52 protein-coding genes (2 of these 52 cut by a window edge) are annotated in these 57,671 nt (G+C 73.2%); 13 read left to right on the top strand and 39 right to left on the bottom strand.

Annotated elements, in window-relative coordinates; translation table 11 throughout:
- Positions 1–424 carry the 3' portion of a YceI family protein gene (locus J2S58_RS17905; protein ID WP_205257110.1) on the top strand. The gene continues 134 nt to the left of window position 1, outside the view, so the window shows 424 of its 558 coding nt (coding positions 135–558); its start codon lies beyond the left edge, outside the window; the stop codon is at positions 422–424.
- A gap of 205 nt (positions 425–629) precedes the next feature.
- Here the strand turns inward: J2S58_RS17905 and J2S58_RS17900 are convergent, their stop codons facing one another.
- From J2S58_RS17900 to J2S58_RS17885, 4 genes are all read right to left on the bottom strand, one after another.
- Complete coding sequence (locus J2S58_RS17900) at positions 630–1,163, bottom strand: DUF6912 family protein (RefSeq protein ID WP_205257109.1); 534 nt, start codon at positions 1,161–1,163, stop codon at positions 630–632.
- Positions 1,160–2,995 carry a WS/DGAT/MGAT family O-acyltransferase gene (locus J2S58_RS17895; RefSeq protein WP_205257108.1) on the bottom strand — a complete coding sequence of 612 codons (1,836 nt, stop codon included), beginning with the start codon at positions 2,993–2,995 and terminating at the stop codon, positions 1,160–1,162. Before J2S58_RS17895 ends, J2S58_RS17900 begins: the two co-directional genes overlap by 4 nt.
- 76 nt (positions 2,996–3,071) lie before the next feature.
- Positions 3,072–4,385, bottom strand: coding sequence for an AAA family ATPase (locus J2S58_RS17890; protein ID WP_306829139.1), 1,314 nt, complete (start codon positions 4,383–4,385; stop codon positions 3,072–3,074).
- Positions 4,382–5,023: an SAF domain-containing protein gene (locus J2S58_RS17885; protein ID WP_205257107.1), complete on the bottom strand. Its 642-nt coding sequence runs from the start codon at positions 5,021–5,023 to the stop codon at positions 4,382–4,384. Before J2S58_RS17885 ends, J2S58_RS17890 begins: the two co-directional genes overlap by 4 nt.
- Positions 5,024–5,271: 248 nt before the next feature.
- Between J2S58_RS17885 and J2S58_RS17880 the strand changes: the two genes are divergently transcribed.
- On the top strand, positions 5,272–5,502 hold the full coding sequence (locus J2S58_RS17880; RefSeq protein WP_205257106.1) for a helix-turn-helix domain-containing protein: 231 nt from the start codon (positions 5,272–5,274) through the stop codon (positions 5,500–5,502).
- Positions 5,503–5,533: 31 nt separating this feature from the next.
- Here J2S58_RS17880 and J2S58_RS17875 read toward each other — a convergent pair whose 3' ends face one another.
- Entirely contained in the window at positions 5,534–6,118 is a 585-nt protein-coding gene (locus tag J2S58_RS17875) for a hypothetical protein (RefSeq protein WP_205257105.1), read from the bottom strand.
- 265 nt (positions 6,119–6,383) lie between these two features.
- Between J2S58_RS17875 and J2S58_RS17870 the strand changes: the two genes are divergently transcribed.
- Together J2S58_RS17870 and J2S58_RS17865 are read left to right on the top strand one after the other, a co-directional pair.
- Positions 6,384–7,595 (top strand): LysM peptidoglycan-binding domain-containing protein, encoded by a 1,212-nt coding sequence (locus J2S58_RS17870; RefSeq protein WP_205257104.1) that lies wholly within the window; start codon positions 6,384–6,386, stop codon positions 7,593–7,595.
- The gene (locus J2S58_RS17865) at positions 7,592–8,254 is read left to right on the top strand and encodes an Rv3235 family protein (RefSeq protein ID WP_205257103.1); all 663 of its coding nucleotides are present in this window, start codon (positions 7,592–7,594) and stop codon (positions 8,252–8,254) included. Before J2S58_RS17870 ends, J2S58_RS17865 begins: the two co-directional genes overlap by 4 nt.
- 178 nt (positions 8,255–8,432) lie before the next feature.
- Here J2S58_RS17865 and secA read toward each other — a convergent pair whose 3' ends face one another.
- The 7 genes from secA to mtrA all read right to left on the bottom strand — a co-directional run bounded on the left by secA (position 8,433) and on the right by mtrA (position 18,569).
- Positions 8,433–11,309, bottom strand: a complete 2,877-nt coding sequence (gene secA / locus J2S58_RS17860; RefSeq protein WP_205257102.1) for a preprotein translocase subunit SecA — start codon at positions 11,307–11,309, stop codon at positions 8,433–8,435.
- Positions 11,310–11,631: 322 nt separating this feature from the next.
- Positions 11,632–12,288 (bottom strand): ribosome hibernation-promoting factor, HPF/YfiA family, encoded by a 657-nt coding sequence (gene hpf / locus J2S58_RS17855; RefSeq protein ID WP_205257101.1) that lies wholly within the window; start codon positions 12,286–12,288, stop codon positions 11,632–11,634.
- 301 nt (positions 12,289–12,589) lie between these two features.
- Positions 12,590–13,360: a ComF family protein gene (locus tag J2S58_RS17850; RefSeq protein WP_205257100.1), complete on the bottom strand. Its 771-nt coding sequence runs from the start codon at positions 13,358–13,360 to the stop codon at positions 12,590–12,592.
- A gap of 113 nt (positions 13,361–13,473) precedes the next feature.
- On the bottom strand, positions 13,474–13,929 hold the full coding sequence (locus J2S58_RS17845) for a pilus assembly protein CpaE (protein ID WP_205257099.1): 456 nt from the start codon (positions 13,927–13,929) through the stop codon (positions 13,474–13,476).
- A gap of 115 nt (positions 13,930–14,044) precedes the next feature.
- A complete protein-coding gene (locus J2S58_RS17840) occupies positions 14,045–15,907 on the bottom strand; it encodes an LpqB family beta-propeller domain-containing protein (RefSeq protein ID WP_205257098.1) in 1,863 nt (620 codons plus the stop codon).
- Positions 15,907–17,895 (bottom strand): MtrAB system histidine kinase MtrB, encoded by a 1,989-nt coding sequence (gene mtrB / locus J2S58_RS17835; protein ID WP_306829130.1) that lies wholly within the window; start codon positions 17,893–17,895, stop codon positions 15,907–15,909. Before mtrB ends, J2S58_RS17840 begins: the two co-directional genes overlap by 1 nt.
- Complete coding sequence (gene mtrA, locus J2S58_RS17830) at positions 17,892–18,569, bottom strand: MtrAB system response regulator MtrA (RefSeq protein ID WP_205257097.1); 678 nt, start codon at positions 18,567–18,569, stop codon at positions 17,892–17,894. Before mtrA ends, mtrB begins: the two co-directional genes overlap by 4 nt.
- Positions 18,570–18,717: 148 nt before the next feature.
- Here mtrA and J2S58_RS17825 point away from each other — a divergent pair, with 148 nt between their 5' ends.
- On the top strand, positions 18,718–19,734 hold the full coding sequence (locus tag J2S58_RS17825) for a hypothetical protein (RefSeq protein ID WP_205257096.1): 1,017 nt from the start codon (positions 18,718–18,720) through the stop codon (positions 19,732–19,734).
- A 21-nt stretch (positions 19,735–19,755) separates the two neighbouring features.
- On the opposite strand, the gene J2S58_RS17820 is transcribed toward J2S58_RS17825, so the two are convergent.
- Positions 19,756–20,394, bottom strand: coding sequence for a dTMP kinase (locus tag J2S58_RS17820; RefSeq protein ID WP_205257095.1), 639 nt, complete (start codon positions 20,392–20,394; stop codon positions 19,756–19,758).
- A gap of 95 nt (positions 20,395–20,489) precedes the next feature.
- Between J2S58_RS17820 and J2S58_RS17815 the strand changes: the two genes are divergently transcribed.
- Both J2S58_RS17815 and J2S58_RS17810 read left to right on the top strand, forming a co-directional pair.
- Positions 20,490–21,983, top strand: a complete 1,494-nt coding sequence (locus J2S58_RS17815; protein ID WP_205257094.1) for a peptide MFS transporter — start codon at positions 20,490–20,492, stop codon at positions 21,981–21,983.
- A gap of 51 nt (positions 21,984–22,034) precedes the next feature.
- Entirely contained in the window at positions 22,035–22,409 is a 375-nt protein-coding gene (locus J2S58_RS17810) for an FKBP-type peptidyl-prolyl cis-trans isomerase (protein ID WP_205257093.1), read from the top strand.
- 85 nt (positions 22,410–22,494) lie between these two features.
- Here the strand turns inward: J2S58_RS17810 and ahcY are convergent, their stop codons facing one another.
- From ahcY to J2S58_RS17795, 3 genes are all read right to left on the bottom strand, one after another.
- Complete coding sequence (ahcY, locus tag J2S58_RS17805; RefSeq protein ID WP_240188977.1) at positions 22,495–23,997, bottom strand: adenosylhomocysteinase; 1,503 nt, start codon at positions 23,995–23,997, stop codon at positions 22,495–22,497.
- 190 nt (positions 23,998–24,187) lie between these two features.
- Positions 24,188–24,385 carry a hypothetical protein gene (locus tag J2S58_RS17800; RefSeq protein WP_205257092.1) on the bottom strand — a complete coding sequence of 66 codons (198 nt, stop codon included), beginning with the start codon at positions 24,383–24,385 and terminating at the stop codon, positions 24,188–24,190.
- A 60-nt stretch (positions 24,386–24,445) separates the two neighbouring features.
- Positions 24,446–25,744, bottom strand: coding sequence for an MFS transporter (locus J2S58_RS17795; protein ID WP_205257091.1), 1,299 nt, complete (start codon positions 25,742–25,744; stop codon positions 24,446–24,448).
- Positions 25,745–25,950: 206 nt separating this feature from the next.
- On the opposite strand from J2S58_RS17795, the gene J2S58_RS17790 reads away from it, so the two are divergent.
- Positions 25,951–27,039, top strand: a complete 1,089-nt coding sequence (locus tag J2S58_RS17790; protein ID WP_205257090.1) for a LacI family DNA-binding transcriptional regulator — start codon at positions 25,951–25,953, stop codon at positions 27,037–27,039.
- Here the strand turns inward: J2S58_RS17790 and J2S58_RS17785 are convergent.
- Entirely contained in the window at positions 27,036–27,839 is an 804-nt protein-coding gene (locus J2S58_RS17785; protein WP_306829121.1) for an inositol monophosphatase family protein, read from the bottom strand. The genes J2S58_RS17790 and J2S58_RS17785 overlap by 4 nt on opposite strands.
- Before the next feature lie 109 nt (positions 27,840–27,948).
- Between J2S58_RS17785 and J2S58_RS17780 the strand changes: the two genes are divergently transcribed.
- Positions 27,949–29,079, top strand: a complete 1,131-nt coding sequence (locus J2S58_RS17780) for a Gfo/Idh/MocA family protein (RefSeq protein ID WP_240188976.1) — start codon at positions 27,949–27,951, stop codon at positions 29,077–29,079.
- Here J2S58_RS17780 and J2S58_RS17775 read toward each other — a convergent pair.
- The 10 genes from J2S58_RS17775 to pyrR form a co-directional block, all read right to left on the bottom strand.
- Positions 29,051–31,933, bottom strand: a complete 2,883-nt coding sequence (locus J2S58_RS17775) for an FAD-binding and (Fe-S)-binding domain-containing protein (protein WP_205257087.1) — start codon at positions 31,931–31,933, stop codon at positions 29,051–29,053. The genes J2S58_RS17780 and J2S58_RS17775 overlap by 29 nt on opposite strands.
- Positions 31,934–32,003: 70 nt before the next feature.
- A complete protein-coding gene (locus J2S58_RS17770) occupies positions 32,004–32,408 on the bottom strand; it encodes a hypothetical protein (RefSeq protein ID WP_205257086.1) in 405 nt (134 codons plus the stop codon).
- Positions 32,409–32,451: 43 nt separating this feature from the next.
- A complete protein-coding gene (gene pyrF, locus J2S58_RS17765) occupies positions 32,452–33,288 on the bottom strand; it encodes an orotidine-5'-phosphate decarboxylase (RefSeq protein ID WP_205257085.1) in 837 nt (278 codons plus the stop codon).
- Positions 33,288–34,349: a quinone-dependent dihydroorotate dehydrogenase gene (locus J2S58_RS17760; RefSeq protein ID WP_344469947.1), complete on the bottom strand. Its 1,062-nt coding sequence runs from the start codon at positions 34,347–34,349 to the stop codon at positions 33,288–33,290. The genes pyrF and J2S58_RS17760 overlap by 1 nt, the downstream gene beginning before the upstream one ends.
- 22 nt (positions 34,350–34,371) lie before the next feature.
- Positions 34,372–37,749: a carbamoyl-phosphate synthase large subunit gene (gene carB / locus J2S58_RS17755; protein WP_205257083.1), complete on the bottom strand. Its 3,378-nt coding sequence runs from the start codon at positions 37,747–37,749 to the stop codon at positions 34,372–34,374.
- Entirely contained in the window at positions 37,749–39,011 is a 1,263-nt protein-coding gene (gene carA / locus J2S58_RS17750; RefSeq protein WP_205257082.1) for a glutamine-hydrolyzing carbamoyl-phosphate synthase small subunit, read from the bottom strand. The genes carB and carA overlap by 1 nt, the downstream gene beginning before the upstream one ends.
- Positions 39,008–39,589: a PH-like domain-containing protein gene (locus J2S58_RS17745; protein ID WP_205257081.1), complete on the bottom strand. Its 582-nt coding sequence runs from the start codon at positions 39,587–39,589 to the stop codon at positions 39,008–39,010. The genes carA and J2S58_RS17745 overlap by 4 nt, the downstream gene beginning before the upstream one ends.
- On the bottom strand, positions 39,589–40,914 hold the full coding sequence (locus J2S58_RS17740; RefSeq protein ID WP_205257080.1) for a dihydroorotase: 1,326 nt from the start codon (positions 40,912–40,914) through the stop codon (positions 39,589–39,591). The genes J2S58_RS17745 and J2S58_RS17740 overlap by 1 nt, the downstream gene beginning before the upstream one ends.
- 55 nt (positions 40,915–40,969) lie before the next feature.
- Entirely contained in the window at positions 40,970–41,908 is a 939-nt protein-coding gene (locus tag J2S58_RS17735) for an aspartate carbamoyltransferase catalytic subunit (RefSeq protein WP_205257335.1), read from the bottom strand.
- A 263-nt stretch (positions 41,909–42,171) separates the two neighbouring features.
- Entirely contained in the window at positions 42,172–42,861 is a 690-nt protein-coding gene (gene pyrR / locus J2S58_RS17730) for a bifunctional pyr operon transcriptional regulator/uracil phosphoribosyltransferase PyrR (RefSeq protein ID WP_205257079.1), read from the bottom strand.
- 464 nt (positions 42,862–43,325) lie between these two features.
- On the opposite strand from pyrR, the gene bldD reads away from it, so the two are divergent.
- A complete protein-coding gene (gene bldD / locus J2S58_RS17725; RefSeq protein WP_205257078.1) occupies positions 43,326–43,808 on the top strand; it encodes a transcriptional regulator BldD in 483 nt (160 codons plus the stop codon).
- Between the two features lie 151 nt (positions 43,809–43,959).
- On the opposite strand, the gene nusB is transcribed toward bldD, so the two are convergent.
- The 8 genes from nusB to dapE form a co-directional block, all read right to left on the bottom strand.
- Complete coding sequence (gene nusB, locus J2S58_RS17720) at positions 43,960–44,445, bottom strand: transcription antitermination factor NusB (protein WP_205257077.1); 486 nt, start codon at positions 44,443–44,445, stop codon at positions 43,960–43,962.
- Positions 44,446–44,451: 6 nt separating this feature from the next.
- Positions 44,452–45,015: an elongation factor P gene (gene efp / locus J2S58_RS17715; protein ID WP_205257076.1), complete on the bottom strand. Its 564-nt coding sequence runs from the start codon at positions 45,013–45,015 to the stop codon at positions 44,452–44,454.
- A 102-nt stretch (positions 45,016–45,117) separates the two neighbouring features.
- Positions 45,118–46,230, bottom strand: coding sequence for a M24 family metallopeptidase (locus J2S58_RS17710; protein WP_205257075.1), 1,113 nt, complete (start codon positions 46,228–46,230; stop codon positions 45,118–45,120).
- Between the two features lie 29 nt (positions 46,231–46,259).
- Entirely contained in the window at positions 46,260–47,342 is a 1,083-nt protein-coding gene (aroB, locus tag J2S58_RS17705) for a 3-dehydroquinate synthase (protein ID WP_205257334.1), read from the bottom strand.
- 68 nt (positions 47,343–47,410) lie between these two features.
- Positions 47,411–48,022, bottom strand: coding sequence for a shikimate kinase (locus tag J2S58_RS17700; protein WP_205257074.1), 612 nt, complete (start codon positions 48,020–48,022; stop codon positions 47,411–47,413).
- A 1-nt stretch (position 48,023) separates the two neighbouring features.
- Positions 48,024–49,370, bottom strand: a complete 1,347-nt coding sequence (aroC, locus tag J2S58_RS17695) for a chorismate synthase (RefSeq protein WP_240189021.1) — start codon at positions 49,368–49,370, stop codon at positions 48,024–48,026.
- Between the two features lie 84 nt (positions 49,371–49,454).
- Positions 49,455–50,171 carry an LOG family protein gene (locus J2S58_RS17690; RefSeq protein WP_344469946.1) on the bottom strand — a complete coding sequence of 239 codons (717 nt, stop codon included), beginning with the start codon at positions 50,169–50,171 and terminating at the stop codon, positions 49,455–49,457.
- 173 nt (positions 50,172–50,344) lie between these two features.
- A complete protein-coding gene (gene dapE, locus J2S58_RS17685) occupies positions 50,345–51,538 on the bottom strand; it encodes a succinyl-diaminopimelate desuccinylase (RefSeq protein WP_205257071.1) in 1,194 nt (397 codons plus the stop codon).
- A 23-nt stretch (positions 51,539–51,561) separates the two neighbouring features.
- On the opposite strand from dapE, the gene J2S58_RS17680 reads away from it, so the two are divergent.
- From J2S58_RS17680 to J2S58_RS17670, 3 genes are all read left to right on the top strand, one after another.
- The gene (locus J2S58_RS17680) at positions 51,562–52,497 is read left to right on the top strand and encodes a hypothetical protein (protein ID WP_205257070.1); all 936 of its coding nucleotides are present in this window, start codon (positions 51,562–51,564) and stop codon (positions 52,495–52,497) included.
- A 32-nt stretch (positions 52,498–52,529) separates the two neighbouring features.
- On the top strand, positions 52,530–53,501 hold the full coding sequence (dapD, locus tag J2S58_RS17675) for a 2,3,4,5-tetrahydropyridine-2,6-dicarboxylate N-succinyltransferase (protein WP_205257069.1): 972 nt from the start codon (positions 52,530–52,532) through the stop codon (positions 53,499–53,501).
- 117 nt (positions 53,502–53,618) lie between these two features.
- The gene (locus J2S58_RS17670) at positions 53,619–55,061 is read left to right on the top strand and encodes a CHAD domain-containing protein (RefSeq protein ID WP_205257068.1); all 1,443 of its coding nucleotides are present in this window, start codon (positions 53,619–53,621) and stop codon (positions 55,059–55,061) included.
- A 74-nt stretch (positions 55,062–55,135) separates the two neighbouring features.
- Here J2S58_RS17670 and J2S58_RS17665 read toward each other — a convergent pair whose 3' ends face one another.
- The 4 genes from J2S58_RS17665 to J2S58_RS17650 form a co-directional block, all read right to left on the bottom strand.
- On the bottom strand, positions 55,136–55,522 hold the full coding sequence (locus J2S58_RS17665) for a nuclear transport factor 2 family protein (RefSeq protein WP_205257067.1): 387 nt from the start codon (positions 55,520–55,522) through the stop codon (positions 55,136–55,138).
- Positions 55,523–55,742: 220 nt separating this feature from the next.
- Positions 55,743–56,855: a succinyldiaminopimelate transaminase gene (gene dapC / locus J2S58_RS17660; RefSeq protein ID WP_205257066.1), complete on the bottom strand. Its 1,113-nt coding sequence runs from the start codon at positions 56,853–56,855 to the stop codon at positions 55,743–55,745.
- Between the two features lie 54 nt (positions 56,856–56,909).
- Complete coding sequence (fdxA, locus tag J2S58_RS17655) at positions 56,910–57,236, bottom strand: ferredoxin (protein ID WP_205257065.1); 327 nt, start codon at positions 57,234–57,236, stop codon at positions 56,910–56,912.
- Positions 57,237–57,357: 121 nt separating this feature from the next.
- A protein-coding gene (locus J2S58_RS17650; protein WP_205257064.1) for a hypothetical protein crosses the window boundary here: on the bottom strand, positions 57,358–57,671 show its 3' end. It continues 328 nt past the right edge of the window; the window shows 314 of its 642 coding nt (coding positions 329–642); its start codon lies off the right edge, out of view; it ends in the stop codon at positions 57,358–57,360.

Here is a 57,671-nt window from a genome sequence, read left to right as displayed (position 1 = left end):
GACCGTGGGTGAGGACGGCCTGGCCGGCGCGTCCGTCGTCGCCACCATCGACGCGACCAGCGTGGACACCAACAACGAGCAGCGGGACCAGCACGTGCACTCCCCCGACTTCCTGCACACCGCTCAGTACCCCACCCTGACCTTCCGCTCCACCGGCGTCCGCAACCTCTCCGGCGACGACTTCCTGCTGGACGGCGAGCTCACCATCCGCGACACCACCAAGCCGGTCACCCTCGAGGTCGAGCACCTCGGCGCGACCGTCGACGCCTACGGCGCGGATCGGGTCGGCTTCACCGCGACCACCTCGATCTCGCGCAAGGAGTACGGCGTCAGCTTCGAGGCCGCCTTCGGCGCCGGGAACGCCGTCGTGGCCGACAAGGTCGAGATCACCCTCGAGCTGGAGTACGTGCGCGCCCAGGCCTGATCCCCCTCCCGGGTGGACCATTCCCCCGAGGTGAGCAGAACGCCCGCCGGCGGTGACCACCAGGTCACCGCCGGTTTCTGCGTCCGCCGGAGCGGCGCCGAGACGCGCCTGCCCGACCGCGATGTGGGCCAACGGCTTCGCCGTCGGACGGCTCGGGCCGCCCGGCCGGACCGACCCGAACGGGACAGCCGCACCCGCCCCGCGATCAGCCCGTGCCGCCGTCCCCGCCCGCGTCCAGGTCGACCAGCAGGTGGACCACTTCCTCGGGTGCGTACCAGGCCAACCCGAAGTCCTCGGCCGAGCCGAGGACGAAGGCCGCGTCGCCCATCTCGTCGAGCTCGAGATCGACCGTGTCGATGACACCGGCTGCGGCGTGCACGGCCTCCTCCGCCTCGGGCAGGTCGACGTGGACCGACGCGACCGCGGACCAGGGCACCGATCCCGGCACCCGGACCACCGCCCGATCGGCCTCGGGCCGCGGGGTGACCTCGGCGTCCGGGACGTCGGCGGCGATGACCACGCGGAGCCCCCGCTCCCCGTCCCGGGCGGCCAGCAGGCGCAGGGACGCCCGGGAGGCGTCGAGCATGGCCAGGTACTCCAGGTCCTCCTCGCCCCAGTCCGGGTACTCGCCCCGGAGCGGACCGGTGACGGCGAACGCCGTGCCGCCGATCACCGCCACCGCTCCGTCGGCCAGGGCATCGCGCAGTGTTCCGAGGGTGCCGGGCAGATAGACCCTCAACGGGGTTCCTCTCGTGGGGTGCGGTCGCCGGGTCCGGGGACCTCCGGCCGGAGCGTCCGCGGGTCCGGGTCGGGGGCCGGCGGATCCTCCGGCAGATCCGGAGGGGGGACGGCGCCACCGCCGAACAGCGGGCGCACCACGTCCCCCGGCCCGTCGTCGTCGGGGCGGCCGGCCCGCCGGGGTGTCCCGGCCGGGTCGTCGGTGGTCACCGGGGCGGACACGTCGCGCAGGGTGACCGGCCTCGCGTCCTGACCGCCCGGTCGTCCCGCCGCACGTGGGTGTGCCCGGGTGGCACCGTCGACGGTGGGGCCGTCCGCCACGGCGTGCAGCACCGGCCGCGCGGTGCGCACCAGTCCGACCGGGGTGTCGGAGCCGAGGCCCGACCCGGCGCCGGGGAGAGCGGGGACGGTGGCCAGCAGTTCGTCCAGGGCCTCCCCCAGCAGCTCGGCGAACTGGGCCACGTCGGGGATCGCGTCCCGGTCGGCGGTGAGTCCGAAGAAGACGCTGCCGTCGTAGGACGTGCACGACACCGCGAGCGCCTGGCCCTTCGCCAGCGGCGCCACCGGGTACATGGCGCTGACCGGGAGGCCGGCCGCGTACAGCGGCACCTGCGGCCCGGGGACGTTGGTGATGAGCACGTTGTAGAGGCGGCGGGACAGCTGACCGGCGACGCGGGCCCCGAGGGTGTGCAGCGTCGGCGGGGAGAAGCGCCCCAGCTCGACGAGGGCATCGGCGCCCACCTGACTGCCGGACTCCAGATGGCCGCCCATCGAGAACGACACCTGGTGCAGACGCATCACCGGACTGGTCTCGGCGACCGGCAGGTCCAGCAGGTAGGACACCACCGAGGTCGCGTCCATCCCGACGCCGGACCGCACCGACATCGGCACCATGGCGCGCAGCTGAGTCGCACCGGTGACCGGTTCGTCCCTCGCCAGCAGCCACGAGCGCAGGGCGCCGGTGATCACGGTGAGGATGACGTCGTTGACCGACCCGCCGTGCGCGGACCGCACCGCCTTGAACGCGGCCAGATCCGCCCGGTAGGTGGCGAACCGGCGCTGACCGCCGATCCGGACGTTGAGCACGGATCGCGGGGCGGGACTCACCGTGCGGCGGACGATCTCGATGACGTCGCCGGCGGTGTCCGCCACCCGGGTCACCGCGGAACGGACATCCGCGGTCGCCGACCGGACCAACTCGGCGAGCTCGGTCGGCCGGGCGGTCAGATCGGCCACGGCGTCCACGACCAGGTCGATGTCACTGGGGGCCGGAGCGGGGAGCCACGGCTCGTCGGGGAGACTCCGCGGGCTGGGCCGGGTGTCGAGGATGGCGGCGGCCACGTCGACCGCCCCGATCCGGTCGACCATCGCGTGGTGGGTCTTGTTGACCAGGGCGATCCGTCCGCCGGACAGCCCCTCGATGACGTACATCTCCCACAGCGGGCGCTCCCGGTCCAGCGGGCGGGAGATCAATCGACCCACCAGCTCCTCGAGCTGGGCGTCGGTCCCCGGCCGGGGCAGGGCCGAACGGCGCACGTGGTAGGTGATGTCGAAGTCCTCGTCGTCCACCCACACCGGGCGGGCGAGCCGCCCGGGGACGAAGCGGACGCGCTGGCGGTAGCGGGGCACCAGCGAGAGCCGCGAGGAGATGAGATCGACGATCCGGGCGTACACGAACTCCGGACCGGCGGACCCGCCCGGAAGGGCGGACGACGGCTCCGCCGGAGGCGCCGGGAACGGCTCGAGGATCGCGACCCCGCCCACGTGCATGGGCGTGCTGGCGTCCTCGGCCTGCAGGAACGCCGCGTCGGTCGCGGACAGCCGGTCGGTCATGGCGTCATGGTGGCACACCCCCTCGCGGGCCCGGGGCAGGTGCGGTGCCGCCCTCCGGACCGCCCGGCCGGCCCGGTCACCGGCCGGCGGGCACCACGGCCGGCAGGTCCAGGGACCGTGCCAGCCGGGTCAGCGCACCGGTCAACGGCGAGCCGGCCGCTGCCTCGGGGAGGGGGACGGCGCGGTGCCAGGCCCGGTCCGTCGCCGCACGGTCCTCGGGGAGCTGCGCGGCCACGGATCGTCCGGTGAACCGGCGCAGCGCCTCGACGGCCTCGTCCGCCGACGCCGCGGCCGACCGACACCGGTTCAGCACCACCGTGGGGTCGGCCTCCGGGACCATCTCGGCCAGTTCGGCCAGTCCACGGATGAGCCGCTCCATCCCCGGCGGGTCCGCCGATCCGACGGCCAGCACGATGTCGGCCTCGGCCAGCAGGGCCAGGGTGGCCCCGTTCCGGCGTGGTGCGGCGGTGTCGAACGTGATCTCCTCGTCGGCCTCGAGACAGAAGCCGACGTCGACCACCGTCAACGCCGCGGTCTCCCGACACACGTCGAGCACCGCGGGGATGGCCGACGGCCGCATCTCCGGCCACCGATCGGCCCGGGCCAGCCCGGTCAGCAACCGCAGTGTCGGGCCCAGCGTCCAGCTCAACTGGGACAGGGCGGTCACGTCGAGCCGACCGTTGGCCGCCATCCGGCATGCACCGGCCAGCCCGGGCGACTCGTCGAGCAGACCGAACGCGCTGGCCAACACCCCGCCGTAGACGTCGGCGTCCACCAACAGGGTGGGCAGCCCGGCGGCGGCCCGGTCCGCGGCCAGCCCGGCGGCGACGGTCGTCCGTCCCGGAGCCCCGGTCGGTCCCCAGACGGCGACGACCACACCCCGGGCCGGCGGTTCCGCCGGTTCGGAATCCGGGTCCGGGTCGATCGGCAGGGTGGGCGGCAGGGCGGCCCGGGTGTCGGCAACCGCCCGGTCCAGGGCCTGGCCCCGTTCCCCAAGATCGGTGTCGAGGTCCCGGTCCAGGGCGAGATGGTTGAGCGCGGAGCGGGCCGCCTCCACCAGGGCCGTGGACCCTGCCTCGTCGGGCACCACCACGCTGATCCCGATCCGTTCCAACCGGGTCCGCGCCCGGTCGTCCGCCGCCGGGTGGACGCCGACCACGGCCAGTCCGGCGACGGTCAGCCGGTGGATCGCGTCGGTGTCGAGCCGGCGCAGGTCGGCGGCGACCACGGCGACCGAGGCCCGGCCGGTCGCCGCGTGGGCGAGCACGTCGGCCACGTCCACGCACCGTCGCACCACCGACATCGGCGCGCCCGGCCGGTCCAACATCGCCACCAGCTCGTTCTCCCAGCTCTGACCACTGCCCGCGGTGAGCAGACCGGGGCCGCTCACGATCCGCTCACCAGCACGACCGTGACATCACCGCGGAGCAGGGTGCGGACCAGTTCGTCGGCCTGGTCCGACGGCAGCAGCAGCGCCAGCTGGTAGGCGTCGGACGAGGCGGCGGACAGTCCGCCGGAGTCCGGAGCCGTGACGGACTGCACCGTCACCTCCTGCTCGATGAGCTCCGTCTGCACCGGGTCACCGGTCCCGGCACCGGCCGTGGTCAGGTAGAGGTCGACGACCGAACCGTGGTCGACCCCCGGCGGCATCCGATCCGCGCCCACCCCCACGACCACCACCCGACCGCTCGGCGGCGCCTCGATGTCCGAGACGGCGAGCAGCTCTCCGGTAGCCACCGGCGCGACCACCGAACGCCCGGTCGGGGGATCGGCGTCCGCCCCGAGGTAATGGGTGCCCGTCTGCCCGAGATTCACATCGACCCGGACGAGGTCGGCGCCGGTGAGCACCGTCCCCGCGGCGAGATCCCGGTTGGCCGCCCACACCGGAACGGTGCGCGCACTGCCACCGACGACGGTCGCTCCGGCGACGACGGCCACGGCCACGAGCGCCAGCCCGAGCACCACCCGCAGGTTGAGCCATCTCGGCCGGGCCATCCTCCGCGGCGTCGGCGCTGCAGGCTGCCCCATGACGTGCTCCCTCGTCGTCCTGCGGTGACGAACGGAGGCACGGGCCGCACGGTCTCGAACCGTGGACGGCCGGGGCTGCGCGCACCCGCCGAGTCACACTGCAGACGGCAAATTACCCCAAGCATGTTCAAGTGCGGTCGATCGCCATCAAGAGATACACTGACGAGCGACTCGGCCCACCGGGTCGAGGCGTGACGACCGTTCGATCCGACCGTGACCGGTCGATCACCGACACGACAGGAGGACCCGTGGCGTCCGAGCGCTTCCTCACCCTCGCCGACGTGGCGGAGATCCTGAACATCTCCTCGTCGCAGACCTACGCCCTGGTGCGCAGCGGAGAACTGCTGGGGATCCAGATCGGCGGCCGCAACCAGTGGCGCGTCGAGCGCAGCAAGCTCGAGGAGTACATCGAGCACGCCTACCAGCGCACCGCGGCCGGGCTCGCCGAGCTCCCCCGCGAGCTGACCGCCGACCGCTGACCCACCGGGTCCGGCGGCCACCGCGCCCCCGTCAACCCAGCACGGCCGCGCGGATCGCCACGACGGCGCCCAGCGGGACGAGGACGACCGCCCGCACGCTACGGGCCCGTCGGGGCTCCCAGGCCGCGTGCGCGGCCAGCTCGAGGAAGTCGGCCCCCACTCGGTCCACGGTTCCCGTCATACCCGTGTCCACCTGCATCGACGCATCCGCCGGCGCGCTCTGCACGACGATCGACACCGGCGCGCGATCACGGGCCAGTCCGCGCACGGCCCACCGCAGATCGAGCCGCAGCGCGACGGCGGTCAGTGCCGGACCGGTCGCCGAGGACAGGCCCTCCACCCCGGTGACCGCCGCCAGCCGCACGAGCGCCTGCCGGCCGGCCGACTCGTCGACGAGCACCCAGTCGGGTCCGACCTGACGCAGCACCCCGGTGATCGTCGGACCCGAGGTGCGCAGACGCACGACGGAATCCACCGATCCGGCGAGTCGTTCGCTCATCGTGACCGCCCCGACGGCGAGCCGCGTTCGGTCCGCGAACTCCGCCTGCTCCCCGTCGTCGGCCAATGCGGCGAACTGGGCCTCCAGGGCGGCGAACAGCTGCTCCCAACGCATCATTCACCCTCGCTCCGTGTTCCCGTCGCCGTCAACCGCGACTCACCAGCACTTGACAGGTCTCAGCGGATTTCATTGACTGTCAATCATGTCAAACGGCATCAAACGCAACAATCAGGTGGGGTCGCGAGAAGCGGTCATCTCCCGGCCCGCTGTGTCTTGCTGGGCTCGTGCCGGCTTCGGGACCGGCGAGCCGGACCCCCTCCCCGACCTCGGAGGAGCGGCGGGACGGAAGGCCACCTCCCCCGGGACGATCCGGTCGGGGCTCGTGGCATTCGTCCTCGGGTCGGCGGCGGTGACGCGTCTGGTGCCGCCCCCGGGGGAGTTGATCGCGCGTGCCGCTCGCCTGTCGGCCGGGACGTCCTCCTCGACGGACCAGGTGATGGTGCTGCTCGCCGGCGCCCTGGTCTGGCTGCTGGTCGGCTGGGTCTGTGCCGTCCTGCTCGTGGCCGCGGTCTCCTGGGTGCCGGGTGCCGTCGGCCGGTGCGCCCACGTCGCGCTGCAGGGACTGGCTCCCGCCGCCGCACGCCGGTTGGTCGTCGCAGCCGTGGGCACAGCGCTGGTCGGCGGGGCGATGACCGCCTGCGCGGCCCCGCCCGCCTATCCGGTGGGCGCGACTGCGCCCGGGGCGGCCTCCTCGAGTGGGCCGGCGGCCGGCGTCGTCGCGCCGGAGTCCTCGTCGGCGTCCACGACGACGGCGTCGCGGGAGGTCTCGGCATCCGCGACCGCGTCATCCGGGACCGCGTCCTCCTGGGCGGCCGCGAGCGGGTCCGCCTCCACCGGCACTGCGCCGACCCTGACCTCGATCGACCTCGACTGGCCGATGACCACCTCCCCCGCCGTCCCGGGGGCACCGGCCCCGACCGATCACCCGCCCACGGTCCCCGATCTCTCCTGGCCCGGCACGACCGATGCCTCGACGGACCGCCCGGCGGCGGATCCGGCCTCCGAACCCGCCGCTGCGCCAGCCCACGATGCGGACCCCGCCGGTACCGCCGGCGCCGGGACCACCGCACCGTCCGCATCCACGGACCCGTCCGCCGAGCCGAACTCAGCCACGGAATCCACCGGAATGTCCGTGACGACGGTGCCCTCCAGTGCCGGTCAGCCCGCCGGACCGACCGGAGCGACCCCGACCGCGACAGCCACAGCCACAGCCACAGCCACAGCCACAGCCCCCGGAGCGACAGCCCAGGACGCCCTGCCCGGTCTCCCGGGCCCTGTGCACGCCGAGGACCCCGCCGTTCCGGCCCCGTCGGGCGCCGAGCCCAGCGGTCGGGTGACCGTCCGGCCCGGCGACTCGCTCTGGTCCCTGGCCCGGGCACATCTGCCGGTCGGCGCCGGGGACGCCGCGGTGGCCGTCGCCGTCGACGCCTGGTACTCCGCCAACGCCTCCGTCGTCGGCGGCGATCCCGATCTCATCCGACCCGGTCAACTGCTGACCCCGCCGACCGTCGACCACCCCGAGGACTCCCGATGACCACAGCTCTGTCCGTCCCCCTCCCCCGGTCCCAGGACACGGCGTCGGCTCTGTCCGACCGCGCGGGTGGTGACCCGGCGGCCGGCCGGGTGCGCCGCCCCTACCTGGTCGCCCTCCCCGATCCGGAGCCGCCGTTCGACGACGAACTGGAGGGTCGGGCCGACGCACCGGGTCCGCCGACCCGCTACCGGCGGTGGACGCCACCGGCTCCGGCCGACGCCGGGTCCGCCACGACCGCACTGCTGCCGGCCCGGGTGCCCGCCACACGGGAACCGGTGCGGATCCAGGTCGCCGACGTTCCCGCGTGGTCGCACGAGGCCGACATGGGCGTGCGACGGACGTCCACGGCGGCGCTGCCGATCGCCCGGCGCTCGGCGTCGATGCTGGCCCGCGCCCTGGTGGAGGTGCTCTCCGGGCAGCGTTCGGTCGCCCAGCTGCGGGTGCACTGCTCCGCGGACGTCTACGCCGGTCTGGCCGCCCGACCCACGCCGTCCTCCCCGGCCCTGGCGCATCTGCTCTCGGTGCGCGTGTGCGAACCGGCGGACGGGGTGGCCGAGGTGAGCACCGTCTTCCGCCGGGGCGGGCGGGCCCGGGCGGTGGCGTTCCGCCTGCAGGGCGTCGACGGCCGGTGGCGGATCACCGCCCTGCAGGTCGGCTGACCCCGCCGCCCCGAACACCGACACCGACGGACCGACGGACCGAGACCGGTCGACCGGGACACCGCCGCCCGGACACCGCAAACCGGGACAGGGACGCCGTCGACACCGACCGTCGAAACACGAACGGCCGCCCCGGTTCTCGGGGCGGCCGTCGGTCACATCAGGGCACAGCGGGTGATCACTTCTTCTTGCCGGCCCGCCGATCGGCGCGGTTGGGTCCGCCGGACCGTGACGAGCGGCTCTTGGCGCCGTTGCCGTTCTCGCTGGTACCCGGCTCCTGCGGGCCGGAGTAGTTCAGCGTGGCCGGGCGCACGGGCTGGGGCTCCAGGCCCTTGCCCCGCAGCAACGCCGCCGGGGCGGCATCGGTGGACGTCTTCGGGGCGGGTGCCGTCTGCGACGGCAGCGCCTCGATCGGTCGCACCTGCCGCCGGACCGGCCGCGCCGGGGCGGCAGCCGCGGGGGCGGCCTCCTCGATCACCGCAGGAGCCGCGGCGGCTTCGGCAGCCGGAGCAGCCTCCACCGCGGGAGCGGCTGCACCGGTTGCCGCCTGGGCGGCCTGGGCACCCGGGGCGGGGACGATCTGCACCTGCAGGTTGTAAAGGAAGCCGACGGACTCCTCCTTCAGGGAGTCCAGCATGGCCCCGAACATGTCGAAGCCCTCCCGCTGGTACTCCACGAGCGGATCCCGCTGGGCCATGGCCCGCAGACCGATGCCCTCCTTGAGGTAGTCCATCTCGTAGAGGTGCTCGCGCCACTTCCGGTCGAGCACGGAGAGCACGACGCGGCGCTCCAGCTCGCGGGTGATGGCCGGGGTGAGGGTCTCCTCGCGCTTGGCCCAGACCTCGCGGGCATCGGCGAGCACGGCCTCCCGCAGCGAATCCCGGGTCAGGTCGCCGTGCGAGGTGGCGATGGAGTCCGGGGTGGCGGTGATCGGGTACAGGGTCCGGAGCGCCGTCCAGAGGGTGTCGGTGTCCCAGTCCTCGGCGTAGCCGGTGCTGGTCGCGCCGTCGACGTAGGCGGTGATCACGTCGGTGATCATGTTCTGCACCTGCAGGTGCAGATCCTCCCCGTCCAGGACCCGGCGGCGCTCCTCGTAGATGACCTTGCGTTGCTGGTTCATCACCTCGTCGTACTTCAGCACGTTCTTGCGGATCTCGAAGTTCTGCTGCTCGACCTGCGTCTGCGCGCTCTTGATCGCCTTGGAGACGAAGTTGTGCTCGATCGGCACGTCGTCGGGCATGCGCAGGCGTGTCATCAGCATCTCGACGGTGCCGCCGCCCACCCGACGCATCAGGTCGTCGCCCAGCGACAGGTAGAAGCGGGACTCGCCCGGATCGCCCTGCCGGCCGGACCGGCCCCGGAGCTGGTTGTCGATGCGGCGGGACTCGTGGCGCTCGGTGCCCAGCACGTACAGACCGCCTGCGGCACGGACCTTCTCGGCCTCGGTCTCCGCGCGCTTCTTGGCCTCGGCCAGGGCGTCGGCCCACGCCGCCTCGTACTCCTCGGGCGTCTCGGTGGGGCTGAGCCCCTTCTCGCGCAGGTCGAAGTCCGCGGTGAAGTCGGAGTTTCCGCCGAGCACGATGTCGGTGCCGCGGCCGGCCATGTTGGTGGCCACGGTGACCGCGCCGGACCGACCGGCCTGCGCGATGATCGCCGCCTCCCGCGCGTGGTTCTTGGCGTTGAGCACCTCGTGCGGGACGCCCTGGCGCAGCAGCAGCCGCGAGAGCAGCTCGGACTTCTCCACCGACGCGGTGCCGACCAGGACCGGCTGGCCCTTCTCGTGACGCTGGGCGATGTCGGCGACGACGGCGTCGAACTTCGCGTCCTCGCTCTTGTAGATGACATCGGACTCGTCGGACCGCTGCGGATCCCGGTTGGTCGGGATGGGGACGACGCCGAGCTTGTAGATGGAGCTGAGCTCGGCCGCCTCGGTCTGCGCGGTACCGGTCATGCCGCAGAGCTTCTCGTAGAGGCGGAAGTAGTTCTGCAGGGTGATGGTGGCCAGGGTCTGATTCTCGGCCTTGATCTCCACCCCCTCCTTGGCCTCGATCGCCTGGTGCATGCCCTCGTTGTAGCGACGGCCGTGCAGCACGCGGCCGGTGAACTCGTCGACGATCAGCACCTCGCCGCTGACCACGATGTAGTCGCGGTCCTTCTTGTAGAGCTCCTTGGCCTTGAGGGCGTTGTTCAGGAAGCCCACGAGGGGGGTGTTGACCGACTCGTACAGGTTGTCGATGCCCAGTGCGCGCTCGACCTTGGCCACGCCGTCCTCGGTGACGCCGACGGTCCGCTTGGACTCGTCGACCTCGTAGTCGGTCTCCAGCTTGAGCCGCGGCACCAGCCGGGCGAACTCGGAGTACCACTTGGAGGACTGGTCGGACGGGCCGGAGATGATCAGCGGGGTCCGGGCCTCGTCGATGAGGATGGAGTCGACCTCGTCGACGATGGCGAACGCGTGACCGCGCTGCACCAGGTCGTTCTTCGACCAGGCCATGTTGTCGCGCAGGTAGTCGAAACCGAATTCGTTGTTGGTGCCGTAGGTGATGTCGGCCTGGTAGGCCTTGCGGCGCTCCTCCGGCGGCTGGTTGCCCAGGATGCAGCCGACCTCGAGCCCGAGGAAGCGGTGCACCCGGCCCATCCACTCGCTGTCCCGCTGGGCGAGGTAGTCGTTGGTGGTGACGACGTGGACGCCGTTGCCGTTCAGGGCGTTGAGGTAGACCGGCAGCGTCGAGACCAGGGTCTTGCCCTCACCGGTCTTCATCTCGGCGATGTTGCCGAGGTGCAGGGCCGCCCCGCCCATGAGCTGGACGTCGAAGTGCCGCTGGCCCAGGGTCCGCTTGGCGGCCTCCCGGACGACGGCGTACGCCTCGGGCAGCAGGTCGTCGGTCGTCTCGCCTTCGGCCAACCGGTCCCGGAACAGCTGCGTCTGACCGCGGAGCTCGTCGTCGCTCAGGTCGACGTAGTCGGCCTCGAGATCGTTGATGTGACCGGCGATGACACGCAGTCGTTTGACCGTCTTGCCTTCACCGGCCCGGAGCAGTCGTCCCAGCACCACGAGCGTCACCCTTGCCCAACAGCAGTTGTCCACCCCGCCGTGCTCGACGGGGTGTGCGCGAGCGCACTCGGGTGCACCCGGCAGCCGATCCACCGGTGGGTCGGCGCCCACCATGGTAGGCGTACCGGCATTTCCCCCGGGTACGGCCGCACGCAGGATAGGACGGCCCGGCACCGCGCGGCCATCGCTCCCGGGGGTCGCCGCACAACCCACACCCGACCCACATCCGCCGCCCCGGCGAGCGCGGGGCAGGAGAAGCGATCGGGCCGGCCGAACGACGGTCCGGCCGGCCCGACGGGTCGACGTGTGTGCGGCGGGCGGGTCAGCCCAGCCGGAGCAGCCCGTAGTCGAAGCCCTTGCGGCGATAGACCACGGAGCTCAGATGGGTGTCGGCGTCGTTGAAGAGGTAGAAGTCGTGCCCGACGAGCTCCATCTGGAACAGCGCCTGGTCGACCGTGATCGGATCGGCCGGGTGGTCCTTGATCCGGACGATCCGGCCCGGCCCGCCGTCGGCGCCGTAGCTGTGGGACAGCGCGTCCTCCTCGGCCAGCATCTCGTCCGGTTCCGCCTCGGCCGCGGGTGCCACCAGGGTGGCCACCGAACCGGTCGGCGCGACACCGTCGAGGACCAGGTCGGGGTCCACCGGGACGGCACCGAGCGGGGTCCGCTCGGTCAGCCGGTCGTGGCGGCGATCGTGGGCCCGCTTCAGCCGCGCCTCGAGCTTGGTGGTCGCGGCGTCGAGCGCGGCGTAGAAGGAATCTGCACTGGCCTCGGCGCGCACCGCCGGGCCCCGGCTGCCCAGGGTGATCTGGACGCGCTGGCAGGTCTTGGACTGACGCCTGTTGGTCTCGTGCGACAGCTCGACGTCCACCCGGATGATCTTCGGGTCGTACCGTTCGATGCGGGTCAGTTTCTCCTCGACGTGGGCCCGGAAATGCTCCGGAACCTCGACATGGCGTCCCTTGACGACGATCTCCACCTGTCCTCCAGTCCGTGCTGACGGGGGCCGGCGTCGCGTGACGTTCCGACGCCTGGCCCTGGGGCGGGGCACTGCGGCACACCGTGGGTGTGCCGCTCCGGTCGGGCCGGACGAGGTGTCCGGACCGGTCGGGCGTGCCCCCGAACGTACCCGCGAACCGATCGGACGGCGCATCCGGGGGTTCATCCGACGGTCACCCGCCAGACACCTCCAGGAGCCGTCAGCCGACCGGGTCGAACCGGTGATCATCCTGGTCGCGGTGGGTGACGTCAGCATGCCGAACGCAGATGTCGACCACCTGTCAGGGTCGCCGCAACAGGCTCGGAGCGGCCGCCACGCACAGCACGGCCGACACCGGCCGACCGTGGTCGGCGAGCACCCGACAGGCGGCCAGGACGGTCGCCCCGCTCGTCACCACGTCGTCCACCAGGACGACGACGGCGCCGGCCGGCGGCGCCGCCCGCGGGGCGTACCGCACCCGCCCGGCGAGGTTGCGGACCCGTTCCCGGGCCCCCAGGCCGACCGAGTCGACGGCGCCGGCCGCGGTGCTCAGGCACGGTGCCACCCCTGCGGCGAGCCCCTGACGGGCGAGGGTCCGCGCAGCGGACCGGGCCATCGCGGTGACCGGGTCCCCTCCGCGGGCGCGGGCGGCGGATCGGCGACTGGGCGCCGGGACGAGCCAGGGGTCGCGCAGGAGGACCCCGGCCCGGACGAGAACGGCCAACCCCTCCCCCAGCGGGACGCCCAGCCGGGCCGGCAGATCCCTCCGGCCCCGCTCCTTGCCGTGCAGGACCGCGGCCCGGGGCGCGCCGTGGTACCCGGCGAGTGCGTAGACCGGGGGCAGGGCGAGCCCGGCCGCGGCATCCAGGGCGGCATCGGGGAGGCGGACGGCCCGGACCGGACCGAGGGTGACCGCGCAGCGGGCGCACCACGGCTCAGGGGCGCCGCACCCGGGGCAGGTCCGCGGGAGCACCAGATCCAGGCCCGCCCCGCCGTGGGCACGGAGCGCGCCCACCCAGCGGGCCGGGGCGGACGCCCAGCGGGCCGGCCGGGAGGGCGGTGCGGGGATCATTCCGTCAGCATGGGCGGGCGAGCAGTGAACCGACGGTGCGTCGGCGGATCTGGGGACAACTCGGTCGCGGCCGCCGACGCCGCACCCGCTCGTCCCGGCTCGGGCGACCCGGGTCAGGACGGCGGGCTGGGCGCCACGTCCTCCGGCGCGGGACCGGCGTCGTCCACCACGGCGAGCAGGGCGAGCAGCGCCGACCCGTAGGCGTCGGCCGCCTCCGCCGCGGCGAAGTGTTCCGGGCCGTCCCCGCCGGGCAGCACCGCCGTCACCACCCAGGCGTCCCCGTCCCGCGTCAGCTGACGGAACGTGCCGGCGAGCAATCCGCGGAGCTGGTCCTCCCGGGGCAGCCAGAGCGCCTCGGACGCCTCGGCCGAGTCCAGGGCCCACTCCGTCGTGCCGTTGAAGCCCAGCACGGTGCCCTCGGGGCGGTGGTGCGCCTCGACGACCATGTCGCTGATGGTGAACACGTCGCCGTCGAAGGCCTGGTTGAGCAGGGTGAAGCGGTCCGCCGGGGTGGGGTGCCAGCGCAGGCCGGTGGCGCGCAACCGGGCCGCGAGATCGACCGAGATCATCCCGCCAGTCTGCCGGAGACGCCCGTCGGGTCGGGAGGTCCCGGCCCCGGGACGAATCGGCCCCGCCGGGCCCACCGACGACGGCCCCGCCGGCGGCACCGACACCGACGGCCGCTCAGCCCGGGTAGAAGGGCGACGACCCGTTCAGCGACGGCGCGGACGGCAGCGGGGTGACCCACTGCCCGTCGGTGGCCGATCCGGACAGCTGCCAGATCCGGTCGCCGAACCCGATGAGCGGGGGCTGACCGGCCGACACGGCCAGGGACTGCACGTCGTTGAAGATGCCGGTCGTGGTGAACCCGGTGAGGTCCCGCCCGTCGACGCCGACGCTGAACAGCGTGCGCCGACTGACCGGCGAGGTGGCGCCGGCGACGGTGAGCTCCCGGGACGAGGAGAAGGTGACGGCGCCGACGTCGATCAGGTCGGGACGGATCTGCACCAGATCGGTCACCGCGACCGTGGCCGGGCTCTGGGTCGCGCTGTCGTCCGGTTGCGGGCCGGCGGTCTCGGGTGTGTCGGTGGGCGTGGCGGACTGGACGGGGGCGATGACCCCGACCCAGAGTCGTTCCCCGGCCACGACCGCGACCCGCACCCCGTCGGGCGACAGAGCGAGTGCGGTGACCGCACCGATGCCGGCCAGCGCGGTCGAGTCCACCCGCACCCGGCTGGCCGTCCCGGCGGTCACCGCGGTGGCCACCCGGTACACCTCGGGCCGGGTGGCGCCGTTCTGCACGACCCACACCTCGTCGCCGGTCCGGCTGAACACCGGTGCGGTCAGGGTGTCGGCGCGCAGCGCGGCCTGGAGCGTGTCCGCGGTGGCCGGCCCGATGAGCAACTGCTGGCCACCCTGCGGGTCGGTGGCCACCGCGGCCTCCGCGCCGGTGGCCGCGGACAGGGCCGCGGCGGAGATCCGCACCCCGACCTGCGGCCACTCCAGGGTGGGGTCCTGCAGCCCGACGACGTCGCCCTCCGGGTCGACGTAGTACGGGTCGGACGCCACCTGGCCGGTCCCGGCGACCCGGTCCGGGTCGAAGGAGGACACGGTGGCGACCGTGTAGACGAGCTGGGTGGGATCCAGCGGTTCGCCGTCGACGGAGATCGCGATGCGCGGGCTGGTCGTGTAGAGCGTCCAGACGATCTGTGCGGCCAGCGCGCGCCGCAACGCGGGCGTGGACACGTCGACGCCGGTCAGGTCGACCCGTAGGACCCCGTCGGCGTCCGCGGTGACGTTGGACCGCAGGGCCGCCTCCGGGCCGAACTGGCTGACCGCCGCGCCGTCGAGGGCCGCGCTGGGGCCATCGAGCAGCAGATCCATCAACCGGTCGGCGCGGTTGATCTCGGTGCTGCTGACCACCAGGTACCGCGGGTCGGGGACGACCACGGTCCCGGAGGCGTCCAGGAAGTAGACGACCTTGCGCTGGTAGGCCCCGGCGAAGTCACCGGCCTGGATGAGCAACTGGGGCGGCGGGTTGGAGATGCGCCATTCTCCGTCGATCTGCTGGAGCGTCATGGTCCAGGTGTAGGGGTCGGTCTCGCCGGCGGGCGGCGGTGCGAAGGAGCGGTCCTCCCGCAGCAGACCCTGGCTGGGGCCGGTCACCGTGACCGAACCGGGGGCGGTCTCGTCGGAGTCCGTGCGGTACCCGTCGGCGAGCAGCAGCACCGGCGTGTCCGGGGACGGCCAACCGACCTGGGCCTGCGGTGTGAGGTACTGCCGGGCGGCGGCCAGGCTGGTCCCGGCGGCAGCGTCCCGGTCCGGCCGGGCGCTGGCGGTGATGAAGCCGCGGACGATCTGGTCGGGTTGCTGCCCGGGCTGCGGTGCCTGCGGGGCGGTCTGCTCGACCTGGTCGGTGACCTGCCGGACGTCCAGCGCCGCCCCGGCCGAAGGGATCGCCGAGCAGCCCGCGAGGGCGAGGGTGACCAGGCCGGCGGCCAGCAGAGCCCGCAGCCTCCGGGTGCGCGGTCGGGCGCGGTGGCTCATCACGCCCCCCGTCCCGGCCGCGGTCCGGCGGTGGTGACGTCGGAACCCGGGTACTCCCCCACGGCGGGCTGCACCGGATGGCTGCCGGTCTCCGACGCCGGTTCGGTCGGCCCGGTGAACACGGCGAAACCGGTGCTGTCCACGGTCTCCCAACGTCCGGTGACCAACTCGGCCAGCCGCGGGGCGGCGCTGTCGTGCGGACCGGACGGGTCCGACGGTGCGGGCTCGTCGTCCGTACCCGGCATCGAGAGCGGCAGCGGAGATTCCTCGATCTGGCCGGACCGCCGGCGCGGCAGGGTGAGCCGGAACCGGGCGCCCACGCCCGGGCTGCCGGAGGCCTGCAGCCAGCCGCCGTGCAGCTGGGCGTCCTCCAGCGAGATGGCCAGGCCGAGGCCGGTGCCCCCGGTGTGCCGCTGCCGGGACGGATCGGCGCGCCAGAAGCGGTTGAACACCAGGCCGGCCTGGCCGGGTCGCAACCCGACGCCGTGATCGGTGACGGTCACCGCGACGGCGTCGGCGTCGGCGGCCATGTCGATCTCCACCGTGCCGCCCTCCGCATGGTCGATGGCGTTGTTGACCAGGTTGCGCAGGATCCGGTCGACCCGCCGGGTGTCGATCTCCGCGACGACCGGGTCGAGCGGTAGGTCGAGCACGATCTGCACCCCGGCCCGGGCGGCGAGCCCGCGGGCACCGTCAACGCTGTCCCGCACGCAGGCCCGCATGTCGATCGCCTCGGCGTTCAGGTCGGCCATGCCCGCGTCGTGCCGGCTGATCTCGAGCAGATCGGCGAGCAGGATCTCGAACCGGTCGACCTCGGCCATCAGCAGCTCGGTCGACCGGGCCAGGTGCGGCGGGAAGTCCTCCCGGCTGTCGTGGAGGAGGTCGGCGGCCATCCGCACCGTGGTCAGCGGGGTGCGCAGCTCGTGCGAGACGTCCGAGGTGAACTGGCGCTGCAGCTTGCCGAACTCCTCCAGCTGGCGGATCTGCGCCCGGATGGCCTCGGCCATGCCGTTGAACGACAGGGCCAGCGTGGTCATCTCGATCGGGCCCTTCACCGGCATGCGCTCCCCGAGATCGCCGGCCGCCAGCCGCCGGGCCACCGCGGCGGCCCGGCGGACCGGGCGGGCGACCTGGAAGGCGACCAGGGCGGCGATCGCGGTGAGCGCGAGGGCGGCCACGGCCCCACCCAGCAGCAGCGTGTTCTGCACGACGCCGACGGTCTTCTGCTCACCGGCCAGCAGGAAGATCAGGTAGACCTCGAACGAGTCCGTACGGGTGACCGCGGGGGTCCCGACGACCAGCGCGGGGATGGCCACGCCGTCGCGTTCCACCGTCGTGTACTGCCGGGCCAGGTACCCGGCCTGCACCCGGGAGCGGAGCTCGGCGGGCACGTCCCGGGTCGGGCCGACGGCGAGGTCGATCTCCGAACCCAGCCGGCTGGGGATGATGACGGGTTCGAAGACACCGGCGGTGGAGTTCTGCGCGCCGGTCTGGGTGGTGGGTCGACCGAGCTCCTGGACCGTGCGCTGCAGCTGGTCGCGCAGCGAGTTGGGGTCGGAATCGGCGCCGGCCAGCGAGTTCTCGGCGGTGGACCGGGCGTTGTCCAGCTCGGCCACGGCCGCGTCCACCTTGGACTGCAGCAGTCCGCGCATGATCTGCTGCTGCAGGATCACGCCCAGTCCGAGCATGACCAGCACCGAGCAGGTCAGCGTGACCACGATGACGCGGAGCAGCAGCGATCGGCTCCAGAAGGTCAGCGCGGCCCGCCACCGCGAGGCCAGATCCTCCACGCGGGTGGACCGGCCGACCGGCCGGGTGCCGCCGATCTCGGCGATGCGCGGGGTGGCGGGCCCGTCGGGTCCGCCGTCCGCGCCGTCCTCGGGCAGGTCCCCCGGTCGGCGCTCGTCCCGGTCGGCCCGGTCGGCCCCGTCGTCGAGGGAGGTGCTGGCGGCCCGGGCGGGGGGCGTTCCGGGACCGGCCCCGGTCACGACACCCCGGCGCGGTACCCCACGCCGCGGACGGTCACGACGACCTCGGGATGCTCCGGGTCGCGCTCGATCTTGGAACGCAGCCGCTGCACGTGCACATTGACCAGGCGGGTGTCGGCAGCGTGCCGGTATCCCCAGACCTGTTCGAGGAGGACCTCCCGGGTGAACACCTGGCGCGGCTTGCGGGCCAGGGCGACCAACAGGTCGAACTCCAGCGGGGTCAACGAGATGGCCTCGCCGGCCCGGGTGACCTGGTGCCCGGGGACGTCGATCTCCACGTCGGCCACGCGCAGTCGTTCCGCGGTGCCGACATCGGCGCGCCGCAGCCGGGCCCGGATGCGAGCCGTCAGCTCCTTGGGCTTGAACGGCTTCATGACGTAGTCGTCGGCGCCGGACTCCAGCCCGAGCACCACGTCCACGGTGTCCGTCTTGGCCGTCAACATGATGATCGGGATCCCGGACTCGGCCCGGATCTCCTTGCAGACGTCCAGACCCGAGGTCCCGGGCAGCATGAGGTCCAGCAGCACCAGATCGGGTTTCGTCTCGCGGAACGCCCCCAGCGCGTGCGAGCCGTCCCGGACCACGGCGGTGTCGAAACCCTCCCCGCGCAGCACGATCGTCAGCATCTCGGCCAGGGCAGGGTCGTCGTCGACCACCAGAACGCGAGCTCTCATGGCTCCATGGTGTCATCCCCGGGGTCCGGCACCGGCTGTTCCCGCAGCCAGGACACCGTCCGCGTCGTCGGACCTCCACCCTCTTTGTGCCCTCGACCCGCGTCCGGCACACCGGATCGGGGCGGGCGCGGCATGCAAACATGATCGCGTGAGCGCCCCTTTTGATCCCCAGGACCCCCGCCCCGGCGACCGGACACCACCCCCGGGCGGGCCGGCGGGTCAGCAGGGGTACCCGCAGCAGTTCCCCAGCTACCCGGCGCAGTACTCGGCGAGCCCGCAGTTCGGCTGGAACGGGGGCGTCTTCCACGGCGGCACCGCACCGCAGCCGGGTGTGATCCCGCTGCGGCCGCTGACGGTGGGAGAGGTGCTGTCGGGCGCTATCCGGGTGGTCCGCGGCAACGCCGGCCTGCTGCTCGCGGTGGCCTTCCTCGGTGCCGTCGTCGCGTCCCTGCTCCCGCTGCTCCTCGCCGCCCTGGCCGGACCGGTCAGCTACGTCATGGACGACGCCTGGATCCAGGAGTTCGCGACGGGGCGGCGCACCTCGTTCCCGGCCTCGTGGATCGTCTACACCCTGGCCGGTCTGGTGGTCGGGATCGTCGTCCAGACCGTGTTGTCGGCCGTGTCCACCTCCGTGGTGACCCGTGCGGTCATCGGTCGCCCGTCGACGGGCATCATCGCCGAGCGGCTGCGCGGTCGATGGGTGGTGCTCGTCGGGGTGAGCGCCGTCGTCTCGCTCTCCGTCGCGGTGGGCGCGCTGTTCCTCGTCGTTCCCGGCGTGCTCATCTACCTGGCCTGGATCGTCGCCGTCCCGGTCGCGGTGATGGAGCGGACCGGAGTCGGGACCGCCCTGCGGCGGTCGGCCGAGCTGACCCGCGGCCACCGCGGGCGCATCTTCGGCACGATGATGGCCGTCATCGGGATCGCCTTCGCCGGCACCCTGGCCGTCAGCCTCGTCGCCGTGCCGATCATGGGCAGTGCCGGCAGCACGTCGTCCTTCGTCTTCATGCAGATCCTCACCGTGATCGCCAGTGGTCTGATCGGGGCCTGGTCGGCGTCGGTGGTCGCGCTCATCTACGTGGACCTGCGCATCCGCAAGGAGAACCTCGGTCCCTCCCTGGCCTCGGCCGCTGCACAGAACCCGCCGCCGCCGGCGAAGACGGGCTGACCCGGCGCCGCCCGCCCGGGCTCAGTCCGGAACGGCGACCGTCCCGTCGGGCCCGGGTTCCAGCACGGTCCACGGCGACAGATAGGACGTCGCGGCAAGGTGGCGGTACATCCGTCCGGTGCGCTCCTGCAGGGCCGCGTCCCGTTCGAACTGGTCCAGTGCGCGGTCCTCGGAGGTCGCGGCGCGGGCGCGGGCCCGGTCGGCGGCGACCGATGTGGGAGTGGCCAGCAGCAGCTGACGGTCCGGCACCGGGCAGTCGAACCGGTCGATCTCCAGCTCCCGGACCCAGACCGGGAAGTCCCGCAGCACGGCCGCGTCGTCCGGGGCACCGAGCCGGGCCGAGCCGTAGGCGGCGTTGGACGAGACGTACCGGTCGAGCAGGACGACGTCGTTCTCGGCCAGCAGACGACGGATCTCCCCCGCCGCGGCCCGTCGGTCGAGGGCGAAGAGCACTGCGGCACCGTGCACGGATTCGCTGAGGTCGCCGAGCCGCCCGTAGAGCGCATCGCGGACGAGGTCGGCGTGCACGTCGGCGCCGTACCGCGGGAAGGCCAGGCTCGTCGCCCGCCTCCCCTGCTGCGTCCAGTGCGTGATCATCCGCCGGGTCAGCGTCTGCTTCCCCGATCCGTCCAGACCTTCCAGAACCACCAGCTCAGCCACGGCGAGCACCCTACGGGGAGCACCGGCGGACCCGGCCCGACCGCAGGTGCGGCCCCTCCCGCGCAGTGCCCGGTGGTCCGTGTCACAGTGTCGCCATGACGCAGTCGCCCCGTGATCGTTCCGCCGTCGACGACGACTTCCTCGGACCCGATCGGGGTGGCCGCACCTTCTTCGGACAGCCGCGTCAGCTGGCCACCCTCTTCTCGGTCGAGATGTGGGAGAGGTTCTCCTTCTACGGCCTGCAGGGCATCCTGCTGCTCTACCTGTACTACTCGGTCGCCGAGGGCGGGCTGGGTCTGTCCCAGGACGTGGCCACCGGCATCGTCGGCGCCTACGGCGGGATGGTCTACCTGTCCACGGTGTTGGGCGCGTGGCTGGCCGACCGGGTGATGGGCCGGGAGCGGGTGCTGTTCTCCAGCGCCGCCCTGGTGATGTCCGGACATATCGCCCTGTCGATCCTGCCCGGGCTGGCCGGCGTGGGTGTCGGGCTGATCTGCATCTCGATCGGCAGCGGCGGCGTCAAGGCCAGTGCCACCTCGCTGGTCGGTTCGCTCTACCGCGAGGAGGATCCGCGCCGCGACGCCGGCTTTTCCGTCTACTACTTCGGCATCAACTTCGGCGCCTTCCTCGGCCCACTGCTGACGGCCTTCCTGCAGACCCGCTACGGGTTCCACATCGGGTTCGCGGCCGCCGCGGTCGGCATGGCCATCGGGCTCGGCATCTACGCCGCCGGGCGCAAGAAGCTGCCCGAGACCGGCAACGTGGTGGCCAACCCGCTGCCGACGGGAAGCTTGAACCGGGTGCTGCTGATCGCCGCCGTGCCCGTGCTCGTCGTCCTGATGCTCATCGTCACCGGGGTCATCCCGCTGGCCCGGCTGGACGACCTCGTCGTGATCGTGGTGGTCATCGCCAGCATCGGTTACTTCGCGCTGCTGCTCACCAGCAAGGAGGTGACCGCGGTGGAGCGGCGCCGGGTGCTCGCCTTCATCCCGCTGTTCCTGGCCAGCGTGGTGTTCTGGTCGCTCTACCAGCAGCAGTTCACCGTGGTGACGATCTACGCCGACCAGCAGCTCGACCGCAACCTGTTCGGCTGGGACTTCCCCGTCGGCTGGGTGCAGTCCATCAACCCCATCTTCATCCTGATCCTGTCCGGGGTGTTCGCGGCGATCTGGACGAAACTCGGTGACCGGCAGCCGTCCACACCGATCAAGTTCGCGGTGGGCGTCGCCGTCATGGGCCTGGCGTTCCTGCTCTTCATCCCGATGGCCAGCGACGTCCCCAACAGTGCGCCGATCCTCGGCCTCATCGGTGTCCTGTTCACCTTCACCGTGGCCGAGCTGTTCCTGTCCCCGGTGAGCCTGTCGCTCGCCACCAAGCTGGCCCCGGCGAAGTTCCAGACCCAGATGGTCGCGCTGCTGTTCCTGTCGATCTCCCTCGGCACGACGATGGCCGGGGTGCTGGCCGGCAGCTACTCCGTGCAGGGCCAGGTGCCGTACTTCCTCACCCTGGGCCTGATCGCCCTGGCCGCCGCGGTGGTCCTGGCGCTGATCACCCCGATGATCCGCAAGCAGATGGGCGGGGTGCGCTGACCGACTCCCCCGCCGCGGATCGGGTGCCGAGCCGGGTGATTGGATGAGCCCATGACCCAGTCCTCATCGTCCAAGCCCACCGTCGAGCACCCGGACGGCCCGGCCCCCAGCGAGCTGCAGATCACCGACCTGACCGTCGGCGACGGTGCCGAGGCCGTCCCCGGGGCCACCGTCGAGGTGCACTACGTCGGCGTCGAGTTCGACTCCGGTGACGAGTTCGACTCTTCCTGGAACCGCGGCGAGTCCATCGAGTTCCCGCTGCGCGGCCTGATCCAGGGCTGGCAGGACGGCATCCCCGGCATGAAGGTCGGCGGCCGCCGCCAGCTGACCATCCCGCCGCACCTGGCGTACGGCCAGGCCGGAGGCGGGCACCGGCTGTCCGGCAAGACCCTCATCTTCATCATCGACCTGCTCGCGGTGCGCTGACCCCGCTGCACCTGGACGCAGAACGGGCCCCGCGAAGATCCGCGGGGCCCGTTCTGCATTCCGGACGACAGGTCGTGCCGGACCGTCAGTACCGGTAGTGCTCCGGCTTGAACGGGCCTTCGACGTCCACCCCGATGTACTCGGCCTGGTCCTTGGTGAGCTGGGTCAGCTCGCCGCCGAGGGCCTCGACGTGGATACGGGCGACCTTCTCGTCGAGGGACTTCGGGAGGCGGTAGACCTCCTTGTCCCAGCTGTCGGGCTTGGTGAAGAGCTCGATCTGGGCGATGACCTGGTTGGAGAAGGACGCGCTCATCACGAACGACGGGTGCCCGGTGGCGTTGCCCAGGTTCAGCAGCCGACCCTCGGACAGCACGATGACGGTGTGGCCGTCCGGGAAGCGCCACTCGTCGACCTGCGGCTTGATCTCGATGCGGGACGCACCGGAGCGGGCCAGCCCGGCCATGTCGATCTCGTTGTCGAAGTGGCCGATGTTGCCGAGGATCGCCTGGTGCTTCATCCGGCGCATGTGGTCGACGCCGATGATGTCCTTGTTGCCCGTGGTCGTGATGATCAGGTCGGCGCGCTCGACGGCGGACTCGACGGTTGCGACCTCGTAACCGTCCATCAGCGCCTGCAGCGCACAGATCGGGTCGGCCTCGGCGATGATCACCCGGGCGCCCTGGCCCTGCAGCGACTCCGAGGCGCCCTTGCCGACATCGCCGTAGCCGGCGACGAGTGCGACCTTGCCGCCGATGAGCACGTCCACGGCGCGGTTGATGCCGTCGACCAGGGAGTGGCGGATGCCGTACTTGTTGTCGAACTTGCTCTTGGTCACCGAGTCGTTGACGTTGATGGCCGGGAAGAGCAGCTCGCCCGCGGCGGCCAGCTGGTAGAGCCGGTTGACGCCGGTGGTGGTCTCCTCGGTGACGCCGATGATGGACGGCGAGGTCGTCGTCCAGTACTGCGGGTCGTCGGACAGCGAGGCGCGCAGCAGGTCCAGGATGACCGAGTACTCCTCGGTGTAGTCCGCGTCCTCCTCGGACAGCGCGGGCACGACGCCGGCCTTCTCGTACTGCACGCCCTTGTGGATGAGCAGGGTCGCGTCGCCGCCGTCGTCCAGCAGCATGTTCGGGCCCTGGACGCTGCCGTCGGCGGCGTTCGGCCAGCGCAGCATGCGGTCGGTGCACCACCAGTACTCCGGCAGGGTCTCGCCCTTCCAGGCGAAGACCGGCACACCGGTGGGGTTCTCCGGGGTGCCGTTGCGGCCGATGACGACCGCGGCGGCGGCGTGGTCCTGGGTGGAGAAGATGTTGCAGGACGCCCAGCGCACGTCGGCGCCGAGGTCGACCAGGGTCTCGATGAGCACGGCGGTCTGCACCGTCATGTGCAGGGAGCCGGAGATGCGGGCGCCGGCCAGCGGGCGGACCTCGCTGTACTCGCGGCGCAGGGCCATCATCCCGGGCATCTCGTGCTCGGCCAGGCTGATCTCCTTGCGGCCGAAATCGGCCAGGGAGAGATCGGCGACCTTGAAGTCGAGATCGCCGATGCGGTCGATCTGCAGGTGATCGGTGGTGGTGGCAGTGGTCAAGACGGGTACTCCTCGGTGGTCGTCGGCACCGCGCGAGACGGCGCGCTGGGCCGGACTCGGGCTGTGGCCCTGCACCGGACGCCCCGGGTGTCTCAGAGACACAGGGCGTGCATGTCGGGGCTGATTCTACCGTGCGGACGCCACCGGGGACCTGTGGCCTGCCGGACAGGCCGGTGCCGGATCCCCGCGGTCAGTCCTCCTCGGGGAGCACCTTGTCGCGGGTCGCCCGGAATCCGTACAGCGCCCCGGCCACCAGCCCGATGCTCGCCATGGCCGCCGGGTTCCAGATCCAGATGCCGGCGGCCACCCCGACGAACGCGCCGATGACGGCCCACAGGGCGACGGCCAGGGCCCGGTCGCGGGGGGAGCTGGGCCGGGGGGTGCTCATGCGGCACACCCTAGCCAGCCCGCCCCGGCCGGGCCCGGTCGGTCGTGCGGTGGTGCAGGGTCAGTGGGCTCCGTGCCGGGCACCCTTCGGCTCGCGCGCGGCCGGCGAGACCATCCCGGCCACGGCGACGAGCACCAGGACGAGCAGGAGGCCGTGCAGCAGGCCGAAGTGCTCGCCGAGGAAGCCGATGCTGGGCGGGCCGACGAGGAAGGCGAAGTAGCCGATGGTGGCCACGGCGCTCACCCGACCGGCCGCGGTGGCGGGATCGTCGGCCGCGGCGGACATGCCGACCGGGAAGCCGAGCGCGGAACCCAGACCCCACAGGACGACACCGATGCCGGCGATGACCGGGTTCGGCCCGAAGATCACCAGGCACAGGCCGACCGCGGCGGACACCGCCGACACCCGGAGCACGGGGACGCGACCGAAGCGGTCGAGCAGGAACACCCCGGCCACCCGGCCCACTGTCATCGCGGTGACGAACAGGCCGAACACGAAGGCGCCGGTGGCGTTGGTGACGTCGTGCCCGTCGACCATGGCCAGGGTCAGCCAGTCGTTGGCGCTGCCCTCGGCGAAGGCCATGCCCAGCACGATCAGCCCGATGAGTACGGTGCGCCGGTCCCGCCAGATGGCCAGGCGGGCCCGCCACCCGTGCGGCACGGCGGCACTCTCCGGGCTGTCGGCCGGGGGCAGATCAGGATGCGGCTGCAGGTACCGCACCGAGATCAGGATGGTGACGACCATGGCCACGCCGATCACCGTCAGGTGGACGGAGACCGGCACGTCGGCCAGTTCGGCGAGGGCACCGAGACCCGCGCCGGCCATGGTGCCGAGGCTGAACGCGGCGTGGAAGAGCGGCATGACCGTCCGACCCAACGCCCGCTCGTTCGCCGCGCCGTCCACGTTCATGCTCACGTCGGTCATGCCCATGCCCGCGCCGAGGAGGGCCAGACCGAGGACCACGGGCAGCGGGCTCTGCAGGGTGCTGGCTCCGACGCCGGTGATCACGATGCCGAGGGCGCCGACGGTGATCGCCCCCGTCATGGTCCGGCCCGGCCCGAAGCGGGTGAGCGCCGGCGTCGACAGGGTGAGACCGACGATGGAGCCGACGGCCAGCGCGAAGACGATCCACCCCATCTGCGCGGTGCTCGCGCCGAGCATGTCGCGGATGACAGGAGTGCGGGACACCCAGCTGGACAGCGCGACCCCGGAGATCGCGAAGATCACGAACAGGGCGTTGCGCCAGGCGCTGAGCTGCCGTCGGGTGAGCGGCGTGGGCGTCCCGGCCCCGGGGGCCGACCCGACCGCGCCGGGGGCGGGTGGTGCGCCGCTCCCGGTCGCCGGTGCGTCCTGGGTCATCGCAGTCCTCGCTTCGTGCTGGTGGTGATCGTGCACGCGGCCCCGGTGGGGGCGGGTGGCGATCGGCCGGCCGGGTGGGCCGCTGGACATCCGGGGTCGAATCGATACGATCGAAACGATTCGACCACGCTAACCAGCGGAGTCCCGGGCGGTCAAGCCACCCGACCGCTCCGGTGGGAGCCGGTCGTCCAGGTCAGGAGGCAGCGATGACGGACAGCGGCACGACGGCTGCCCGACCCCCGACCCTGGCCGCGGTGGCCGCCCGGGCAGGGGTCTCGGTGTCCACCGCGTCGCTGGCCTTCAGCGGCGCGGGCCCGGTGGCCGAGTCGACCCGGGAGCGGGTACGGGCCGCGGCGGCGGAGCTCGACTACGCCGGGCCGGATCCCCGGGGCCGGTCGCTGCGGTCCGGGCGCTCCGGCATCGTCGGGGTGGTGCTGCAGGAACGGGTCCTCGAGGCGTTCCGCGATCCGATCAACATCGCCGTGCTGGACGGCATCGCCCAGGAGGTCTCCCCGCAGGGCCGCGCCCTGCTGCTGCTGGCCGACATGGGCGAGAGCGCGCACGCCGTGCAGACGACGGTGATGGACGCGATCGTGCTGGTGGCGTGCAGCCCCGCGATCGCCCGGACGATCGAGCAGGCCCGACGCCGCGACGTGCCGATCGTCGCCATCGGCGGACCGGTGGTGCCCGGCGTGCTCTCGGTGTCGATCGACGACCGCGCCGCGACCGCCCAGTTGGCCCGTCACCTGGCCGATCTCGGCCATCGGGATGTGTCCATGGTGACCCTGCCGCTGGATCTGGATCGCACCCGCGGACCGCTCACCGCGGAGCGCATCGCCGCCAGCACGACCATGGTCGCCGACGAACGGATCCTCGGCGTTCGCGACGTGTTCCCCGCCGCGGGCGGGGTGGTCGCCGCGGGCAGCTACGTGGACGAGGGCGTTCTCGCCGGCCACGCCCTGCTGGCCGATCCCGCCCACCGGCCCACGGCGGTGGTGGCGCAGAGCGATCTGCTGGCCGCCGGGGTCATCCGGGCCGCCCAGGAGTGCGGACTGCGGGTGCCGGAGGATCTGTCCGTGGTCGGCTTCGACGGGGTGCGCGTCGACGACGCCGTCCCGCACGACCTGACGACGATGGTGCAGCCCGCGGCCGAGGAGGGCCGGGCCGCCGGGCGCGCCGTACTGGCCCTGCTGGACGGCCCGGAGGCCGCGGACGGTGCGGCGCCGGAGGGCGTGGCCTTCACCTGCACGTTCCACCGCGGGGCGACGACCGCTCCCCCGCGGGCGACCACCTAACTGCCGACGGCGAGCACGGCCCGCTTGACCTGCGCGACCGCGGTGGGCGGACCGGCCATGTGATAGCGGTGGCCGTTGTGGTGGAAGACGTCGACGACCCCGCCCGCGGCGGTGATCAGCGCGGCCCCGGGCAGCCAGTCCCAGCTCAAGGTGTCCAGGTGGAACCAGACCCCGAGCCGGCCGGCGGACACCGCGGCCAGCTCGATCGAGCCGGACCCGATGATCCGGACGGAGGCGGCCCCTCCGATGGCCGCCAGGATGGGCTCACGCACCGCGTCCTCGGCCAGTCGGGCCGGGTGCAGGTAGGTCGCGATGGAGATGGTGGCCAGCTCGGCGTCCTGCACCGGCGGCACCGGGACCCCGTTCAAGGTGGTCGGGTGGCCGGGTCCGCCGACCCACAGTTCGCCGGTGGTCTGCTGGTAGACCGCGCCGAGCAGGAGCTCGTCCCCGTCGACCAGGCCCAGCGCGGAACACCAGGCGGGCAGGCCGGAGACGAAGTTGTAGGTGCCGTCGACCGGATCGATGATCCAGGTGCGCCGGCCGGGCGCGGCCGCGCCCTCCTCGCCGACGACACCGTCGTCCGGGCGGACCCGGGCCAGCTCGTCGACGATCCACTGCTCGGCCGCCTTGTCGGCGTCGGAGACGACGTCGCTGATGCTGGTCTTCTCGTCGACGGTCAGCCCGGCCCGGAGCATCCGGGCGGCCATCTCCCCGGCTCCGGTGACGAGGTCACCGGCGAGCTGGGCGTCGGTACGGGTGTCGGGATCGGACGGGGACGGGGACTTCTCGGCTCCGGTCACAGACCCCACCGTATCGACGGGGGGTGCTCCGTCCGCGCCCGGGGGCGACCGGTGCGCTTCACCGCCGCCCCATAGACCACCGAGCAGATTGTCGGTCGGGGGTGGGGCGATGCGGAGGCTGGGCGTCGGGTTCCTCGGGGTGACGCACCCGCACGCGTCCGCGCGGCTGCGGGCGCTGCGTCGGATGGGCGGGGTCCGGCTCATGGGTGTGGCCGAGGACGACCCGGTGGTCACCTCCTTCGCCGCCACCTTCGGGCTCCGCGTCCGCCGGCGGGCCGACCTGCTCGACGATCCCGAGGTGGACGCGGTCCTGGTGCACAGCACCTCGCGGGAGATGGTCGATCACGCCGTGGCCGCCCTCGAGGCCGGCAAGGCGGTCCTGGTGGAGAAACCGGGCGGACGGGACGAGGCGGACCTGCACCGGTTGGTCCGAGCCACGGAACGGACCGGGGGTGTCTGCCAGATCGGCTACACCTTCGGCTTCAGCGACACCGTCGCGCTGACGGGAACGGTGCTGCGGCGGGGCCTGCTCGGCTCGGTGCACCAGGTCCGCGTGCACGGCGGCAGCAGCCTCGGCGAAGCAGGCACCGACCACCTGAATCGACCCGGCGATCTCGGGGGCGCGTTCTTCGTCATCGGCTGCCATCAGGTGGACCTGGTGGTGCGTCAGTTCGGGATGCCCGCAGCGGTCAACGCCGTCGTCGTCAGGCTCCCGGCCTCGATCCCCGGTGCGCACCGGGAGGACGTCGCCGCGGCGGTGTTCCACTACCCCGACCGGGTGGTGACGCTGGACTTCTCGGCCTGGGACCCGTTGCCCTGGTTCGAGTCCTGGGAGATGTCGGTGTACGGGACGGACGGGGTGCTGCACTCCGGGCTGCTGCCGCACCGGTCGCGGTTGTACCTGTCCCGACCGGGTGGTGGCCTGCCGGCCGGGTGGTCGTCCTGGCGTGATCCCGAGCCTCAGCCGTGGTCCGGCGGCCGGACTCCGTACTCCCCGGAGATGCCCGAGATCGCGCATTCCGCGCTGTTCGATCGAGAGTGCGCGGCGTTCGTGGCCGCGGCCCGAGGTCTCCGCCCGACCGCGGCCTCGGCCCGACACGGACTGGATGTGGTGCGGTGCCTCGCCGCCGGTTACCGGTCCGCGGCACAGGGTGGCGCTCCGGTACACCTGCGGCCGGAACAGCACCTGGGTGCCCACCCGGTCGACGCGGTCAGCAGCAGCCGGGCGGCGACGGCCTGATCGATCCGTGGTCCCGCCGTCGCACCCCGTCGGCCAACAACTCGGCCAGGTGGCGGGTGGGGCGCCCGGCGAGCTGCTCGGCCTGGGTGCGGCAGGAGAATCCGTCGGCGACGAACGGGACGTCCGGGTGGTCCCGCAACGCGGGCAGCAGCCCGTTCTCGGCCACCGCCACCGAGACGTCGTAGTGGCCGCGTTCCATCCCGAAGTTGCCGGCCAGCCCGCAGCAACCGGCGATCTCGGTGCTGTGCACCCCACCCCGCTCCAGCAAGGACCGGTCGGCGTCGAAACCGAGGACGGCGTGCTGATGGCAGTGCGGTTGCACCACCACCTCTCCCCCGCCCAGATCCGGGACCTTCCAATCCGGCGCGGCCTGGGTCAGCACCTCGGCCAGGGTCCGGGTGGCGGCGGCGACGCGGGCGGCGCGGGGGTCCTCGGCCAGCAGCTCGGTCAGATCCGACCGCAGCACCGCCGTGCAGGACGGTTCCAGCCCGACGATCAGGCCGCCCGCGTCGACGTGGTCGATGACGGTGTCCACGCTGTGGCGCAGACGTTTCCGGGCCGCGGGGAGCTGCCCGGTGGTGATCCAGGTGAGCCCGCAGCAGACCGGACGGGCGGGGATGGTGACGGTGAACCCGGCGTCCCGCAGGACCTCCAGCGCCGCCCGGCCGACCTGCGGGGTGAACGCGTCGGTGAAGGAGTCGGTCCACAGCAGGACAGGCGGTCGGTCCTGCTGCGCCGACTGCTGCCAGGAGGTGGAGCGCCACCATCGCCGGAGGCTCTCCGGGGCGAGCACCGGTGCGCTGCGGCGGGTGTCGACACCGGCAGCGCGGAAACCCCAGGACCGCAGGGCCGGTCGGGCGGCGAGCGCGTTGATCACCGGCGCCAGCCGCAGCCGGTCGACCACCCGCGTCCACCGCGGCAGCCATCCCAGCGCGTAGTGCGCCACCGGCCGCAGACGCCGGTGGTACCGGCGGAAGAGCACCTCGGCCTTGTAGGTGGCCATGTCCACCCCGGCCGGGCAGTCGGACGCACACGCCTTACAGGACAGGCACAGGTCGAGGGACTCGGCGACCTCGGCCGACCGGGCGCCGTCGCGGACCAGGGTGCCGTTCACCATCTCCTGCAGCACCCGGGCTCGGCCCCGGGTGGAGTCCTTCTCGTCCTTCGTGGCCAAGTACGACGGGCACATGAACCCGCCCGCGGCCGAGGTGTCGGCACGGCACTTTCCCACCCCGACGCACCGATGCACCGCGGTGCTCAGGTCGCCGTCGTCGCTCAGCAGGGAGAAGCCGAGCGCGGGACTGGGTCGGGCGCCGACGAGCCGGAGGTCGTCGTCCAGTGGTGCGGGCCGCACCACGATGCCCGGGTTGAGGATGTCCAGCGGGTCGTACAGCGCCTTCACGTCGGCGAACAGGGCCCGGGCGGCCGGGGAGTACATGTGCGGCAGCAGCTCTCCCCGGGCCCGACCGTCACCGTGCTCCCCCGACATCGACCCGCCGTACCGGGCGACGAGCACGGCGGCGTCGACCAGGAAGGCCCGGAAGCGGTGGGACGCAGAACCGATGGGCAGATCCAGGCGGGCGTGCACGCAGCCGTCGCCGAAGTGCCCGTAGGTCAACCCGTCCACCCCGTGGTCGGCCATCAGCGCGGCGAAGTCCCGCAGGTACGCCCCGAGCGACGCCGGCGGCACCGCGGCGTCCTCCCAGCCCGGCCAGGCGGGGCGGCCGTCCGGGGTGCGCCCGGCCAGCCCGACGCCGTCCTCCCGGATCCGCCACAGCGCCCGCGTCTCCGGACCGGTGGGGACGACCCGGGACGCGCCCGTGCCGCCCCCGGCGACGATCCGACGAGCGGCGTCGGCGGCCTGGGCCGTGGTCTCCCCACCGACCTCGACGAACAGCCAGCCTCGGCCCGCGGGCAGCTCGGGGACCGTGCCATGGTGGCGACGCACCACGTCGACCAGCCGCGCGTCCATGCCCTCGATCGCCAACGGACCCTGCGCGAGCAGTGCGGGCACCGCGTCGGCGGCGGAGGGCATGTCCGGGTAGCCCAGGACGACCAGGGCGGTGACGGCCGGGACGGGGACGAGGTCGACCTCGGCCTGCAGCACGATGCCGCAGGTGCCCTCGGTGCCGACGAACGCCCGGGCCGCATCGCGCCCGTTCTCCGGGAGCAGGTGCTCGAGCGAGTAGCCGGACACCTGGCGACCGAACCGGCCGAACTCGGTGCGCACCACCGCGAGATGCGCACCGATCAACGCATCGAGCCCGGCGGGGCCGGACCCGGGAGCCAGGTGCAGGCGGCGGCCCCGGCCGTCGAGGACGTCCAGGGACCGGACGTTGTCGGCGGTGCGACCCCAGGCCACCGCGTGCGGGCCGCAGGCGTTGTTGCCGATCATCCCGCCGAGGGTGCACCGGGCGTGGGTGGACGGGTCGGGCCCGAAGCGCAGACCGTGCACACCCGCCGCGCGCTGCACATCGGCGAGCACGACCCCCGGCTGCACGCGGGCGGTGCGGGCGACCGGGTCGATGTCCTCGATGCGGTGCAGGTGACGCGAGAGATCCAGCACCACGCCGGGTCCGACGGCGTTGCCGGCGACCGAGGTGCCGCCGCCGCGGGCGGTCACCGGGAGCCCGTGGGCACCGGCCACCTCCAGCACCGCGACCACGTCGTCCGCATCGGCCGGGAAGACGACCGCCGTCGGCACGACCCGGTAGTTGGACGCGTCGGAGGAGTACTCGGCCAACCGGCGGGGGGCGGTGTCGAGGCGGGGGCCGAGGGCTCGACGCAGCTCGACCAGCGCCGGCTCCGGGTCACCGCGCCGGTCGGGCGCACGGGAGGACACCAGGTCGGTCATGGCCCTCCCCCGCTCGGTGACCCGACGGTACCGGCGCCCACCGACGACGGGCGGCAGATCCCGGCCCGGGTCACCGCCGGTACATCAGGTCCCCCCACCGCACATCCAGCATGGCCAGGACGAGGGCCTGGCCGTCCGGCGCGCACAGCTCCACCAGATGTCCCCGGCCGGCATCGGCATCACGCAGCAAGGGCGGGCCGGCCGCGACCATCCGTGCCCGGTCCCGGGCGTCGAACCAGTCCAGCGGCGAGCACGGCCCGTGCCCGAGCCCGCCGCAGTAGTCCCAGGCGACAAGGGCTCCCGCCGCGACCAGGGCGAGCGCGCGGTCGGGGTCGATCTCCTCCTCCTCGATCGCGAAGTAGGCACGCCCGTCGGGGCCCCGGAGGAGCGGAACCGGTACCACGACGGCCGCCGGGGCCTCGCGGACCTGCCGGACGATCTCGGCGAACGTCGCACCCCGGGGTCGCCTGGCCATCCCCGGAGTCTGCGGATGCCCGCCACCGGATGGCCAGCGATTTTCAGCCGATGACGGCGCGCAGCCCGTCGATCTGGCGGCGGGCGGCGTCACGCAGTGCGCTGACACCCGGGCCCGCCCCGAGCACCTCGCGGCTGGTGGTGGGCAGCACGGCGGACAGGTCGTCCCCGAAGACCACGCGCAGATCGTCCACGGTGGCCCCCTGGGCCCCCAGGCCCGGGGCCAGCAGGGGGCCGTTGACCGCGGTCAGGTCCACCCCGGTGCGCCCGACCGTCGCGCCGACGACCAGTCCCACCGAACCGAGCGGCGCGGCCCCGGCGTTGACCGCGGCGGCCTCGTCGGCGATCACCTGGGCGACCCGGCGGTCGTCGGCGGCCCGGGCATGCTGCACCGCGGCGCCCTCCGGGTTGGAGGTCAGCGCCAGGACGAACACCCCGCGGCCGGTGGCCAGCGCGAGGTCGACCGCCGGACGCAGCGAGCCGAAGCCGAGGAACGGGGACACGGTGACCGCGTCCCCGGCCAGCGGCGAGCCGTCCCCCAGATACGCGTCGGCGTAGGCGGCCATCGTCGAGCCGATGTCACCCCGCTTGGCGTCGACCAGCACCAGCGCGCCGGCCTGCTGCGCGTCGGCGATGACCCGTTCGAGCACGGCCACCCCGCGCGAGCCGAAGCGCTCGAAGAACGCCGACTGCGGCTTGAGGACGGCCACGGTGTCGGCCAACGCCTCGACGGCGGTGCGGGCGAACGACTCCAGCCCGGCGACGGTGTCGTCCAGGCCCCACGCGCCCAGCAGTGCGGCGTGCGGGTCGATCCCGACGCACAGCGGCCCACGGGCCGCCGTCGCCGCAGCCAGCCGGGCTCCGAACGCGTCCTGCCCCATCAGTTCTCCCCTGCGTCGCGGGCCGCGACGGCCCGGTTGATGTCCCGAACCAGGCCCGGCCCGCCGAAGATGAACCCCGTGTAGAGCTGCAGCAGGCTGGCGCCCGCGTCGAGCATGGCCAGGGCGGCATCCACGTCACTGATCCCGCCGACCCCGATGACCGGCAGATCGCTGTGGCTGGTCACGAAGCGCACCACGCCCAGAGCCCGCCGGCGCAGCGGCCGACCGGAGAGCCCGCCGACCTCGGCGGCCATCCCCAGCTCGGTGGTGGACACCCCGGACCGGTCGAGCGTGGTGTTGGTGGCGATGACCCCGGCGACGCCGCGGTCCTGGCACACCTCGAGCACCTCGGCCACCGCGTGGTCGGTCAGGTCGGGGGCGATCTTGACCAGCACCGGCACCGGGCGGCCGTCCGGCCGGGAGGGAGCCAGCGCGGCGGCCTCCGCGGTCATCGCGCCGAGCAGCTCGTCCAGCGGGGCCCGGTCCTGCAGGGAGCGCAGCCCGGGGGTGTTGGGCGAGGAGACGTTGATGGCCAGGTAGTCGGCGTACGGGTGGACCAGCCGCAGCGAGGTCAGGTAGTCCTCGACGGCCTCGGCCACCGGGGTGATCTTGGACTTGCCGAGGGACACCCCGATGGGCACGCCGACCGGACCCGCCGCGGCCAACGTGGTGGCCAGGGCCGCCGCACCCTCGTTGTTGAACCCCATCCGGTTCACGATGGCCTCGGAGGTCCGCAGCCGGAACAGCCGGGGCTGCGGGTTGCCGTGCTGGGCGTGCGCGGTGACCGTGCCGACCTCGACGAACCCGAACCCCAGGGCGGGCCAGGCCTGGACGGCCACGGCGTTCTTGTCCATCCCGGCGGCCAGCCCGACCGGGGACGGGAAATCCAGCCCGAACACCCGGCGCGGGGCGGGGGTGTCCAGCAGCCGCGCCAGCGTCCGCCGGGCCGGCGCGACCCGGCCGATCCGGGCGAGCGCCGCCATCGTCAGGTGGTGCGCCCGCTCCGGATCACCCCCGCCGAGGCGGAACAGCACGGCGCGGCTCAACGCCCGGTAGAGCATCTGCTCGCTCATCCGCGGCTGCTCAGGCGCCGGCCAGCGCACGGCTGGCCCGCAGGCGCTCCTGCAGGATCTGCAGCGGCGCCACCCCCACGTCGGACCGGATGACCGCCTCGATGCCCTGGATGGCCGCGGCCGCCCCAGCCACCGTGGTGATGGCCGGGATGTCCGCGGCGACGGCGGCGGTGCGGATCTCGAACCCGTCGACGCGCGGGCCGGACTGTCCGTACGGGGTGTTGATGACCAGCGCGATCTCGCCCGACTTGATCAGGTCGATCACCGTCGGCACCGCGGCGCCGTTCTCGTCGAGGGCGTTCTCGAACGCCTTGCGGACCACCTCGACGTCCATCCCGTTGCGCCGCAACATCTCCGCGGTGCCCTCGGTGGCCACGATGCGGAATCCCAGATCGGCCAGCCGCTTCACCGGGAACACCATGGACCGCTTGTCGGCGTTGGCCACCGAGACGAACACGGTGCCCGACGTCGGCAGCGAGCCGTACGCGGCGGTCTGCGACTTGGCGAAGGCCGGGCCGAACGCGGTGTCGATGCCCATCACCTCCCCGGTGGACCGCATCTCCGGGCCGAGCAGCGAGTCGACCCCGGTTCCGTCGGCCCGCCGGAAGCGGTGGAACGGCAGCACGGCCTCCTTCACCGCGACCGGGGCACCCGGCGGCAGGGCACCGCCGTCCCCGGTGGCCGGCAGCATGCCCTCGGCCCGCAGCTCGGAGATGCTCGCGCCCAGCATGATCCGGGCCGCAGCCTTGGCCAGCGGCACCGCGGTGGCCTTGGACGAGAACGGCACGGTGCGGGACGCGCGCGGGTTGGCCTCCAGCACGTACAGCGTCTGGTCCTTCAGGGCGTACTGGACGTTGAGCAGCCCGCGGACCCGGCCGCCCAGGGCGATGGCCTCGGTGTGCGCGCGCACGGTGTCGATCTCGCTGCGGCCCAGGGTGATCGGCGGCAGCACGCAGGCCGAGTCGCCGGAGTGGATGCCGGCCTCCTCGATGTGCTCCATGACCCCGCCGAGGTAGACCTCGGTGCCGTCGCAGAGCGCGTCGACATCGATCTCCAGAGCGTCGTCGAGGAACTTGTCGACCATCACGGGGCGATCGGCACCGATCTCGGTGGACCGGGAGATGTAGTCGCGCAACGCGTCCCGGTCGTAGACGATCTCCATGCCACGTCCGCCGAGCACATAGGACGGGCGGACGAGCACCGGGAACCCGATGCGTTCGGCGACCACGTCGGCCTCGTCGAAGGACACGGCCATGCCGTACGCCGGCGCGGGCAGGCCGCCCTCGCTCAGCAGGGTGCCGAAGCGGTCGCGGTCCTCGGCGAGGTCGATGGCGTCGGGCTGGGTGCCCAGGATCGGCACCCCGGCCCGTTCGAGGGTGTCGGCCAGCTTGAGCGGGGTCTGCCCGCCCAGGGTCACGATGACGCCGAGCACGGTGCCCGAGGCCCGCTCGGACTCGATGACCTCCAGCACGTCCTCCACGGTGAGCGGCTCGAAGTACAGCCGGTCGGAGGTGTCGTAGTCGGTGGAGACCGTCTCGGGGTTGCAGTTGACCATCACCGTCTCGTACCCGGCGTCGCGCAGGGCGAGCGCCGCGTGCACGCAGGAGTAGTCGAACTCGATGCCCTGGCCGATGCGGTTGGGACCGGAGCCCAGGATGATCACCTTGGGCCGCTCGGTCTGCGGCCTCACCTCGGACTCGGCCGCGGGGTCGGTCTCGTAGGCCGAGTAGTGGTACGGCGTGGTCGCCTCGAACTCCGCGGCGCAGGTGTCCACCGTCTTGAAGACCGGCCGGATCCCGTGCCGGTGGCGGAACTCGCGCACGGCCGCCTCGTCGGCGAGATCCTCCCGCAGGACGGCGATCTGGGCGTCGGAGATGCCGAACCGCTTGGCCCGCCGGAGCAGCGCCGGGGACAGCTCCGCGGCGGTCTGCACGTCCCGGCCGACATCGCGGATGAGCTGGATCTGGTCCAGGAACCACGGGTCGATGCCGGTGGCCGTGTGCACGTGCTCCACGGTGGCCCCGGCGGCCAGGGCGCGCTCGACGCCGTAGATGCGGCCGTCGGTGGGCACGGCGATCTGGGCGAGCAGATCCTCGACCTGCCCCGGCTCGAGCGTGACGTCGACGCGCGATTCACCGGGCCCCGTCCAGAACCCGGTGCGGCTGGTCTCCATGGAGCGCAGCGCCTTGCCGAACGCCTCCGCGAACGACCGGCCGATCGACATCGCCTCGCCGACCGACTTCATCGTGGTGGTCAGCGTGGTGTCGGCGCCGGGGAACTTCTCGAACGCGAAGCGCGGGATCTTCACGACCACGTAGTCCAGCGTGGGCTCGAAGGCCGCCGGGGTGGCCTTGGTGATGTCGTTGGAGATCTCGTCGAGGCGGTAGCCGATGGCCAGCTTGGCGGCGATCTTGGCGATCGGGAAGCCGGTCGCCTTGGAGGCCAGCGCGCTGGACCGGGACACCCGCGGATTCATCTCGATGACGATCATGCGGCCGTCGACGGGGTTGATCGCGAACTGGATGTTGCAGCCACCGGTGGCCACGCCGACCGCGCGCAGGATGTCCAGCCCCACGTCGCGCATCCGCTGGTACTCGCGGTCGGTCAGCGTCATCGCCGGGGCCACGGTGATCGAGTCGCCGGTGTGCACGCCCATCGGGTCGAGGTTCTCGATGGAACAGACGACCACGGCGTTGTCGGCGCTGTCCCGCATGAGCTCGAGCTCGTACTCCTTCCAGCCCAGCACGCTCTCCTCGATCAGCACCTCGTGCACCGGGGACGCGTCCAGACCGGTCCCGGCCAGCCGCTCGAGATCCTCGGCGGTGTAGGCCAGACCGGAGCCCAGGCCGCCCATGGTGAACGACGGCCGGATGACCACGGGCAGGCCGAGCTCGGCCACGGTGGCACGCACCGCGTCCATGTCGTGACACACCGCGGAGCGCGGGACGTCGCCGCCGATGGACCGGACGACGTCCTTGAAGATCTGCCGGTCCTCCCCCCGGTGGATGGCCGGGATGTCGGCGCCGATGAGCTCCACGTCGTACTTGTCCAGGATGCCGCGCTCGGCCAGCGCGATGGCGGTGTTCAGCGCCGTCTGGCCGCCCAGCGTGGCCAGCAGCGCGTCGACCGGGAAGCCCTGCGCGGCCTGGTCGGCGAGCACCTTCTCGACGAACTCCGCGGTGATCGGCTCGATGTAGGTGGCGTCGGCGAACTCCGGGTCGGTCATGATCGTCGCCGGGTTCGAGTTGATCAGCGAGACGCGGATGCCCTCCTCGCGGAGCACGCGGCAGGCCTGGGTGCCCGAGTAGTCGAACTCGCAGGCCTGGCCGATGACGATCGGGCCGGACCCGATGACCAGGACGTGGGCGATGTCGGTACGGCGGGGCATCAGGCACCCTCTCCGGTGGCAGGGGTGATCGTGGACGGGGGGACAGCGGCGGCGGTCTCCCCCGTGGCCGCCGGGCCGGCCGCCATGAGCTCGCAGAACCGCTCGAACAGGTAGCGGGCGTCGTGCGGCCCGGCCGCGGCCTCGGGGTGGAACTGCACCGAGAAGGCCGGCACGTCGAGGCATTCCAGGCCCTCCACGACGCCGTCGTTCAGCGAGCTGAAGGCGACCCGGGCGGCGCCGAACGGCGTCGGGAAGGTGCCGTCCCCGTCGACCCCGACCTCGGGCCGGGCGACGGCGAACCCGTGGTTGTGCGAGCTGACCAGCACCCGCCCGGTGCGGTGGTCGACCACCGGCTGGTTGATGCCGCGATGCCCGAAGGGCAGCTTGAAGGTGTCCATCTCCAGGGCGCGGCCCAGGATCTGGTTGCCGAAGCAGATGCCGAAGAACGGGATCCGCCGCTCGAGCACCTGGCGGGTGAGCGCGACGACGGAGTCCGCGGCGGCCGGGTCGCCCGGGCCGTTGGACAGGAACACCCCGTCCACGTCCAGCGCCTCGATCTGCTCGAGGGTCGTGTCGGCGGGCAGCACGTGCACGGTGATCCCGCGCTCGGCCATCATCCGCGGGGTGTTCGCCTTGATGCCGAGATCCAGCGCAGCCACGGTGAATCGCGACTCCCCCTCCGGCTCGACGACGTAGGCCTGCGTGGTGGTGACGTCACCGGTGAGATCGGCGCCGGTCATCCCCGGGCTGGCCCGGACCTCGGCGAGGAGCTCGTCGACCGGACGCTCGGCGTCCGGACCGGAGAAGATCCCGCAGCGCATCGCCCCGGCGGACCGCAGGTGCCGGGTCAGCGAGCGGGTGTCCACCCCGGCGATGCCGACGATGTCCTGTCGGCGCATCTCGTCGGCCAGCGAACCGCCGGAGCGCCAGTTGGACGGCCGCGGGGACAGATCGCGGATGACCAGGCCGGCCACCCAGATCGCCGCGGACTCGTCGTCCGACGCGGGGAAGTCGGGGGTGACGCCGTCGCTGGAGTGGCTCGCGGCGCCGCCGCCGGCCACCCAGCCGGTGTTGCCGATCTGCGGCGCGGTGGCCACCACGACCTGACGGCGGTAGGACGGATCGGTCATCGTCTCCTGGTAGCCGGTCATCCCGGTGGCGAAGACGGCCTCGCCGAACGTGGTGCCCACGGCGCCGAAGCCCTCGCCGCCGTGCACCCGGCCGTCCTCCAGCACCAGCAGCGCCGGCACGGTTGTGCTCATCGTTCGTCCTCCTGCGATCCGTCTTCGTGGGATGCCCGGGACGGTGCCGCGGTGGGCCCGCCGTCGGGGGTGTCCTGAGGGCCGTGCCCGACCAGCGCGGCCTGCGCCGCGGCCAGCCAGGTGTCCTGCTCGTCGGGGTCGTCGGACCGGAACCCGCTGTCCAGCAGGGCCTCCCCGTTCCGCCAGGTCAGCACGAGCACACCGGCGGGCATGCCCATCACCTTGCCGGCGATGCCCGGCGCGGTGGCCACGGTGGTGATCACGGCCATCGGCAGGAAGATCGGGTCCTCGCCGACCCGGTCGATCAGCACGCCGTCGTCGGCCAGTTCCAGGGATGCCTTGGCCCGGCGACCGAGGCCGTGCACGACGACCCGGTCCTGCCACGAACCTGCGCGGGTGGTGGAGATGTAGACCCCGGCCAACGGAGGGGTGAGCTGGGGCCCGCTCACCGCGGGAACCGTGGGCAGGGCGGGGATGTCGCCCTGTCGCCGGGCGCGATTGCGCCAGCCCCACCACAGCCCGCCGAAGATGAGCAGGACGAGGACGACCAGGGCCAGGGTCAGCAGCACGCGGTCCATCAGGCACCCGCCCCGGCGGGATCGACGAGCACGCCGTCGAGCACGGTGGGTCGGCCGCGGAGCAACGTGGTGACCACCCGGCCGGGCAGCTCCACCCCCTCGAACGGGGTGTTGGCCGACAGGCTGGCGAGCTCGGCGCCGCGCACCGTCCACCGCGCCTCCGGGTCGACGAGCACCAGGTTGGCCGGCTCGCCGACGGCGACCGGCCGTCCCTGGTCGGTCAGCCCGCCGATGCGGGCGGGGTTCTCGGACAGCACCCGGGCCACCCCCCGCCAGTCCAGCGCCCCGGTGTGCACCATCGTCTCGATCACGACGGACAGCGCGGTCTGCAGGCCGAGCATCCCCGGGGACGCGTGGTCCCACTCGCACTCCTTGTCCTGCTGGGCGTGCGGCGCGTGATCGGTCGCGACGATGTCGATCGTGCCGTCGGCGAGGGCCTGCCGGACGGCGGCCACATCGGTGTCCGTGCGCAACGGCGGGTTGACCTTGAACACCGGGTCGTAGCCCTCCGCGCGGGCGTCGGTGAGGATCAGGTGGTGCGGGGTGACCTCCGCGGTCACCGCGGTGCCGCGGGCCTTGGCCGCGGCGAGCACCTGCACGGAACCGGCCGTGGACACATGGCAGACGTGCAGCCGCGATCCGACGTGGTCGGTCAGCAGGCAGTCCCGGGCGATGATCGCCTCCTCGGCGACCGCGGGCCAGCCGGTCATCCCGAGCCGGGCCGACCAGTCGCCCTCGTGCATCTGGGCGCCGACGGTGAGCCGCGGCTCCTGGGCGTGCTGGGCGATGACCCCGTCGAAGCTCTTCACGTACTCCAGTGCGCGCCGCATGAGCAACGCGTCGGAGACGCAGTCGCCGTCGTCGGAGAACACCCGGACCTGCGCGGCGGAGGTGGCCATCGCCGTCAGCTCGGCCAGCCGCTCGCCCTTGCGGCCCACGGTGACGGCGCCGATCGGGTGCACGTCGACCAGGCCGACCGCGGCACCCAGCCGGAACACCTGCTCGACGACGCCCGCGGTGTCGGCCACCGGGTCGGTGTTGGGCATCGCGAACACCGCGGTGTACCCACCGAGAGCGGCTGCGCGCGAACCGGTCTCGACCGTCTCCGCGTCCTCCCGGCCGGGCTCGCGCAGATGGGTGTGCAGATCGACCAGACCGGGCAGCAGCATGAGGCCGGACGCGTCCAGCACGGTGGCGTCGGCGGCGGCGGGGTGGCCCGCCGCCTCGACACCGACGGCGGCGATCAGCCCGTCGGCGACCAGCACGTCGGCCGGCTCCTCGCCGTAGGGGGCGGCGCCGCGGATCAACAGGGCGGGGGTGGTCATCGGCTGGGGCACCTTGCTTCTCGGTCCATCGGGTGTGCGGGTCGGGCGGGCGCGTTCACGCGGCACCCGGGGTGAGTTCGCCGGACAGCAGCAGGTACAGCACGGCCATCCGGACGGTCACCCCGTTGGCGACCTGTTCGACGATCACCGAGTCGACGCCGTCGGCGACCTCGGGGGTGATCTCCATGCCGCGGTTCATCGGCCCCGGGTGCAGCACGATGCCGTGCCCGGCCAGCAGGTCGTGCCGGCGGCGGTCCAGGCCGTACCCGCGGCTGTACTCCCGCGCGGTGGGGAAGAAGGCGCCGGCCATCCGCTCGGCCTGCACCCGCAGCATCATCACCGCGTCCGCTCCGAGCAGCGCGGCGTCCAGGTCGTAGGAGACCTGCACCGGCCAGCTGCCCACGCCCACCGGGAGCAGGGTCGGCGGCGCGACCAGCGTGACCTGGGCGCCCAGGGTGTGCAGCAGCAGCACGTTGGAGCGGGCGACCCGGGAGTGCAGCACGTCACCGACGATGACGATCCGGCGGCCGCGCAGGTCCCCCAGGTGCCGGCGCAGCGTGTACGCGTCGAGCAGGGCCTGGGTCGGGTGCTCGTGGGTGCCGTCCCCGGCGTTGATGACGGCACCGTCCACCCACCCGGACAGCCGCTGCGGGGCACCGGAGGATGAGTGCCGACAGACCACCGCGTCGGCGCCCATGGCCTGCAGGGTCCAGGCGGTGTCCTTCAGCGACTCCCCCTTGGACACCGAGGAGCCCTTGGCGGAGAAGTTGATGACATCGGCCGACAGCCGCTTGGCGGCCAGCTCGAAGGAGATCCGGGTGCGGGTGGAGTCCTCGAAGAACAGGTTGACCACGGTGCGGCCGCGCAGGGTCGGCAGCTTGCGGACCTCGCGTCGCCCGATGGCCTGCTCGATGCGGGCCGCGGTGTCCAGGACGTGCAGCGCGGTGTCCCGGTCCAGATCGGCGGCCGACAACAGATGCGGGGGGACGTGGATGCCGGTGCGGACGGGCCCGTCGACGCCGGGATCGTCACCGACCTGCGCTCCGGCACCTGCGACCGTCCCCGAACGGGTGACGGCGGCGGTCTGCCCCGGAGGAGCCGGAGCGGCCCGGAAGGACGGGGCGTCGACCGACGGGCCGGACGACCTTTCGTGCCCGAATGCCGAGGAGGTCGGATCGTCGGTCACCGTGGGTGCCGTCACGGACCGTGTGCGCATCTCGGCCTCCCGGGCCTCGCGGGGGGTGGGGACGGGGCGGCTCATCGCCGATCACTCCCGGCCGTCGGGCGCGCGGCCCCGCTCACGGGCCCGCCGGCGTCCCGACGGACCAGATCCACGCTGTCCACCCCGTCGGTCTCGACCATGCGGACGGCGACGTCGTCGGTGAAGGCGGTCGGGATGTTCTTGCCCACGTAGTCGGCGCGGATCGGCAACTGCCGGTGGCCCCGATCGACCAGCACGGCGAGCTGGACGATGCGCGGCCGGCCGTGGTCGCGCAGCGCGTCCAGCGCCGCCCGGACCGTCCGGCCGGAGTACAGGACGTCGTCGACGAGGACCACCACCGCGTTGTCGATGCCGTCGTCGGGCAGGCTGGTCTCCTCCAGCGCCCGCGGGGGGTGTCGCCGCAGGTCGTCGCGGTAGAGGGTGATGTCCAAGGACCCGACGGAGATGCGTCCGGCGGAGGGGCCGGCGAAGGTGGCCAGCCGCCCGGCCAGCCGGCGGGCCAGGTGCACACCGCGGGTGGGGATGCCCAGCAGGACGATGTCGTCCTCGCCGTGGCGTTCCAGGATCTGGTGGGCGATGCGGTCGACCGTGCGGGCCAGCGTGACCGGCGACAGGATCTCCGACCGCAGCGCACCGGCCTGGTCACGGGCGGGAAGTGCGGTCGCGGACTGCTCGGTGGGACCGGACTCGGTGGCGCCGTCGTGCGGGGCGGGGACAGCCGACATCTCGGACCTCCTTCCCCGCCTCTCGGGACGGATTTAAAGGATGTCTGGGTTCGGGACCAGACCCTACCCCCGCGTCATGGGACCGATGGTCGACCGTCGGGGCGCGGGCGCCCGGAGGAGGTCCGGGGCGGGTCGGGCAGCCCGCCCGTCGTCGGCGGGCCGCTGCGGCGTGCTGACTCTGCGACACATTCGTCGTCGGCCGGGCCGGGCCGTGATCAACCGATCTCACCCGGTCGGGAAGCCCGTATCCCCCGGGAGCGGGTCGTCCGGTCACTGTTCGACGGAGCGACACCCCGCCGGGTGGCGGCGGGCGCGGCTCGGTGGCCGCTGATTCAACCGAACGGGCCGCGATTCGGTTCGCCACGGAGCCCGATGTCCGACTACTCTGCGTATTACAGCAATGGACGAGTCGGACCGGGTTCCCACCTTGGCGGTCCCGCCTCGACCGAGATCGGGAGTGGGAAATGTCCCAGGACTATGCACATGCGCTCGGCGCCCGGTTGCGCGCCATCCGCGCCCAACAGGGACTGAGCCTGCACGGGGTCGAAGAGAAGTCCGACGGCCGCTGGAAGGCCGTGGTCGTCGGCTCGTACGAGCGCGGCGACCGCGCGGTGACCGTCGCGAAGCTCGCTGAGCTGGCCGAATTCTACGGAGTGCCCGTCGCCGAGCTGCTCCCCGACGCCCGGGCGACCCGCCGCGGCGCTCCCAGCCCGCGGCTGGTCATCGACCTGCAGCGCCTCGGCGAGCTGCCCACCCACCAGGCCGGTCCGCTGGCCCGGTACGCCGCCGCGATCCAGTCGCAGCGCGGTGACTACAACGGCAAGGTGCTGACCATCCGCGCCGAGGACCTGCGGTCACTGGCGGTCATCTACGACATGAGCCCGGAGGATCTCACCGAGCAGCTCGTCCGCTGGGGCGTCCTGCCGGCCGGCACCGAGCTCGACTGACTCCTCGGGGCGCATCCCCCGGATGCCGCCCCGACCCCGTCCGCACGGTCACGACGAACGCCCGGAGCCATCGGCTCCGGGCGTTCGCTGTGTGTCATCGACGTGGGTCGTCCACCGGTTCGGCGACCGGCCGACCGTCAGGACGGCATGGTCAGCGCGGACTGGCCTCGCGCAGCCGACCGGCGATGACCATCAGCTGGCCGAGCACGCCGTTGACGAAGCGCGGCGAGTCGTCGGTGGACAGGGTCTTGGCCAGCTCCACCGCCTCGTCGACGGCCACGGCGGCCGGGACGTCGTCGGAGTAGAGCAACTCCCAGGTGGCCAACCGCAGGATGGCCCGGTCGACGGCCGGCATCCGGTCCAGGGTCCAGCCGTGGGCGTGCTCGCTGATCAGGTCGTCGATGCGGTGCTGGTGGGCGACCACGCCGCGGACCAGTTCCCGGGCGTACTCGGTGAGCTCGGCACCGGGGCTGGGCTGCTCGCCGAGATCCATCCGGTCACCGGCCGGACCCGCACTGCTGCTCAGCGTCGCCCACTCCTGGCGTTCGTCGAGGACGTCGACGGGGTCGATCCCCCGCGCCTCGGCGGCGTACAGGACATCCAGGGCTCGCTTGCGCGACTTCGAACGGGCGGACACGGCAGGTCAGCTGTTGACCCGGCCGAGGTACCGACCGTCGCGGGTGTCGACCTTGATGCGGTCGCCGGTGTTGAGGAACAGCGGCACGGCGATCTCGGCGCCGGTCTCCAGGGTCGCCGGCTTGGTGCCGCCGGTCGACCGGTCGCCCTGCAGGCCGGGGTCGGTGTGCGAGACGACGAGCTCGACGGAGGCGGGCAGCTCGACGTAGAGCACCACGCCCTCGTGCGTGGCCACCATGGCCTGCTGGTTCTCCAGCAGGAAGTTCGCCACGTCGCCGACCACCCGATCGGTCACGCTGATCTGGTCGAAGGTGTCGCCGTCCATGAAGACGAAGTCGGTGCCGTCCTTGTAGAGGAAGGTCATGTCCCGCTTGTCGACGGCGGTGGTCTCCACCTTGACGCCGGCGTTGAACGTCCGGTCGACGACCTTGCCGGACATGACGTTCTTCAGGGTGGTCCGCACGAACGCGGGGCCCTTGCCCGGCTTGACGTGCTGGAACTCGGTGATCGTCCAGAGCTGGCCCTCGATGTTGAGGACGAGCCCGTTCTTGAAATCGCTGGTGGATGCCATGTTGCTCCGCTGATACCTTCCGTCGTCGATCGGGCGTGCTCGCCGGTGGCGTGGACCGGCCGGGGAACGCCCCCGGTGCCGTGGGGATCCCCCGGGCCGGCGTCAGACCTCGATCAGCTCCCGGCTGGTCGTCGTCAGGACCTCGTACCCGTCCGGACGCACCACGCCGCTGTCCTCGATGCGTACACCGCCGCGCCCCGCCAGGTAGACCCCGGGCTCGACGGTCACGCACATCCCGGTGGACATCGTACCGGTGGCGGAGGCCGCCAGGCCCGGTGCCTCGTGGACCTGGAGACCGACACCGTGACCCAGCCCGTGCAGGAAGAACTCGCCCTGCCCGGCATCGACGATGACCGCCCGGGAGACGGCGTCGACGGCGGCCCCGGACACGCCGGGTCGGACGGCCTCCCGCCCGGCCTGCTGGGACCGGGCGACCAGGTCGTAGAGGTCCCGCTGCCAGTCGGCGACCCGGCCCAGGGCCAGGGTGCGGGTCATGTCGGAGTGGTAGCCGTCGATCACCGCGCCGAAGTCCAGGGTGACCAGATCGCCGGCGGCCAGCACGGTGGCGTCCGGGCGGTGGTGCGGGACGGCCCCGTTCGCCCCGGCGGCCACGATGGTCTCGAAGGCCGGGTCGGCGGCGCCCAGCACCCGCATCCGCTGATCCAGGTCCAGGCCCACCTCCCGCTCGGTGCGGCCGGGCCGCAGGCCGCCGGCGGCGATCAGCTCGGCCAACGCGCGGTCGGCGACGGCGCACGCACGCCGGAGCGCGTCGATCTCCCCGTCGTCCTTGACCACCCGCAGCTCCTCGACCAGATCCCGGGTGTCGGTCAGCTCGACGGCGCCGGCCCGGTCGGACAGTGCCTCGACGAGACCGGCGTGCTGGGCCACCGTCACCGCCCCGGCCTCGAACCCGACCCGACCGGAGGCCCGGGCGAGCAGGGCGACATCCACCGGACGATCGATCACCCGCTCGAGGTCGGGGACCTGGGCGGCGGACTGGGTCAGGTAGCGACCGTCGGTGCAGAACACCGTGCCGGTCTCGTCGGTCCCACCCGCACTGCCCGTGCCGCCGGCGGTGATCAGCAGCGCGCCGTTGGATCCGGTGAACCCGGTCAGGTAGCGCAGGTTGATCAGGTCGGTGACCAGCAGCGCGTCCAGGCCCTCCCGGGCCAGGCGGTCGCGGAGGCGGGCACGGCGGGCGGCGGGAGGAGTCACGCGTCCGAATCTAGCCGGGGCGCGCGGCCTCAGAGGTCGATGGACCCGCGGGCCCGACGCCGCCCGGCGAGCACCGAGTACGCCGCGGCCAGCAACGACGGATCCGGCCCGACCAGCCGGCCCGGCCGGGCCAGCCCGTCCAGCACCACGAAGCGCAGCGTGCCCGAGTGGGTCTTCTTGTCCGACCCCATGGTGGTGACCAGCTCGCCCAGCGCATCCGGGTCGTAGGTGGTGGGCAGCCCGAGGGTGTGCAGCACGGTCAGGTGCCGGTCCGCGGTCTCGTCGTCCAGCCGGCCCGCCGCCCGGGACAGCTCTGCGGCGAAGACCATGCCGACGGAGACGGCCGCGCCGTGCCGCCAGCGGTACCGTTCGCGCTTCTCGATGGCGTGGCCGAGAGTGTGCCCGTAGTTGAGGATCTCGCGGAGATCGGATTCCTTCAGATCCTTCGCGACCACGTCGGCCTTGACGGCGACCGACCGGCGGATCAACTCGGCCAGCACCGGGCCGGACGGATCGACGGCCGCGGTGGAGTCGTCCTCGATCAGCCGCAGGATCTCCGGGTCGGCGATGAACCCGCACTTGACCACCTCGGCCAGCCCGGCCACCAACTCGTTGGGCGGCAACGAGTCCAGCACGGCCAGATCGGCGATCACGGCACTGGGCTCGTGGAACGCACCGACCAGGTTCTTGCCGGCCTCGGTGTTGATGCCCGTCTTGCCCCCGACGGCGGCGTCGACCATGCCGAGCAGGGTGGTCGGCACCTGGACGATGCGGACCCCGCGCATCCAGGTGGCCGCGGCGAAACCGGCCAGGTCGGTCACCGACCCGCCGCCGAGGCCGACGACGACCCCACCCCGGTCCAGGCCGATCTGGGCGAAGACGTCCCAGCAGAACTCGAGCACCTGCAGCTTCTTGGCGTCCTCGGCGTCGGGCACCTCGAGCAGGTGGGTGTCCACGCCGGCGTCCTTGAGCGCATCGCGCACCGCCTCGGCGGTGGCCCCGAGCGTCGGCGCGTGGACGAGGGCGGCGACGGCCGGCGGCCGACCCCCGCCGACCACGGCGGCCACCAGCTCGTCCAGCAGACCGCGACCGATGGTGACGTCGTACGGCATCGCCGAGGCGACCGTGACGACCGCCGGCTCCGAGGTCACGGGGATCGGGAGTGCTGCGTCGGGTGTGCTCACCGGTGCTGTCCTTCTGCTGGGGTGGGAGTGGCCGGCAGGGCCACCGCGTCGGCGACGGCGCGAGCCAGGTCGGCGACGGACTCGGTGTCGGTGGCGAACTCCCACCGGGCGACCTCCCGGTAGAGCGGGACGCGATCGGCCAGCAGGGCGCGGTAGGTGGCGCGCGGGTTGACCCCCACCATCAGCGGCCGGTGCGAGGCCAGCCCGACGCGCTGGACACCGGTGGTGGCCGAGACGGAGAGATAGGCGACCGGGTGCCCGGCGAGCCGGGCCCGGGTGCGCGCCGACAGCACGGCGCCGCCGCCCAGGGCCAGCACTCCGGGGTGCTCGGCGAGGGCGTCGGCGACGGCCTGCTCCTCGAGCTCCCGGAACGCCGGTTCACCGCGGCCGGTGAAGATCTCGGCGATGGTGGTGCCGGCGCGGGTCTCGATGTCGGTGTCGGTGTCCCGGAGCGGGGTGCCGGTCAGCCGGGCGAGGGCCGCGCCGACCGAGGACTTCCCGGACCCCGGCGGGCCGACCAGCACCACCAGCGGGCCGGTCGTGACCGGATCGGCCGTGACCGGATCGGCCGTGATCGGGTCGGTCGTGGTCGGGTCGGTGGGGCCCATGTCAGGCGGGTCGGTCGGGGTCGGCCGGCGGATCCTGCGGGCCGGGCGGACCGGCCTGCGGGTCCTCGAACCCGGCCATGCTGTCCTCGTCGTGCAGGATGCCGTCGCCGCGGCGGGCAGCGTCCTGCTGCGGGTGGCCGTCGGGCAGCGGCCCGGGCACCGGCAGGGTGTCGGCGATCGAGGCCAGGTAGGAACCCACGTTGCGCTGCACCTCGACGACCGAGTCACCGCCGAACTTCTCGGCCACGGCGTCCGCGACGACCAGGGCGACCATGGCCTCGGCCACCACGCCCGCGGCGGGCACCGCGCAGACGTCGCTGCGCTGGTGGTTGGCCACGGCGGCCTGGCCGGTGGCCACGTCGATGGTGGCCAGCGCACGCGGCACGGTGGAGATCGGCTTCATGGCCACCCGCACGCGGAGGATCTCGCCGTTGGTCATGCCGCCCTCGATACCGCCGGCGCGGTTGGACCTTCGGGTCACCCCGGGGCCGCGCGGGTCCATCTCGTCGTGGGCGGCCGAGCCGCGGCGGCGGGCGGTGGCGAAGCCGTCACCGACCTCCACGCCCTTCATCGCCTGGATGCCCATCAGGGCCCCGGCCAGCCGGGCGTCGAGCCGGCGATCGCCGTGCACGTAGGAGCCGAGCCCGGGCGGGAGTCCGTAGACCAGGACCTCGACCACGCCGCCCAGCGTGTCCCCGTCGGCCTTGGCCGCCTCGATCTCGGTGACCATCGCCGCGGTGGAGTCCGGGTGCAGGGCGCGCGTCGGGGAGGCGTCGATGGTCTCCCGGTCCGCGGGGCAGGGCAGGGGGCCGTCCACGGCGTCGGCGGCACCGATGGCCACCACGTGCGAGACCACCTCGGCGCCGACGACCTGGCGCAGGTAGCTCTGGGCCACCGCGCCCAGCGCGACCCGGGCCGCGGTCTCCCGAGCGGAGGCCCGCTCGAGCACCGGGCGGGCCTCGTCGAAGCCGTACTTCTGCATGCCGGCCAGATCGGCGTGCCCGGGACGCGGGCGGGTGAGCGGCGCGTTGCGGGCCAGATCGGCCAGGTGGGCGGCGGTCTCCTCGTCGGGAGCGTCCACGCCCATCACCTCGCGCCACTTGGGCCACTCGGTGTTCGCGATCTGGATGGCCACCGGCCCACCCATGCTCAGTCCGTGCCGGACCCCGCCGAGCAGCGAGACCTGGTCGCGCTCGAACTTCATCCGGGCTCCGCGGCCGTACCCGAGGCGGCGGCGGGCCAGCTCGTCGGCGATGGCCTCGGTGCCCACCGTCACTCCGGCGGGCAGACCCTCCAGGACGGCGACGAGAGCGGGCCCATGGGATTCCCCAGCAGTGATCCAGCGCAGCACGTCGCCATCCTCCCACGGTGCCGGACGGGCCCGACCCGCGTCGCGTCGGGCCCGTCCCGGGCGGGCCGCAGCGGCCGTGTCCTAGTGCGCGGCCTGCCAGGCGGCGTAGGCGTCGTGCACGACGCGGATCGCGTCGTCCACGTCATCGGTGACGTGCAGCAGGTCCAGGTCGGGTGCGGAGACGTTGCCCGCACCGGCCACCGACGACCGGATCCACTCCATCAGGCCGCCCCAGTACTCCGATCCGAACAGCACGACCGGGAACTTGGTGACCTTCTTGGTCTGCACCAGGGTGAGCGCCTCGAACAGCTCGTCCAGGGTGCCGAAGCCACCGGGCAGGCAGATGTAGGCCTGCGAGTACTTCACGAACATCGTCTTGCGGGTGAAGAAGTACCGGAAGTTGATACCCAGGTCGACGTAGTGGTTCAGACCCTGCTCGAACGGCAGCTCGATGCCCAGCCCGACGGACAGTCCACCGGCCTCCTTGGCCCCCTTGTTGGCGGCCTCCATGATCCCCGGACCGCCGCCGGTGATGACGGCGAAGCCCTCCTTCGCCAGCGCGGCACCGATCTGCTGGGCCTGCCCGTAGTGCGGGTCCTCGGGCTTGGTCCGGGCACTGCCGAAGACCGACACCGCGCGGGGCAGGCTGGCCAGCGCGCCGAAGCCCTCCACGAACTCGGCCTGGATGCGCAGCACCCGCCACGGGTCTGTGTGCACCCAGTCGCTGGGGCCGCGGGAGTCCAGCAGTCGCTGGTCGGTGGTGCTGGCCTGGTTCCGCTGCTCGCCGCGCAGCACCACGGGGCCGCGGTAGCTCTGCGGGGGCGCGCCCGCCGCGCGGGAGTCGTCGCCGTCGGCACGATCGTCGAATTCGGTCACGGCGCCAGGGTAGTGAGCGGTCCGCCGGGGACGGCCCGGCGCGCGGGGCGGACCGGGAACGAGCGGGTGAACGGACGGAGGCCGTCCGCTCCCGCTCAGGCCAGGAAGCGGCGCAGCACCTGCGTCATCCGCTGGATCTGGGTGCGGGACACGTGCTCCTCGCGGGTGTGGGCCAGGGAGGGGTCGCCGGGGCCGAAGTTGACCGCGGGCACCCCCCGGGCGGCGAACCGGGCGACATCGGTCCAGCCGAACTTGGCCACCGCCTCCCCGCCGGCCGCGGCGACGAACTCGGCCGCGGCCGGGGCGGACAGGCCGGGCAGGGCACCGGCGGCGACGTCCAGCACCCGGACCTCGTTCGCCCGGACGCTCGGATCGAGGGGGCCGTCGTCGCTGAGCAGGCCGGTGATCACCTCGACGGCGGACTGCGCCGACCGATCGGGGGCGAAGCGGAAGTTGACGCGGATCTCGCACTCGTCCGGGATGACGTTGGAGGCGACCCCGCCGGTGATGCCGACCGCGTTCAGCCCCTCCCGGTAGGTGCAGCCGTCGATCTCCACCACGCGTGCGTCGAACGCGGCCAGGGTGTCCAGCACGGCGGCGGCCCGGTGGATCGCGTTGCTCCCCCGCCACGACCGGGCGGCGTGGGCGCGGCGCCCGTGGACGGTGACCGCCATGGACAGCGTGCCCTGGCAGCCGGCCTCGACCTTGCCGTCGGTCGGCTCGCCCAGGACGGCCAGATCCGCGTCCAGCCACTCCGGCAGCTGGGCCTCGATGGCCGTGAGCCCGTTGCGCTCGTGCTCGATCTCCTCGCAGTCGTAGAAGACGAAGGTGAGATCGCGGGCGGGCTCGGCGCCGTCGTCGAACAGGGTGGCGGCCAGGTGCAGCAGCATCGCGTCACCGGACTTCATGTCGGTGGTGCCGCAGCCGTGCAGGATGTCCCCGTCGCGCCGGGAGGGCACGTTGTCGGCGATCGGCACGGTGTCGATGTGACCGGCCAGCATGATCCGGGTCGGCCGACCGAGCTGCGTGCGGGCCAGCACCGAGTTGCCCAGGCGGACCACCTCCAGGTGCGGGAGGGCACGCAGCGCCCGCTCGATCGCATCGGCCAGGGGCTGCTCGGTCCCGGACACCGACGGGATGTCGACCAGGGCCGCGGTGAGATCGGCCGGGTCGGACCGCAGATCCAGGTCGTACCGCTGCGTCGTGACATCCGTTGCCGCCGTACCGGTCCCGCTCGTCCCGCTGTCGCCGGGAACAGGACGGGGCGCGGAGATCTCGGGATCGGTCATGGCGGCACAGTACCGTTGCCGCCGTGCGCGCCGCGGTGATCGTCCCCCTGACCGTGGTCGTCCTGGCGGCCGCCGCAGCCGGCGTCTGGGCGGTCACCGCGCTGGGTTCGGCGGGCGGCCCGGAGTGCCGGGTGCCTGGTGACCCCACGGCCGCCGCCGGGTCCGTGCCCGATGTCGAACTCACCGCGGCCCAGCTGCAGAACGCCTCCACCATCGCCGCGGTGGGCCTGTCCCGCGGCCTGCCCGAGCGGGCCGTGGTCATCGCATTGGCCACCGCCTACCAGGAGTCCAGCCTGCGCAACCGGCCGGACGGCGACCGGGACTCGGTCGGGCTGTTCCAGCAGCGCCCGTCCCAGGGGTGGGGAACGGCGGCCGAGATCATCGACCCCGTCTACTCCGCCGGACGCTTCTACGACGCCCTGGTCGAGGTCGAGGACTGGGACACCGGTGCGCTGACCGTGGTCGCCCAGGCCGTGCAGTACTCCGGCTTCCCCGAGGCGTACGCGCAGTGGGAGCCGCAGGCGACCACGCTGGCCCGCCAGTTCACCGGCGCCGCCCCGCTCGGACCGAGCTGCCGGGACGACGCGGCCGCACCCACCGCGGCGGTGCCCGACCGGCCCGTCGTCCCCGGCGCCGAAGCGGCCGGCACGGCCGCGGCGGATCTCCTGGCCGACGCCGCCGCCGAACGGGGGCCGCTGACCGTGCTGGAGGTCAGCGCCGACGGCCGCACGGTGACCGTGTCGGCGGACGTGCCGGTCGGTGTCGACCCGGGTGGGGTCACCGCCGGGGCGTCGGACACCGCCACGGCCACGGCCCGGTCGCTGGCCGCCTGGGCGGTGGCTCACGCGGTGGGCGCGCCGGTGGTCGAGGTGGTCGCCGCCGGGCAGGGCTGGACGGACGCGGAGTGGTCGGACCGGCCCGGTCCGGACGTGCCCGCGGTGCGGTTGACCGTCGGCTGAGGCGCACCGCCCGCTGACTAGGCTGCTGCCCCATGACGACTCCCGCCGCGCCCGCGTCGACCGCCCCCGGACTGCTCACGGCCGGGGCCACCGCCGTCGGCCTGGCCACCCGCACCGCCGACGGTGTCGTCCTGGACGTCTGGTACCCGCGGCCCGCACTGGCCGAGAGCGCCGACGCACAACCCGATCTCGACGCCGCGGCCCGGCATGACGACCTGCGGGACGTCGACCTGGTCCCGGTGACCACGGTGATCGACTCGCTCGCGCAGCCCCCGGTGGACACCGCCGACGCGTACCTCCGGCTGCACCTGCTCTCCGCGCGGGTGGTCGCGCCGCGGACGATCAACCTGGACGGCATCTTCGCCGTCCTCCCGAACAATGCCTGGACCTCGCTCGGGCCGGTCCCGGCCGACCGCGTCGAGCAGGTGCGCCTCGCCGCCCTGGTGGCCGGGCAGCGGCTGGCCGTGTTCGGGGTCGACAAGTTCCCCCGGATGACCGACTACGTGGTGCCGTCCGGGGTGCGCATCGCGCATGCCGACCGGGTCCGCCTCGGCGCCCACCTGGCCGCCGGGACCACCGTCATGCACGAGGGCTTCTGCAACTTCAACGCCGGGACGATCGGCACCTCGATGGTCGAGGGGCGCATCTCCCAGGGGGTGGTCGTCGGCGACGGCAGCGACATCGGCGGCGGGGCCTCCATCATGGGCACGCTGTCCGGCGGCGGCACGCAGCAGGTCACCATCGGTCGTGGCTGCCTGCTCGGGGCGAACTCCGGGGTCGGCATCTCGCTCGGTGACGACTGCGTCGTCGAGGCCGGGCTCTACCTGACCGCCGGTACCAAGCTGACCCTGCGGGCCGACGGGACGGAACGGGTGGTCAAGGCCCGCGAGCTGTCCGGCACCGCCGGTCTGCTGTTCCGCCGCAATTCCCTCACCGGCGGGGTGGAGGCCGTGCCGCGGTCGGGATCCTGGGGCGGGCTGAACGCCGCCCTGCACACCGGCTGACCGGCCCGGGGACCACTCCCGGCCGGGGCATCGCCGGGGTTCCACGGGGTCGCACCCGTTCCCGCGCTCCGGGCGGGTGCGGACGGGGTGTTCACCGGCGTACGGAATACTCGCCGCGTGCCTCCTCGAACCCGCCGGGCCGCGTCGGCTCCCGCCTCGTCCGAAGCCACCGCCAGCGCCGGCCGACGCCGGTCGGCGCAGCCCGCCCGGAGCACCACGCGGCGGGCCCCGTCCGACGAGCCGGCCGCCACGGCCGCCCCCGATGCCGAACCGACCGCCGCGTCACGCACCTCCGCGACACCCACCCGGAAGAAGCGGACCCCGGCCGCGGGCCGTACCGGCACGGCGGATGCCTCCACCCCGGCGCCGCGCACCCGGGCCCGCAGCACGCCCGCCGCCGACCAGGCGCCCACCGCCCCTGCCCGGCGTACCCGGGCCCTCAGCGCGCCCGCCGCCGACGAGGCGCCCACCACCCCCACCCGCCGTGGCCGGGCTCGTACCACCACCACCGCCGCTGCGGCGCCCACCGCCCCGGCCCGGCGCCGTCGTCCCGCGTCCGTTCCCGCCCCCGTTCCGCAGACCCCGGTCGAGGCCGCCGGGGACACGACCCGGGAGACGACTGCGGACGTGACCGCCCCGGCCGAGCCGGGCGCCGAGAGCTCGCTGATCCCGCCGCGACCGGCGCCCCGCCGCCCCGGGCTGATCCCGACCGACATCGCGGACGCGTTGTCCGCGGTCATCGCCCGGGCGACGGGCGAGATCCGCAAGTACGAGAAGGGCTCCCGCAAGGGCGGGGACATCGAGGACGTGCACAAGATGCGGGTGGCCACGCGACGCATCCGCGCGTATCTCAAGGCCGCCCGCCCGGTGATGGACCACGCGGCCGCCGACGGCCTGCGCGCCGATCTGCGGGACGTGGCCGCCGCGCTCGGGGTGGTCCGCGATCTCGACGTGATGATCGACCGGTTGCACCAGGAGGCCGACGGTCTCGGCTCCCCGGACACCGAGGCGCTCGGCGTGCTCATCGACCACCTGGATGCCGAACGCACCCAGGCGCGGGCCGCCCTCGTCGAAGCCCTCGACGCCCCCGGGTATCCCGCCCTGCTGACCGAGCTCGACGGGGCGGCGGACGCTCCCCCGATCGCCGATCCCTGGGCCGATCTGCACGAACTGGCCGGCAAGGAATGGCGCAAGCTCGACAAGGCCCACCGGGCACTGCACCGCGCGCACGGCGACGACCCGCCGGACGACGACCTGCACGAGCTGCGCATCTGGGGCAAACGCGCCCGGTACAGCGCCGAGCTGCTCCGCGACGGCTCGGTCAAGGACTTCCTGGCCGCCCTGGCCGCGCTGCAGGAGGTGCTCGGCGACCACCAGGACGCCTCCGTGCTCGAGGAGCGGCTCCGTCGCCTCGTCACCGAGGCCGGCGACCCCCGGGCCGGGGTGGCGGCCGGGCGGATCGTCCAGCTGTGCGTGCAGGCCCGTCGCCGGGCCCGGGACGCCTACCCGGACGCGTGGGAAGCCGTCACCGACGCGGCCCGGCAGGCCTTCCCGGCCTGACGGACCGCGCCCGGCGACCTGCGGCCGGGCCACGTGCACCCGGGCGACCCATCCGGGCGACGGCCCGCGGACGCTCAGACGGTCGGCGGGGCCGAGAACTTCGCGGTGTCGAAGTACGTGGCGAACCGGGTGACCCGACCCTCCCCGTCGAGGTCGAGCAGGCTCACCCCGGTGTAGGAGATGTCCCCGCCACCGGCCAGGGTGCCGGTGCTGGTCCACTCCAGGACCCCCAGCCCGTCGGCGTCGCGCACCTGGGAGAACTCGGAGCGGATCTCGCCGAACTGGGCGAGGTACTGCTCCCAGTACTGCCGGGCGCCGTCGGTGCCGGTGAGCTCCTGGCCCGTCTCGGGGCGGAGCAGCACGGCGTCGGAGGTGAAGACGCTGCTGACGAAGGACGCGACGTCCCCGCTGCCCTCCAGGGTCTGCAGGGCGTCGGCGAAGGTCTGGGCCGGGGTGGTCATGGGGTTCTCCGAACTGTGGGGATGCGAGACGGTTCCGGGGTACCCCGTCGCCGGGGCGGTCACACCGGATGTCGATCATCGGCGGGGTCGATCGGACCGTGGGGTCCGGTACGCAACACGCGCACCGCGAGTCATACCTGCAGCGGGCGGGATGCGGATGCGGACGACAGCGACGGACCGTCCGGGTGGCGACAGCGACGCGGGATCAGCCGGGGCGCGATCAGCCGAGACGCTGGACGGCCGCGGCGACGCGGGCGTCGGAGGCGGTCAGTGCGACCCGGATGTGCCGGGCGCCGGCGGCGCCGTAGATGTCGCCCGGTGCGACCAGGATGCCCCGCTCGGCGAGCCACTCCACCGACTCCATGGCCGGTTCGTCGCGGGTGCACCACAGGTAGAGCCCGGCAGCCGACGTCCCGTCCTCGCCGATCCGGAAGCCGGCCGTGTCCAGGGCGTCCATCAGCAGCTCGCGACGGCCCTCGTACCGGCTCCGCTGGGACAGGACATGTCCGTCGTCGTCCAGGGCGGCGGCGGCCGCGGCCTGGATCGGGGCGGGGACCATGGCACCGAGATGGCGGCGCAGCGCGGTCAACCGACCGACGAGCTCGGGGTCACCGCTGACGAACCCGGCGCGGTAGCCGGCCATGTTCGACCGCTTGGACAGCGAGTGCACGGCGAGCAGACCCCGGTGGTCCTTGCCGCAGACCTCCGGATCCAGCACGGAGACCGGGGAGGCCTCCCAGCCCAGATCGATGTAGCACTCGTCGGACGCGACGACGGCGCCCCGCTGGCGGGCCCAGCCGACGATGCGGGCGAGCTGCTCGGCGGTCAGCACCCGGCCGGTCGGGTTGGACGGCGAGTTGACCCAGACCAGGGCGATCCGGTCGGCCCCGCTGGAGGCGACGCCGTCCTTGCGCAGCACCGTGCAGCCGGCCATCAGCGCGCCGACCTCGTACGTCGGGTAGGCCAGATCGGGGATGACGACGAGGTCGCCACGGCCCAGGCCGAGCTGGGTGGGCAGGGACGCCACCAGCTCCTTGGACCCGATGGTCGGCAGCACGTCCTCCGGGTCGAGACCCCGCACGCCGTGCGCACGGGACAGCCACCCGACGTAGGCCTCGCGCAGCGCCGCGGTGCCGTGCACGGTCGGATAGCCGGGGGCATCGGAGGCATTGCCCAGGGCGGTGCGGACCGGCAGCGGCACCCGGTTCACCGGTGTGCCGATGGACAGGTCGACCAGGCCGTCCGGATGCCGGCCGGCCAGTTCGCGGGCGGGCGCCAGCGCGTCCCACGGGAAATCGGGAAGCGCGGCGGGCCCGCGGGTGGGTCGGGTCATCGCCGGACCCGACCGGGCAGCACGGGGCGGACGCGCAGGACGGTCACCGAACGATCAGTGCTCGGCGGCCATCGGCGGCAGCGCCATGATGAGCGGGTGGTCCTTGGCGATCTTGCCCATCTTGGACGCGCCGCCGGGCGAACCGAGGTCGTCGAAGAAGTCGACGTTCGCGCGGTAGTACTCGGACCACTGCGCGGGCACGTCGTCCTCGTAGAAGATCGCCTCGACCGGGCAGACCGGCTCGCAGGCGCCGCAGTCGACGCACTCGTCGGGGTGGATGTAGAGCATCCGGTCGCCCTCGTAGATGCAGTCGACGGGACACTCCTCGACGCAGGCACGGTCCAGCACATCGACACACGGCTCGGCGATCACATAGGTCACGTCGGTTCTCCACAGCCTTCCCGGGCCGCCCGCGGGCAGGCGGCCGAACACCCGCACCAGTATCCCCCGACCGGCGGCGGGGTGTGACCATCCCCCGCCCCCATCGGCACGGTGAGGACGATCACGCCGGCGGGTCGGGACGGGCGGGGTCGGGGCGGGCGGGATCGGGGCGGGCGGGATCGGCACGGGCGGCGAGCCCGCTCCGCAGGTGATCCCCCCACAGCAGCCCGAGGGTGGCCGCGGCGGTGAGCGCACCCAGGCCGAGGAGCAGCATCACCCGCCACTGCCCCAGGAACACGGTGACCGGGTAGTTCAAGTACAGCTCGTTGCGGACGAGCACGAGGTACACCGACACCGCGAACCAGGCGACCACGATCAGCCCGGCGGCGGCGATCCGGCCGGTGAGCCGGTACGCCGCCCGCGGCGCCCACGCCA

The organism is Nakamurella flavida, from assembly GCF_030811475.1.
Lineage (GTDB): Bacteria > Actinomycetota > Actinomycetes > Mycobacteriales > Nakamurellaceae > Nakamurella > Nakamurella flavida.
This window is presented reverse-complemented; position numbering and strand designations above follow the sequence as displayed.

Excerpts from the sequence above, each read along its gene's own strand:
- J2S58_RS17815 (WP_205257094.1), top strand. The coding sequence starts at position 20,490 with ATGACGCAGTCGCCCCGTGATCGTTCCGCCGTCGACGACGACTTCCTC.
- J2S58_RS17895 (WP_205257108.1), bottom strand. The coding sequence starts at position 2,995 with ATGACCGACCGGCTGTCCGCGACCGACGCGGCGTTCCTGCAGGCCGAG.
- J2S58_RS17740 (WP_205257080.1), bottom strand. The coding sequence starts at position 40,914 with ATGACCACCCCCGCCCTGTTGATCCGCGGCGCCGCCCCCTACGGCGAG.
- efp (WP_205257076.1), bottom strand. The coding sequence starts at position 45,015 with ATGGCATCCACCAGCGATTTCAAGAACGGGCTCGTCCTCAACATCGAG.
- J2S58_RS17850 (WP_205257100.1), bottom strand. The coding sequence starts at position 13,360 with ATGATCCCCGCACCGCCCTCCCGGCCGGCCCGCTGGGCGTCCGCCCCG.
- dapE (WP_205257071.1), bottom strand. The coding sequence starts at position 51,538 with ATGACCGATCCCGAGATCTCCGCGCCCCGTCCTGTTCCCGGCGACAGC.
- J2S58_RS17800 (WP_205257092.1), bottom strand. The coding sequence starts at position 24,385 with ATGAGCACCCCCCGGCCCAGCTCCCCCCGCGACCGGGCCCTGGCCGTC.
- pyrR (WP_205257079.1), bottom strand. The coding sequence starts at position 42,861 with ATGTCGGCTGTCCCCGCCCCGCACGACGGCGCCACCGAGTCCGGTCCC.
- J2S58_RS17865 (WP_205257103.1), top strand. The coding sequence starts at position 7,592 with ATGACCACAGCTCTGTCCGTCCCCCTCCCCCGGTCCCAGGACACGGCG.
- J2S58_RS17775 (WP_205257087.1), bottom strand. The coding sequence starts at position 31,933 with ATGACCGACCTGGTGTCCTCCCGTGCGCCCGACCGGCGCGGTGACCCG.
- J2S58_RS17840 (WP_205257098.1), bottom strand. The coding sequence starts at position 15,907 with ATGAGCCACCGCGCCCGACCGCGCACCCGGAGGCTGCGGGCTCTGCTG.
- J2S58_RS17790 (WP_205257090.1), top strand. The coding sequence starts at position 25,951 with ATGACGGACAGCGGCACGACGGCTGCCCGACCCCCGACCCTGGCCGCG.
- J2S58_RS17665 (WP_205257067.1), bottom strand. The coding sequence starts at position 55,522 with ATGACCACCCCGGCCCAGACCTTCGCCGACGCCCTGCAGACCCTGGAG.
- aroB (WP_205257334.1), bottom strand. The coding sequence starts at position 47,342 with ATGCCGTACGACGTCACCATCGGTCGCGGTCTGCTGGACGAGCTGGTG.
- dapC (WP_205257066.1), bottom strand. The coding sequence starts at position 56,855 with ATGACCCGACCCACCCGCGGGCCCGCCGCGCTTCCCGATTTCCCGTGG.
- carA (WP_205257082.1), bottom strand. The coding sequence starts at position 39,011 with ATGAGCACAACCGTGCCGGCGCTGCTGGTGCTGGAGGACGGCCGGGTG.
- carB (WP_205257083.1), bottom strand. The coding sequence starts at position 37,749 with ATGCCCCGCCGTACCGACATCGCCCACGTCCTGGTCATCGGGTCCGGC.
- J2S58_RS17780 (WP_240188976.1), top strand. The coding sequence starts at position 27,949 with ATGCGGAGGCTGGGCGTCGGGTTCCTCGGGGTGACGCACCCGCACGCG.
- bldD (WP_205257078.1), top strand. The coding sequence starts at position 43,326 with ATGTCCCAGGACTATGCACATGCGCTCGGCGCCCGGTTGCGCGCCATC.
- J2S58_RS17770 (WP_205257086.1), bottom strand. The coding sequence starts at position 32,408 with ATGGCCAGGCGACCCCGGGGTGCGACGTTCGCCGAGATCGTCCGGCAG.
- pyrF (WP_205257085.1), bottom strand. The coding sequence starts at position 33,288 with ATGGGGCAGGACGCGTTCGGAGCCCGGCTGGCTGCGGCGACGGCGGCC.
- J2S58_RS17810 (WP_205257093.1), top strand. The coding sequence starts at position 22,035 with ATGACCCAGTCCTCATCGTCCAAGCCCACCGTCGAGCACCCGGACGGC.
- J2S58_RS17875 (WP_205257105.1), bottom strand. The coding sequence starts at position 6,118 with ATGATGCGTTGGGAGCAGCTGTTCGCCGCCCTGGAGGCCCAGTTCGCC.
- dapD (WP_205257069.1), top strand. The coding sequence starts at position 52,530 with ATGACGACTCCCGCCGCGCCCGCGTCGACCGCCCCCGGACTGCTCACG.
- mtrA (WP_205257097.1), bottom strand. The coding sequence starts at position 18,569 with ATGAGAGCTCGCGTTCTGGTGGTCGACGACGACCCTGCCCTGGCCGAG.
- J2S58_RS17700 (WP_205257074.1), bottom strand. The coding sequence starts at position 48,022 with ATGGGCCCCACCGACCCGACCACGACCGACCCGATCACGGCCGATCCG.
- J2S58_RS17885 (WP_205257107.1), bottom strand. The coding sequence starts at position 5,023 with ATGGGGCAGCCTGCAGCGCCGACGCCGCGGAGGATGGCCCGGCCGAGA.
- J2S58_RS17845 (WP_205257099.1), bottom strand. The coding sequence starts at position 13,929 with ATGATCTCGGTCGATCTCGCGGCCCGGTTGCGCGCCACCGGCCTGCGC.
- J2S58_RS17745 (WP_205257081.1), bottom strand. The coding sequence starts at position 39,589 with ATGGACCGCGTGCTGCTGACCCTGGCCCTGGTCGTCCTCGTCCTGCTC.
- J2S58_RS17795 (WP_205257091.1), bottom strand. The coding sequence starts at position 25,744 with ATGACCCAGGACGCACCGGCGACCGGGAGCGGCGCACCACCCGCCCCC.
- J2S58_RS17760 (WP_344469947.1), bottom strand. The coding sequence starts at position 34,349 with ATGCTCTACCGGGCGTTGAGCCGCGCCGTGCTGTTCCGCCTCGGCGGG.